The following is a 56948-nucleotide window of genomic DNA, read 5'->3' as shown; positions in this document are numbered from 1 at the left end:
GTCGTCTTCGCCTTGATCCGGCCGTCGGGCATGATCACCGCGCTGACGCCGCTGGTCACCGGGACCGTGACGGTGCGGCTGTGCTCGACGGCGCGGATCCGGGACATCGCGAGCTGCTGGTAGGTCATCTCGCTGCGGTCGAAGGTCGCGTTGTTGCTGGGCACCGAGATGATCTGGGCACCATGGGTGACGGTGTCGCGCACCGCCCAGTCGAAGGCGGCTTCGTAGCAGGTCGCGATGCCCACCTTCGTGCCGGCCATGTCGAACACACCGGGCGCGGTGCCGCGGCTGAAGTCCTGGCGCACCATGTCGACATCGCTGCTGAACGTGCTGATGAGGGAGCGCAGCGGGATGTACTCCCCGAAGGGCTGGATCTGGCGCTTGTCGTAGGTGTCCGTGGGGCCCTTCTCGGGATCCCAGAGGATCTGCTCGTTGTAGAGCTTGCCGTCCTTGTTCTCGACGACACCGCCGACGGAGACCGGCACCCCGATGGCCTTGACCGCGTCCTCGATCGCCAGGCGCGCGTCGGGGTTGGTGAACGGGTCGATGTCGGAGGAGTTCTCCGGCCACAGCACGAGGTCGGGTTGTCCGACCTTGCCGGCCCTCACCTCGGCGGCGAGGCGTTCGGTCTCGCGCACGTGGTGGTCGAGGACGGCGCGGCGCTGGGCGTTGAAGCCGAGCCCCGCGCGCGGGACGTTGCCCTGGATCGCGGCGACGGTCGCGGTGCCGTCCTGTGCCTCGTCGCTGACCAGCGGGCGCGCCGCGAAGGCGCCGGCGACGGGGACGAGCACGCTGAGCACCGCGGCGGCCACCGCGCCGCGGCGCACGGCGCCGGTGCCGCGCGCGGCCAGGACCTGGCGCACGATCTCGTGGAGCCCGAAGCCGCACAGAACGACAGCGAACCCGAGCACGGGGGTGCCGCCGAGCGCGGCGAGCGGCAGGAAGACGCCGTCCGCCTGGCCGAAGGCGATCTTCCCCCAGGGGAATCCGTTGAAGGGCACGCGCGCGCGTGCCGCCTCTCCCGCGATCCACAGGGCGGCCGCCCAGAGCGGCTGGCCGGGCAGCCGTGAGACCGCCGCGATGCCCGCGCCCACCAGCGCGACGAAGACCGCCTCGACGGCGGCGAGCGCCAGCCACGGTCCGGGCCCCACCTCGACGCCGGTCCACACGAGGAGCGGCAGCAGGAAGCCGAGGCCGAAGAGGTAGCCGAGGCCGAGGCCCGCCTTCCAGGTGCGGCCGTGCAGGCACCAGCCGAGCAGCCCGAAGGCCGGGAGCGCCAGCCACCACAGGGTGCGGGGCGGGAAGCTGACGTAGAGCAGCACTCCGGAGAGGGCCGCCACGGCGGCGGGCACGAGCCGGCGCAGCACGCGCACGGCACGGGAGGCCTGCGGGGACTGCGGATCGAGCTGGTCCGGCTCGTCTACGGGAGTGGTGGTGGCGGTCACCCGGGGAGTGTACGGCGCCTCACGTGGGGGTTGACAGCTCGGTGCCCGGGCGCAGGAGAGGTCGGTCTGCGGGCGTCCTCGGCGGGGTGGCGGCGCGGGCTCCGGGGGCGTGCGGCGGATCGTTCCTGCACAACTGACCCCACAACGGGGCAACAGCCGTTAACGTGTGGCCACGTCCCTCAGGCCCGGCCGCTCCACGCCACCGTGGACCGGTGCGCGCCGGTGGGGACCCGTCATACACCGGGGGGCGACGGGGTGGGGTCAACGGGGACGGCCGTGCCGGCCGGTCCGGCAGCGGCGCACGAACGGCGGAGCGCGTCCGACGCGACGGGTGCGGCGCTTCTCGGCGCGTGCGCGGCCTGGGCGCTGATCACCGCGGGGGTGCACGGCGGAAGCCCCGAGGGCGTGCTGCTCGCGGTCCTCGCCGTGGCCGCCGGTTACGCGGGCGGGCGGATCTGCGGGGCGTTGCTGCCGGTCGCCGCGCCCTGCGCGGGCGCGCTGGCCGGGCTCGCCCTCACCGTGGCCGCGCCGCGCCTCACGCTCAGCCCGTCCTCTCCCCTGGGCCATGCCGGTGCCACGGCCGCCCTGCTGATCCTGTCGGCCGGTGCGGCCTGCTGCGCGGCGTGGGCGGCCGGGAGCCCCGCGGCGCGCCTGGTGCTGCGGCTGCTCGCCGTGGGCATCGCCGGCGCCGCGGCGGCGCTCGGCTCCCCGGCCGGCTGCGCGGGATGCGTCGTGGTGCTGCTCTGCTCGCTCGCGGTGGCCCGGCTGCGCGCCAGGGCGCTCGGCATCGCCGGGCTCGCCTGCGCGACGGTGCTGGTCACGGGTGTCTCGCTGGCGCTGGCCGACGACTCGCTGCCGGAGGGCCTGACCGCTCCCCTGGAGGGCGGGCTGGGTCGTCAGCGCGTGCTGCTGTGGCAGGACGCGCTGGGCATCGCGGAGCGTGAGCCGGCCATGGGCGTGGGCCCCGGCCGGTTCGGCGAGGCGAGTCCGGTGGCCGCCGAGGACCTCCTGACGGACGGGAAGCCGCACTCGGCGCCGCTGCAGCAGGCCTCGGAGCAGGGCATCGTCGGGCTCGTCCTGCTGGCGGCGGTGTTCTGCTGGCTGCTGTACGCGCTGTGGCGCTCGCCCGGCTCCACACAGGTCGTGCTGTCGGCGGGCGCGGCCCTGACGGCGCTGACGGCCGTGGCGGCGGTGGGCAACGCCCTGAGCGTGACGACGGTGACGACGGGGGCGGGGCTGCTCGCGGGGATCGCGACGGCACGGCCGCTGCCCGACGAGCCGCCCGTAGGCGCCGCGCGGCGGTGACCGAGCGCCGGCAGGGCCCCGTGGGACCGTGCGGTCAGGCCCGGTTCCCCTCCAGGCCCAGGCGCTGCCTGATCGCCCGCACCGCGGATTCGGCGTTGTCGACCGTCACCGTGAACTTGTGGCCGTCGCCCAGGCTCAGCACCAGGCCCTCACCGCGCCGGACCACGACGGCGGTGCCCTTCTCGGGACGCCAGCGATAGCCCCAGCCGCCCCAGTGCCGGGGCGTGACGGCGGGCGCGAAGTCGGCGCCGACGACGTGGGAGAGCGGGATGTTGCGGCGCGGCAGCCCCAGATGGCCGCAGCGCACCTCCAGGCAGTCGTCGTCGACCTTCACGGCCACGTGGACGAAGGCGAGCGTGCCGAAGAGCATCAGGAGCCCGACGGCGATGCACCCGACCACGGACATGACCAGGGGCGCGATGCCCGAGGTCCACATGGAGTCGACAGCGAGCTCGATGCCGAGCGCCATGCAGGCGGCGCCGGCACACGCCAGCAGCCACTGCACGCGGTTGGTCGCACGTCCGGTCCAGACTTCGGGCGGTCCGTCGGATGCGGCCCGCTCGTCGTGGGCTTCCCTCATGCCTTCGAGACTACTCAGATTCCTCCACGAAGGCACCGCGTCGCGGAGAGTGACCACCCACTCGGGTAACGATCCGGCCGCCGGGGGCCGTGGCTCAGAGCGCCGGGCTGACCGCCGCGAGCATGCGCCCCTCCGCGTAGGTGAGCGCCGTCCGGGGCAGCTGCTCCTCGCGGCCGCTGAGCAGAACGGTCAGGCCGGGCGTGGCCGCGGAGGCGGCGCCGGGGTGCGCGCCCGACCTGCGGAGCGCCTGGGCGGCCACGGCACCGGCCGAACCGTGCAGGATCAGGGGCGGCAGACCGGGCTGCTGGATGGCGGCACGAATACGCTCGGCGACCAGCTCGTAATGGGTGCAGCCCAGGACGACGGCCCTTACATCGCGCGGAGTGAGGGCCGCGGCGGCGGCGATCGTCTCGTCGATGGCCTGCTCGTCCGCGTACTGCACGGCGTCGGCGAGGCCGGGGCAGGGCACCTCGGTGACGGCGACACCGCTCGCGAAGTCCTCGATGAGCCCGCGCTGGTACGGGCTGCCGGTGGTGGCGGGGGTGGCCCAGATGGCCACGGGACCGCCGCCCGCGGCGGCGGGCTTGATCGCCGGAACGGTCCCGATGACCGGGATGCCGGGCTCCAGGCGGGCCCGCAGGGCGGGCAGCGCGTGCACGGAGGCAGTGTTGCAGGCGACGATCAGCGCGTCGGGGCGGTGTGCGGCGGCGGCCTCCGCGACGGCGACGGCGCGCTCGGTGAGGTCCTGCGGCGTACGCGGCCCCCAGGGCATCCCGTCCGGGTCGGAGGACAGGACGAGATCGGCGTCGGGTCGCAGGCGACGTACCGCGGCCGCCGCGGCGAGCAGTCCGATACCGGAGTCCATGAGCGCGATCTTCACCCGGTCACCATAGTCGATGGGCCCCACAGGCACCCTCCGGTGGGGCAGACTTCGGCGGATGAGCGCCGTTGCGTGGACCGCCGCCGGATCGCTTGCCGCGTGGCTGTGGCTGCTGTTGGGGCAGGGCTTCTTCTGGCGTACGGACGTCCGTCTGCCACCGCGCCGGGACCCCTCGGCCTGGCCGTCGGTCGCTGTCGTCGTCCCCGCGCGCGACGAGGCGGCCGTGCTGCCCGAGAGCCTGCCCTCGCTCCTCGCGCAGGACTATCCGGGCCGGGCCGAGATCTTCCTTGTCGACGACGGCAGTTCGGACGGCACGGGCGACCTCGCACGCGCGCTGGCCGAGCGGCACGGCGGGCTCGCGCTGACCGTCGGCTCCCCCGGCGAGCCGCCCGCGGGGTGGACGGGCAAGCTCTGGGCGGTGCGTCACGGCATCGGCCTGGCACGCGTGCGTGAGCCCGACTATCTCCTGCTCACCGACGCGGACATCGCCCACGAGCCGGACAGCCTGCGCCGGTTGGTGGCGGCGGCGGACCACGGGGGCTTCGACCTGGTCTCGCTGATGGCCCGGCTGCGGGTGGAGAGCGTGTGGGAGCGCCTGGTGGTCCCGGCCTTCGTCTACTTCTTCGCGCAGTTGTATCCCTTCCGCCGGATCGCGAGGAAGGGCGCGCGGACGGCCGCCGCGGCGGGCGGCTGTGTGCTGCTGCGCACGGGGGCGGCCGAGCGTGCCCGCATCCCCGACGCCATCCGGCAGGCGGTGATCGACGACGTGGCGCTGGCGCGGGCGGTGAAGAACTCCGGGGGTCACATCTGGCTCGGTCTGGCCGAGCGCGTCGACAGCGTGCGCCCGTACCCGCGCCTGGGCGATCTGTGGCGGATGGTGTCGCGCAGCGCGTACGCGCAACTGCGCCACCAGCCCCTGCTGCTCGTCGGGACGGTCGCCGGCCTAGCCCTGGTGTATCTCGCCCCGCCGGTGGCGCTGTTCTCAGGCCTCGCCACGGGGGACGCGGTGGCGGCAGCGGCCGGTGGGCTCGCCTGGCTGGTGATGGCGGCGACCTACCTGCCGATGCTCCGCTACTACCGTCAGCCTCTGTGGCTCGCCCCGCTGCTGCCCGGCACCGCGTTCCTGTACCTCCTGATGACGGTGGACTCCGCGGTGCAGCACTACAGGGGACGTGGTGCGGCGTGGAAGGGGCGTACGTACGACCGTCCCGACAGCACCGCTCCGGAGCCCTCGCCCGAGCGGCCCTGAGCGGTCACTTCCGGCCGGGCGTCCAGTTCATGCCCCACCCGTAGGCGTGGTCGATGGTGCGCTGCGGGCTCACGCCGCGCTCCGGCACCAGGTAGCGGGCCTCCCGCTGGACGACGAGGTCGCCGCCGTTGTTGGTGAGCAGCGCCAGCGCGCACACCGTGGAGGGCACCGTGCACTCGTCGAGCGAGAAGTCGACCGGGGCGCCGTGCTGCGGCTGGAGGGTGACCGTGGCGTTGAGGTCGGCGAAGCTGCGCGCGCCTTCGTAGATCGTCACGAAGATGACGATGCGCCGGAAGTCCTTGATGTGGTCGAGGTTGATGGTGAGGTTCTCGCCGGTGGCGAGGGCGCCGGTGCGGTCGTCGCCGTCGAGCAGCATGTACGGGGGCTGGTGCATCGCTCCGAAGGCGTTGCCGAGCGCCTGGACGACCCCCTTGCGGCCGTCGGCCAGTTCGTAGAGGGCGCAGAGGTCGAGGTCGAGGTCGGCGTGCATGGCGACGGCCCTGCCGAGCTTGGCACCCCAGCCCTTGAACTGCTTGCGCACCTCCCAGTTGAGGTTCACGCGCATGCTGCCCGAGGTGCCGCCCTGCTTCGTGAGGGAGACGGAGGGGGCGTCCTTCGTCAGCGTCACCTTGGTCAGGCGTACGGGAGCGGGGGCCGGGGCGGCGGGCGGCGGGGGCGTCGGTGCCTGGGCGACCGGGGCGGGAGCGGCGGGGGCGGGCGGCGCGGCGACGGCGGCAGGCGGGGCGGGAGCGGGCGGAGGTGTCTGGGCTGGCGCCTGTTGCGGCTCGTCCACCGTGATGCCGTAGTCCGTGGCGAGCCCTTCGAGACCGCTGCCGTACCCCTGGCCGACCGCGCGGAACTTCCACGCGCCCTGGCGCCGGTAGAGCTCGCCGAGGACGAAGGCGGTCTCCACGGTCGCGTCCGTGCTGTCGTAGCGCGCGAGTTCGGCGCCGTTCGACGCGTCGAGGACGCGGATGTACAGGCCGGGGACCTGTCCGAACGTACCGCCGTCGGCCGAGGCCGCGAGCACCACGGTCTCGATCTCGGGCTCCACGCGCGCGAGGTCGACCGCCAGTACGTCCCTCACACCGGCGTCGGAACGCTGCTTGCCCTCGTACCGCACCGCCCCCGAAGCGTGTGCCGCCTGGTTGTAGAAGACGAAGTCCGCGTCCGAGCGGACCTTTCCGGAGGGGGACAACAACAGCGCGGACGCATCGGCGTCGGGCACTCCGGCTCCGGGGGCCCACCCCAATTCGATCCGTACCGCGGGTGCCGGCACAGGAACATTCGATCCTTTAGGCATGGTCATGTCCGCCCCCATCACAAGTCGCCGCGTCCGGCAGGGTCGCCGTTTCCGTACATGACCAACCTATTACCTGGACCGCGAAGAGGCCCACGACCGCGTCCCGCGGGCCCCGCGGCCAACCTCGGGTAACCCGCCAGGAGCTCGGCCTCTACACGATCCGTACGTCGCTCCGCGACCGATTTTCCCAAGTTCGCTCGCATTGGGGAACGACAGTCACTACCGACTCGTAAAACAACCTTCTTATCGGTCTCCCCAACCGGCACATCCAGGGCTTAACTTATGAAGCATGACCTCCCCCCGCTCCACCTATGGCGGCGGTTACTACTCCGCGCCGTCCTTCCCGGACACTCCGATCTACGACTCGCTCGTCGCCGAGCGGGGCACTCCTCAGATCGCCCCGATCCGGGTTCCCTCCGCGTACGACACGGGCAGTCACCTGCCCGCGCTCCCGGCCGCGCTGCCCGCCCTGCCGGCCGCCCCTTCTCATCCCAACCCGGCGTACGGCTACGCCCAGGCCCCGCAGCCCGCTCCGCTGCAACAGGCCCCGGCGCCGTACATCCCCCAGCAGACCTCGGTTCCGCGCGGCTATCCGGGCGCCCAGCCCCAGCGGCCGGCTCCCGGTACGGGGTACGAGGCGATGCGCCCGGCCGCGCCGCGCCCCGCGCCGGCAACGTACGAGGACCCGTACAACCGCCCCTATCGCGGGTACTGACCGGCCGCGGCCGTCCCTGCCTGCGACTGCCCGCGGGGACGGCCGCACGCCGCGTCCGGGACCAGGGTCAGCCTCGTCCACCCGCTCCTGACGGCCGGGGGGCACGCCACCGCGTGAGGCCGTCGTGGAGCACCGGGGACCGACGGAGGGCGGCGCCGGACCTTCGGCGCCCCGACACGCCCACCCCGGCCCGGCGTTGACCGCCGCCGAGGCACCGCCCGGCGGCGCCTTCGCATGTCCGCTCCCGGCCGCGTCACCGCGTACACTCACCCGCCGCTGCCGCGAGCAGCGCGCTCGAATGAAGAGTGTCCCGCCGGGGAACTCGACGGCACGGCACGGTCGTTGGCCATCGTGGACCTGAAGGGCACCGCGAGGGGGGCGGCCTCAGAGGGTGATTTCGCTCTCTCTTCTCGCCTCCCGTGCATAAGCCGTGCCGATTCTGGTAAAGACGGACGCGGAAGGGGGTGCGGGTCAGTGCGAGCAATCGTCGGCCTCTGGCGGTGGCGGCACAATCCGCTGCGCCGTGGCACCGACCTCGTGGAGGCCTGGCTGGCCCTGGTCACCGTGGTGTTGATCGTCGTCGCCGCACCGGTCGTCGGCACCCTCACCACGAGCCTGTCGCGGGACGCCCTCCTCGCCTCGGTGCGACAGCAGCACGACGACCGGCACGAGATCACGGGGACCGTCCTGCGGAAGATCGACTCCGCCCCGGTCGACCCCGATCCCGAGACGTCGTCGGCACGCGACGCGCACAGCCGCGTGCTCGCCCGCTGGACCGCGCCGGACCACAGCGACCACTACGGCGTGGTGCTGTCCAGCCTCACGTCACCGGACGCGGGTGACCGGTTCAGGCTGTGGACCGACCAACACGGCCAGGTCGTCGGCCGGCCCCTGGACGGCGCGACCGCGACCACGCACGCGGTCCTCGCGGGACTCGGCGCGGCCGCAGTGAGCATCGCGCTCGTCGAGGGCGCCCGCAGGCTGATCCTCTGGCGTGTCGTGCACGGGCGTTACGTCCGTCTCGACCGGGCCTGGGACAAGGTGGGGCCCGACTGGGGCCGTACCGGAACCGGTTCCTGACCACTGGCCCCACCCTCCGCGGGGCTCCCCACCACGTCCCTGCCGGCCGGGTCGAAGACACGTACGCCCGGCTCCGCAGGTGAGAGCCTGACCATCGGGTCAACTCCGCCTGCCCGCGCGCGCTACGGTGGACCGGCCGAACTCCTCGGCTCCTCGCGCGGTGCCATGACATGCCGTGTCACGGCACATCGCCGCGAGGTCCCGCGTACGACAAGGTGGGGGCAGAGCAACTCCATGGCACAGGGCACGGTCCAGGTGACGCACACCGGCACGTCGCGGTGGCGGCGCCGCACCGGCGAGTACGCATCGCTCGCCGCTGCCTTGGAGGCCGCGAGCGACGGGGACACACTGACCGTCGCCGCGGGCACCTACCGCGAGAACCTCGTCGTGCAGCGTGCGGTGACGCTGCGCGGCCCCGAGAGCTCCCCCGGCTCGGTGCGCATCGCGCCGTCCGACGGGGTTCCGCTGACCGTGCGCGCCTCCGCGGTCGTCCAGGACCTGCACATCGAGGGCCAGGACTCCTCCGCGCCCGCGCTGCTCGTCGAGGACGGCGCCCCCGAGCTGATCGGCATCCGCGTGGTGACACGGTCCGCGGCCGGCCTCGAGGTGCGCGGCGGCGCGCGTCCCACGGTGCGCCGCTGCACGGTCGACAACCCCGGCGGCATCGGCATCGCGGTGCTGGACGGCGGCGGTGGTGTCTTCGAGGAGTGCGAGATCGTCGCGGCGGGCCAGTCAGGGGTCGCCGTGCGCGGCGGCGCCCACCCCCGCCTGGAGCGCTGCCGGGTGCACCACGCGTCGGGCGCGGGCCTCTCGGTGACCGGGGAGCACTCGGGCCTCGAGGCCATCGGCTGCGAGGTGTACGAGGTCAAGGGTTCGGGTGTGCAGGTCACCGGGCGGGCCGCGGCGCACCTGACCGACTGCGACGTGCACCGCACCACCTCCGACGGGGTCACGCTCGACACGGACGCCGTGCTCACCCTCGCCGACTGCCGCATCCACGACATCCCGGAGAACGCGATCGACCTGCGCTCCCGCTCGGTCCTCACGCTCACCCGGTCCACGGTGAACCGGTTCGGGCGCAACGGCCTCTCGGTGTGGGACCCCGGCACGCGCGTGGACGCCAACCAGTGCGAGATCCACGACAGTACGGGCGACTACCCCGCGGTCTGGGTCAGTGACGGGGCGACCGCCGTCCTGGAGTCGTGCCGGGTGCGCGACGTGCCGGACGCGCTGTTCGTCCTGGACCGCGGCTCGCGCGCCGACGTCGTCGACAGCGACCTCTCGCAGGTGCGCAACACCGCCGTGTCGGTGAGCGACGGCGCGACCGCGCAGCTCGACGACTGCCGCATCCGCGAGGCCGCCACGGGCGCGTGGTTCCGTGACCACGGCAGCGGCGGCACCCTCGCCAACTGCACGGTCGACGCCGTCCAGACGGGCGTGATCGTCACCAAGGGCGCGGACCCCACCATCGAGCGGTGCACGGTCACCTCCCCCGCCGAGGCAGGTTTCTACGTCTCCGCGGGCGGCCGCGGCAGCTTCCACGGCTGCCGGGTGAGCGGCAGCGGCGGCTACGGCTTCCACGTCATAGACGGCTGCCGTACGACGTTGAAGAAGTGCCGCACGGAGCGGTGCGCCCGGGGCGGCTTCGAGTTCGCGGAGGAGGGGCCGCTCGTCGAGGACTGCGCGAGCGACGAGAGCGGCGGCCTGCGCGCCCCCGGGGCGGCGCCGGAGCCGCCCGCCCTACAGACGGCCACGCAGACCGTCGGCCTGCTCGGCGCCCTGCCCGCCCAGCAAGCCCCGCAGACCGCGGCGCCACCGGCCCCGGAGAAGACCTCCCGAGCCTCCAGCGAGGTCCTCGGCGAACTGGACGCGCTGGTCGGCCTGGACAGCGTCAAGCGCGAGGTGCGCGCCCTCACCGACATGATCGAGGTGGGCCGCCGCAGGCAGCAGGCCGGGCTCAAGGCCGCGTCCGTGCGCCGCCATCTGGTCTTCACCGGGTCGCCCGGTACCGGCAAGACGACCGTCGCCCGGCTCTACGGCGAGATCCTCGCCTCGCTCGGCGTCCTGGAGAGCGGCCACCTCGTCGAGGTCTCGCGCGTCGACCTGGTGGGCGAGCACATCGGCTCGACGGCGATCCGCACCCAGGAGGCCTTCGACCGGGCGCGCGGCGGCGTCCTGTTCATCGACGAGGCGTACGCGCTCTCCCCCGAGGACTCCGGGCGCGACTTCGGCCGTGAGGCCATCGACACGCTCGTGAAGCTGATGGAGGACCACCGCGAGGCCGTCGTGGTGATCGTCGCGGGGTACACGGCGGAGATGAAGCGGTTCCTCTCGGTCAACCCCGGCGTGGCGTCCCGCTTCTCACGCACCATCACCTTCAGCGACTACGCCCCCGAGGAGTTGCTGCACATCGTGGAGCAACAGTCCGAGGAGCACGAGTACCGCCTCGGCACGGGTACGTCCGAGGCGCTCCTGAAGTACTTCACGGTGCTCCCCAAGGGGCCCGCGTTCGGCAACGGCCGTACCGCGCGGCAGACCTTCGAGGCGATGGTGGAGCGGCACGCGGGCCGGGTCGCCCAGCTCGGCGAGCCGAGCACGGACGATCTCACCCTGCTGTATCCGGAGGATCTGCCGGAGCCGGTGTGACCCCTTCCTGTTCCTGGGCCTCCGGTTCCTGGGCCGAGGGGGCCTGGGCCGCGGGCCTGGGGGCGGGCACCTTCGGCTTGAGGCGGGCGAGCAGTCGCGCCCGCTCCTCGGCGAACGCGGGATCGGCCTGGTAGTCGCCGTGGCCGAGGATCGGCGCGGGCAGCGGATGCTCCTGCGTACGGCCGTAGGCCAGGGGGTCCTTGAGTGCGGCGCGGTCGACCTGGGGTCCGCATGCGCCGTGCAGCTGGATGGGGCCGCCGATCGGGTCGGTGGTGCGGTACAGGTTCCGCCAGCAGTCGACCTCGCGGTGCAGGGAGGTCAGGGCCGCCGGCCCGAAGTGGGCGGGGAACCAGCGGCCGTAGAGGCGCTCCAGGGGTGAGCCGTAGGTGAGCAGGGCGACGCGCTTGCGGACCGAGGGGCGCAGCTGCCAGGCGGCGGCCGCCGCGAGGACGCTGCCCTGGGAGTGGCCCGACAGGACGAGCCGGCCGCCCGTGGCGCTGGTGGCACGCGTCCAACTGGCCATCCGCCAGGTCAGGTCGGGCACCGCGCGCTCGGCGTAACAGGGCGGCGCGAAGGGGTGGGCCGCGCGCGGCCAGAAGGTGCCGACGTCCCAGAGGATGCCGATGGTGCGGCGCGCCGAGGGGTCCTTGTAGGCGCGGCGGCCCCACGTGACGAACAGTATGAAGCCGAAGCCGATCAGCCAGGAGCCGAGCGCCTGTGCGGTCTCGGCCGCGCCCTCCATGACGTCGGGCGTGCCCTGGGCGGCCTGCCCGGGAACCTCCTCCGTCATCCAGGCGCCCGTGAGCGCGCCCGCGCCCAGCAGCAGTGTCACGGCGGAGATGATGCCGACGAGCAGAGGGGCGCGGTCGGTGAGGGCGGCACGCGCGCGGGTGCCCGCGATGCGGCGGGTGCGGGTGGAGTCCTTGCGCTCGTCGGGATAGTCCAGCGGCATCCGGTCCATCTCCCGGCGCTTGCGCCGCACGGTCTGCACGCCGAACCAGCCGCACAGCACCGCCACGACCACCAGGAGCGGCGGGATCACGGACGCCTGCCAGGTGAGCACCAGGGCGGGTCCTTCGATGGAGCCGTGGGTGCCGTCCAGCCAGTCGGCGACGCGCTGCGCCCCACCGCCGGTCATGACCCCGCCGAGCGCGCAGGACAGCATGGCGACGGCGGGGCCGCCGAAGCCGCGGATGGCGGTGCGGGAGTCGGGCGAGGAGCGGTGGAGGAGGTGGGCGACGACCGCGAGGCACAGCACCAGGACGCCCTGGGCGAGAGTGATCCCGCCGAAGGTGGCGTCGCCGGGGAGCCGCCCCTCGGAGCGCCAGCCGGGGCGCGACCACCCCGCGTACAGCAGGGCGAGGACGAGCAGGACGAGCGCGCTCACCGGCAGCCAGCGCACCAGGGTCTTGTCCAGCTCCTTGTCGAGCCTGTTCTCGCTGCGCCCCCTGCGGCACACCACCCAGATCACGAATCCCCCGCCCAGGACGAGCGCCGAGTCGAGCGCCCAGCCCAGGGTGTCGAGCAGTGCGGAGCCGCCGGGGCGCCGGTCGTGGCGGGCGGCCGACGTGCCCACCGCCGCGGCGACGGTGAGCAGGCCCGCGGCCGTGTGGGCGGCGCGGAGCCGGGCCACCAGGCGGCGGCCGTACCAGAAGCCGGGCCTGCCGAGGGCGGTGCGGCTGGTCTCCTCCTCCGGATCGGGCCGGTCGGGCAGCGGCTGCTGGGACTCGTACGCGCTCCAGGTCCGGTGGGAGAGGTACCAGAGCAGACCGGTGAGAGCGGCGGGCAGGAGCGCGGCGAGGGCGAGGCGGCGGCCGGGCTGGGACCACCAGCCGCCGTGCCCGGCGGAGTCGGCGGACAGGAAGCCGAGCCAGGCGCGGTCGTCGGCGCACGCGGGGGTGCCCGCGCACTGCCAGGCGGTGAGGTCGAGCGCGACCTCGCAGGCGGCGGCCACGAGCAGCACGGTGAGCGTGAGGCCGACGAGACGCACGAGGAGGCCGTAGGTGCGCACGAGGCGTTTGCGGTGGCGGGAGGTGGGGCGCATCCAGTGGGCGATGTTGACGACCATGAAGGGCAGCAGCAGGAGCCAGAGGGCGCGGGAGCCGTTGCCGGAGGTCAGGTTGCACCAGACGTACGCCTCGGGCACCGGTTTGCCCCGGTAGTCGTCGGGGCGCCGCTCGGCGTCGGCGTCCTCGGTGCGGCGGAAGACGGCCGCCGTCTCGTCGCCGGAGATCCGCACGGTGCGCGGGTCGCCCAGCATCTCTTCCGGTGTGGTTCCCCCGACTCCGTGGACCAAGAGTTCCAGGGCGGTCTCGTCCTGTGCGGCAGGCTCCACTGTTCCCCCGAGATACGCGTGGTGAGAGGAGAAGGATCTCGGGTCACGGGCCCCGGCGCACCCCTCGTCACGTAATCTCCCCCATCCAGGTCGTTCCCGAACGTGTGCGACGGCGGGCGGGGCGCGGTCCCCCGGCCGGTGGCACAGCTGTCGGCGGCGCGTGCGAGGATGAGGCAGCGCGCCGGGCGGGCGCGCCGGGCAGGACGAGGCAGAAGGGCCGGACCGGGGCGTGAGCGACCATCAGAACCTCCTCGCCGAGCAGCGCCGCGCCCTGATCCTCGACGAGGTGCGCCGCCGCGGCGGCGTCCGCGTCAACGAACTCACCCGCAAGCTCGGCGTGTCCGACATGACGGTCCGCCGCGACCTCGACGCGCTGGCCCGTCAGGGTGTCCTGGAGAAGGTGCACGGCGGCGCCGTCCCGGTGGTCGAGGCGAGCACGCACGAGCCGGGGTTCGAGGCGAAGTCGGGCCTGGAGCTGAGCGCCAAGGAGGACATCGCGCGCACCGCGGCGTCCCTGGTGGCGCCGGGCACCGCGATCGCCCTGTCCGGCGGCACGACGACGTACGCGCTGGCACACCACCTCCTGGACGTGCCGGACCTGACGGTGGTGACGAACTCGGTGCGCGTGGCGGACGTCTTCCACTCCGCGCAGCGCACCTCCGGGCAGCGTCAGGGTGCGGCGACGGTGGTCCTGACCGGCGGGGTGCGCACCCCGTCGGACTCGCTGGTCGGACCGGTCGCGGACCAGGCGATCGGAGCGCTCCACTTCGACGTGCTCTTCCTCGGGGTGCACGGCATATCGGTGGAGGCCGGTCTGTCGACGCCGAACCTCGCCGAGGCGGAGACCAACCGGCGCCTGGTGCAGTCGGCGCGGCGCGTGGTGGTGGTCGCCGACCACACCAAGTGGGGGACGGTGGGCCTGAGTTCGTTCGCCACGCTCTCGCAGGTCGACACGTTGGTGACCGACGCCGGGCTGCCCGCGGAGGCGCGTTCGGAGATCTCCGAGCATCTGAACCGGCTCGTGGTCACGGGTGCGGATGCCACCGGGGCCTCGGCCGATGCCGCAGGCACCGCGGCCCATGTCACCGGCGGCGCGGACGGGGACGACTCCGAGGCCCCCACAGACATCTGACGAACCGCCAGCTATGGTGACCGCGTTCGGTCAACCGTCTCGTACCGCTGGGGGCAGAGTTCGATGGCACGCCGACTGAGCCCGGTGGGGACCGACTTCGTCGCGTCCGCTCCGGTGCGTCTGGTCTTCGCCCGCGAGGTGAGCGCACCTCCCGAGGCGGTCCACCGCGCGCTGGCCGACGAGGTGACGGAGTGGCCCCGGTGGTTCACCGCCGTCACCCTGTGCCGGCCGACGGGCGGCGGCACGGGCCGCGAGGTCCGCCTCAAGGGCGGCACACGCTTCCAGGAGTCGATCCTCGCGTCCGACGCGCCACGGCTGTACGTCTACCGCGTCGACGAGACGAACGCACCGGGCCTGCGCACCCTCGTCGAGGAGTGGCGGCTCACCCCCGCGGGCACCGGCACCCGGGTGCAGTGGACCTTCGCCGCGGACGGCCCAGCACCCCTGCGCCTCGCGCTGAAGCTCGGGCGTGCGGGCCTGGCCCGGGCGTTCCGGGACGCGGTGACGCGACTGGACCGGCGGCTCACCGCGGCCACGGCATAGCGCCGGGGTTTCCTACTCGGGCCACGTCCCCGTGGCCAGGAGCGTGTCGATGGTCCGCGTGTACGGCGCGATGTCCAGGCCCTGTTCGGCCAGCCACGCGTCCGAGTAGTACTTGTCCAGATAGCGGTCACCGGGGTCGCAGATCAGGGTGACGACGCTGCCCGTGCGGCCCGCGGCCACCATCTCGGCGACGATCTTCAGGGCGCTCCACAGGCCCGTACCGGTCGAACCGCCCGCCTTGCGTCCGAGGGCCTGCTCCAGGGCTCGTACGGCGGCGACGGACGCGGCGTCCGGCACCTTCATCATGCGGTCGATCGCGCCGGGCACGAAGCTCGGCTCCATGCGGGGCCTGCCGATGCCCTCGATGCGGGAGCCGCAGTCGCTCGTGGCGTCCGGGTCGTTCTTCGTCCAGCCGTCGAAGAAGCAGGAGTTCTCCGGGTCGGGGACGCAGATGCGGGTGTCGTGCTGCATGTAGTGGACGTAGCGCGCGATGGTCGCGGAGGTGCCGCCGGTGCCTGCCGTGGCGACGATCCACGCGGGCTCGGGGTAGCGCTCGAGGCGGAGCTGCTGGTAGATCGACTCGGCGATGTTGTTGTTGCCGCGCCAGTCGGTGGCCCGTTCCGCGTAGGTGAACTGGTCCATGTAGTGACCGCCGGTCTCGACGGCGAGGGCGGCGGACTCCGCGTACATCGTGCGCGAGTCGTCCACGAAGTGGCACCGGCCGCCGTGGAATTCGATCAGGCGGCACTTCTCGGCGCTGGTCGTGCGCGGCATCACCGCGATGAAGGGCACCCCGATCAGCTTGGCGAAGTACGCCTCGGAGACGGCCGTCGAGCCGCTGGACGCCTCGATGACGGGACGGCCCGGCCTGATCCAGCCGTTGCACAGGCCGTAGAGGAACAGCGAGCGGGCGAGCCGGTGCTTGAGGCTGCCGGTCGGGTGCGTCGACTCGTCCTTGAGGTACAGGTCGATGCCCCAGTGCTCGGGCAGCGGGAAGAGCAACAGGTGGGTGTCGGCCGAGCGGTTGGCGTCGGCCTGGACCTTGCGGACGGCTTCTTTGAGCCAGTCCCGGTACTCCTCGTCGCTGTGGTCGACGTCGAGCGTCGGCATCGGCCCGTCGGGCCGGTCCTGCTGTGGTGTGGTCACGGCGGGGCTCCTTCGCGTCGTGCCGGACGCGATTCGACGCGGCCGTACACCTCGATCTTAAACACCTGCCACACGCTTCTCACCTGCATAAACACACCTTTGAGCACCTCAAAGCACACGCGCCACAGCCTTGGGGGGAGCGTCACACCGCGCCCGCACACGCGCCCCCGGAACCCCGCCGCGACGTCACCATGCGCACTGGTGCTCGCCGCCGGGTACGTGCAGACTTCACCGCACGGGACACCCGTACCGGTGTCGCGCGGGATGCCCCTGCCGGCAGAACGCGGCACCGGACACCCGAGAACACGGACGCGAGAACGCGGCCACGAAGCGCACAAGGAGGCGGAGTGCCATGGCGGAGCCGGAATTCACGGCCACGGGCGTGCGGATCGGACGGCGCCTGCGCTCCCTGACGCGCGCCGGACAGGTCCGCATCAACGACGGCAGGCTGGAGTTGCTGACCAGCTACGGCACGGAGATCGACAGCGCGCCGCTCCAGGCGGTGCGGACGGGCAAGCCGTGGTTCACCGCGGAGGACCAGGCGCTCGCCGAGGTGAACGGCACCCGCTACCGGCTCACCCTCGCAGAGCACGAACCGAGGCCAGGCGAGGCCGGACCGCCCACCGTGCACCGGTTCATCGAAGCGGTCCGCAGCGCCACGGAACACCAGCGTCCACGCGCCTGAGCGGGTGGAGCGACACCCCGCGCGAGTTGCACGCCCGCACCCCCTGGGTCACTCTGGTCTCACATCACTCTGGGTTTACCGGCGGTGACGCTGCGAACCAGCCCCGTCGGCCACACAGCAGGCGGCAGACCACGCGGCCCCTGCTGGATCCGAACGTCGTCTTCTTCCGGACTCAATTCGGGGAGTCGCAGCCGTGATCAGCCAGCCGAGCAGGCATTGCACGGTAGAGCTCCAAGCCCTGCCGTCGCGGATCGGCCAGGTCCGCAGAATCGTATCTGCGCAGTTGCGCTACTGGCATCTCGATCCCTTGATAGACCAGGCAGCCCTCGGGGTGACGGAGCTGCTCACCAACGTCCACCGCCATGCCGAGCCGGACAAGGTGTGCACCGTGGAGATCGAGCTGCTGCTCGACCGTCTCACGGTCTCCGTCCATGACCATGACCCCCGGCTCCCCCAGGTCCGCGACGCGGAGCCCTTCGCCACCTGCGGCCGCGGCCTCGCGATGATCGCGGCGGTGAGCGAGAGCTGGGGCGTGAGCCCGCAGGGCGAGGCGGGGAAGGTCGTGTGGTTCACGCTTCCCGCCCCCTCCCCCGCGGTGGCCGTGCCCTCGTACCCCGTGTACCGGACGGTCGCGAAGACTCCCGCCCGGTCGGCCGTTGCCGGCTGACCGGGCGGTGATCGTGCGCCCGTCCCGCTCCTCTCCGTCCACGCGCCCCCTCGTGCACGGACGCGGACGGGACGTCACTCGGTGGCGATGGCCCGCAGCACGTCGAGGCGAGCCGCCCGCCGAGCGGGGCGCAGGCCCGCCAAGGCGCCCGCCGTCAGGCCCACCAGGGCGACCACCACGAGCTGCACCGGTGGCACCGCGAACGCGAAGGCACTGTCGGTCGTGCCGTCGGACGCCTTGACGAGGACCCAGCCGAGGAACCCGCCGAGCGCAAGCCCGCCCACCGTGCCGAAGGCGGCGACGAGCACCGACTCCCAGCGGACCATGGCCCGCAGCTGCGCCCTGGTCTGCCCGACCGCGCGCAACAGGCCCAGCTCACGGGTGCGTTCGTGGATCGCGAGGGTCAGCGTGTTCGCGATGCCGAGCAGCGCGATGAGCACCGCGAGGGCGAGCAGCGCGTAGACCAGGGTGAGCATCATGTCGATGCCGGCCGCGGATGCCTGCGCGTACTCGGAGCGGGTCTGCACGTCCGGGTTTCCGTACTCCTCGGCGGTCGCGGCGACCGCGGCCTTGCCCTCGGCCGTGCTCACGCCGTCCTTGAAGGTGACCGAGACGAGACGGTCGGCGTCCTGCGTGCGGTGCGGGGCCCAGGCCTCGCGGGTGATGACGTAGTCGCCCGCCAGCTCGGAGAGGCCGTAGACGGCGCGGACCGTGAAGGTCTCCTTCTGGCCGTCGGCGAAGGCCAGTTCGGCCCGGGACCCGACCTTCAGGTCCTGTTTCTCCGCCTCGCCGCGAGTGATCGCGATGCCTCGGTCGCCGAGCGCGGCCAGGGATCCGTCGACCGTGCCGAGATCGAAGGACTCGGCGAAGGGCCCGGGGTCGGTGACGGTCAGGGCGCGGCCCTCGCCGTTGACCTCCGCCGCGCCCTTGCCGAGACCGACGGCGGTCTCGACCCGCGGCTCGCGTGCGAGGGCGGGGGCGAGCTTCGGGCTGAGCCCACTGCCGCCCGCGCCGAAGCCGGGGGTGCTCACCGCGACGTCGCCCGCGAACGAGCGGTTCACGGTCTGGTCCATCGTGGCCTTGAGGGAGGCGCCGAAGACCGTGAACAGCGAGACGACGGCGACGCCGATCATCAGCGCGCTCGCGGTGGCGGCGGTGCGCTTCGGGCTGCGCAGCGCGTTGCGCCGGGCGAGTCCGCCGGTGACGCCGCGCAGCCGGTCCAGGGGCCCGCCGATGATGCGTACCGCGCGCGAGGAGGCGACCGGTCCGAGCACCACGAACGAGACGAGGGCAAGGACCGCTCCGGCGCCCGCGAGCCACACGGACGGGTCGGCCGGCACGCCGGTCAGGCCGAGGCCGACGGCGAGCAGGGCGAGGCCCGTCCCCACGACGGCCCGGCCGCGCGAGGCGCCGGAGTGGTCGACCGCGCTCTCGCGGAGCGCGGCGAGGGGTGCGGTGCGCCCGGCCCGCACGGCGGGCAGCAGCGCGGAGCCGAGGCAGACCACGACGCCGACGGTGAGCGGCAGCAGCAGGGAGAGCGCGCTGATCACCAGGCCGCCCTCGGGGAAGGGGAATCCGATGGCGGGGAAGAGCGCCTGCAGGCCGGCCGCGATGCCGATGCCGCCCGCGAGGCCCGCGGCCGAGGCCACGAGGGCGACGGCGCTCGCCTCGACGAGGGTCGAGGCGGTGACCTGGCGGCGCGAGGCGCCGAGCGCGCGCAGGAGCGCGTTCTCGCGGGTGCGCTGGGCGACGACGATGGCGAAGGTGTTGTGGATACTGAAGGTGGCGACGAGCAGGGCCACACCGGAGAAGACCAGCAGGAAGCTGGTGAAGAGGGTGAGGAACTGACCGGAGATGTTGTCGGTGTTCTCCGCCGCCGACGCCTCGCCCGTGATGGCCTCGACGCCCTTGGGCAGTACGGGTGTCAGCGCGTCGACGAGTTCCTGCTCGCTGACGCCGGGGCCCGCCCGTACCCGGATGGTCGAGGCCTCGCCGGGCTTTGGGGTGAGGTACTTCTCGGCGTCGGCCCGGGTCATGCCGGTGAAGGTGCTCTGTGCCATCCCGTCCTCGCCGCCGAACGTCGCGAGGCCCACGATCCGCACCTCGACGGGGTCCGGGGCGCGCAGCGTCGTCGTGTCGCCGACCTTCAGGTCGCCGCTCTTCGCCGCGCCCCGGTTGACGACGACCTCGCCGGCCTTCGACGGCGCCCGCCCCTCGGCGAGTCGGTACGCGTTCAGGTCCGTGTCGTCGATCCAGTTGCCCGCGAGGGTGGGCGGGCCCTGGCCGCCGATGGGTTCGCCGTCCTTGCCGAGGAGCTGGCCCGCACCCTCGATGGCGGGTACGGCCGCCGCGACCTTGCTGTTCTTCTCGATGGTCGCGACGAGGTCCGTCCTGACGGGCTTGCGGGTGCCCCGGCTGTCGTCGGGGGTGGTGATGGTCTCGGCGCCGCGGACCACGGCGTCGGTGCCGCTCGCGGCGTTGCCGAACATCGTGTCGAAGCTGGCCCGCAGGGTGTCACCCATGACGAGCGTGCCCGCCAGGAAGGCGACGCCGAGCATGACGGCGAGGAACGTGCCGCCGAAGCGGCGTTTGTGTCCGCGCAGCGAGGCCATGCTGATGCGCGCCGAAGCGCTCAGGGAACTCATGACGACGGCTCCTTGCGGCCGGGCCGGGGGGACGGTGCGGGTGACGGCGAGGCGGACGGCCTCGCGTCGAAGGCCTTCAGGCGGTCGAGGACCCGGTCCGCCGTGGGCGCCGCCATGCGGTCCACCAGGCGCCCGTCGGCGAGGAAGACGACCTCGTCGGCGTGGGCGGCGGCCACCGGGTCGTGGGTGACCATGACGACGGTGCGGCCCATCTCGCGCACCGCCCTGCCGAGGAGGTTCAGGACCTCCTCGCCCGAGCGCGAGTCGAGGTTGCCGGTCGGCTCGTCGGCGAAGACGACGTCGGGGCGGCCGGCGAACGCCCGGGCCACGGCGACGCGTTGCTGCTGGCCGCCGGAGAGTTCGGCGGGCCGGTGGTGCAGCCGGTCGCGCAGCCCGACGACGTCGACGAGCGCGTCCGTCCACTCCCGGTCGCCGCGGGTGCCCGCGAGGTCCATGGGCAGGGTGATGTTCTCGGCGACGGTCAGCGTCGGCACCAGATTGAAGGCCTGGAAGACGAAGCCGATCCGGTCCCTGCGCAGCAGCGTCAGGCGCCGGTCGTCCAGCGTGCCGAGCTCGGTGTCGCCGATGAAGGCGGCGCCCGAGGTGAGCGTGTCCAGACCCGCCGCGCAGTGCATCAGGGTGGACTTGCCCGAGCCGGACGGGCCCATGATCGCGGTGAAGCGTCCGGCGGGAAACCCGACGCTCACCCCGTTCAGGGCCCGTACGGCGGTGTCTCCGCTGCCGTAGACCTTCACGGCGTCGGCGACGCGGGCGGCGCCGGCGGCCGCGCGGTCCGTGGGCGGGGTGACAGGACCGGTCGTGGTGCTCATGCCGCGCCGCCCTTGGACGACGGGCGGCCGAACTCCTCGTTGAGGACCGTCAGCCTGCGCCAGTACTCGTCCTCGTCGATCTCCCCCGAGGCGAAGCGCCGGCCGAGCACGGCGATGGGCGACTTCTCGTCGATGCCGGGGCGGCCGGTGCTGTCGTGGGGACCGTGAGGGCCGCCCACAGCGCGGAACGGGCCGCGTCGCCCGCGCCACACCGTGCGGCGGAGCAGGGTGACGACGCCGATGACGACGGCCGCCCAGACCAGCGGGAAGAACAGGATCCACGGGCCGGGCCCGCCGTCCCAGTGCGCCAGGGTCTGCATCTGAACTCATCTCCTCCGGAGCGATTTCTGCGATGCCTCCAACCTCGCCCCGGGGGTGCCCCCACGTCGTCGTACGGCCAGCGGCACCGTGTGTACCACCACGGGAGTACGTACGGCGGACCCGGCTGCTCCCTCTTCACCCGTCCCCCTGTCGACTGCTGTACCTACTAGTATGTACAGTGGTCTCATGACCACTCCGGAGCGCCTGATCGAGTCCACCCGCGAACTGCTGTGGGAGCGGGGATATGTCGGCACGAGCCCCAAGGCCATCCAGCAGCACGCGGGCGCCGGACAGGGCAGCATGTACCACCACTTCGCCGGGAAACCCGACCTCGCGCTCGCCGCGATCCGGCGCACCGCCGAGGAGATGCGGGCCACCGCCGAGGCCGTCCTTGGCGGCACGGGATCGCCGTACGCGCGCATCGAGGCCTACCTGCTGCGCGAGCGCGACGTGTTGAAGGGCTGCCCGGTCGGGCGGCTCACGATGGACCCGGACGTCATCGCGAGCGACGAGCTGCGCGCACCCGTGACCGAGACCCTCGACTGGCTGCGCGACCGGCTCGCCGCCATCGTCGAAGAGGGCCGCTCCCGGGGCGAGTTCGTGCCCGCGCTCGATCCGCAGGAGATCGCGTCGGCGGTCGTCGCCACGGTGCAGGGCGGCTACGTCCTGGCCCGCTCGTCGGGTGCGCCCGCCGCGTTCGACACGGCGGTGCGCGGCCTGCTCGCCCTGTTGTCCGCCGCGCGCACGACGCCCCCTGCCGCCACCGGCGCCTGACCCTGCCCCCGTAGCCATGGTGAGCGCGGCGAGCGCGGAAAGCGCGCACCACCATCGACCGAACCTCGCACCGCCACCGAGTAAGGATCCGTACGTGCACATCACCCGGAACCGGCCCGACAGCCGTCAGGGCCCGGCCGAGCACTTCACCGGCACCGTCTGGCTCGACGAGATCGCCGCACCGGCATCTCCCTCCCGGCTGCGGATGTTCAGCGTGCACTTCGCGCCGGGCGCCCGCACCGCCTGGCACCGCCACCCGCACGGCCAGGTCCTGCACGTCACGGAGGGCGAAGGTCTCGTGCGGCGTGCGGGCGGCCCGGTCGAGACGATCAGGGCGGGCGACACCGTCTGGATCGAGCCGGGCGAGGCGCACTGGCACGGCGCGGGGCCGCGGACGTTCATGACGCACCTGGCCGTGGTCGAGGCCGCCGCCGACGGCACCACCGCCGACTGGGGCCCGCTCGTCGACGCCGACCTGGGCGCCGACCCCGAGTCCCGCCCCAACTGAGCCTGCCACCAAGGGAGTACGCGATGCACGCGAAGCAGTACGAGGTCACTCTGCCCGCCGACTACGACATGGGCGTCATCCGCCACCGCGTCGAGTCCAAGGGCCACCTCCTGGACGCCTTTCCCGGCCTCGGGTTCAAGGCCTACCTGATGCGGGAGCGCGGCAGGGACGGCTCGCCCGTGAACCAGTACGCGCCGTTCTACCTCTGGAACACCGACGAGGGAATGAACTCCTTCCTCTGGGGGCCCGGCTTCCAAGGCCTCGTCGACGACTTCGGGCGGCCGGTGGTGCAGCACTGGACGGTCCTCGCGTACGAGGAGGGCACTCCCGCCACCGCCGCACCGAGGACGGCCGTGCGCCGCCTGCAGCGGATACCCGAGTCCACGCGCCTGCCGGAGCTGGCGGCCGAACTGGCCGAGGAGGCAGACGCGTTGGTACGAAAGGAGGGTGCGGTGAGCGCGCTGACCGCTGTCGACCCGCGCACCTGGGAGGCGGTGCATTTCTCGCTCTGGGAGCACGGGGCGCCGCAGGGCGTCGGTGACATCTTTCACGTGCTGCACCTCTCGACGCCCGAGCGCGAGAAGCTGCCGCGCGGACGGCAGTGGTGAACGCGCCCGCCGGACACACGGTCCGCACGGTCCTCGGAGACATCGATCCGGCCGGCCTCGGCGTGTGCGACGCGCACGACCACCTCTTCCTGCGCAGCCCTCGACTGCCGGGCCAGGAGCTGGATTCCGCACGACACGCGGCCGACGAACTCGCGGCGTTCCGGGCCGCGGGCGGGCGGAGCGTCGTGCAGTGGACGCCCCACGGGATGGGGCGGCACGCCGCGCACCTGCCGGGCCTGTCCAGGGCGGCCGGCATGCCGCTCGTGGCAGCGACGGGACTGCACCAGGCGGTGCACTACACACCGGAGTTCCTCGACCGGCTCCGCGCGGACGGCCTCGCCGACCTCTTCGTGCGCGAACTCACCGAGGGCATCGGAGCGTCCGGCGCACGGGCCGGACTGATCAAGGTCGCGGGCGGGTTCCATGGACTGGACGCCCACGCGCGCTGGACGATGAGGGCCGCGGCCGAGGCGCACCGGGCGACGGGCGCGCCGATCGCCGTGCACCTGGAACTGGGCACGGGCGCGCCGGACGTACTCGACCTGCTCTGCGGCGAGTCGGGCGTGCCGCCGCACCGGGTGATCCTCGGCCACCTCAACCGGTCCCCCGACCTCACCGCCCACCTGGAGGCCGCCGGGGCGGGCGCGTTCCTGGCCCTCGACGGCCCTTCGCGCGCCCACCACGCCACGGACTGGCGCATGCCGGACGCGGTGCGCGCCCTGGCGGATGCGGGCTTCGGTGACCGGCTCCTCCTGGGCGGCGACACGACGACTGCGGCGGCGCGATCGGTGCACGGCGGCCCCGGGATGCCGCACCTCCTGCGCCGGGTGCGCCCACGTCTCGTGCACGCCGTGGGCGAGGACCTGGTGGAGCGGATCCTGACGGCGAATCCGGGGCGGGCCTTCGGGGTGGAGTGGGCCTGAGCGACTCGGCGGACTCCCCAGCCACGTATTGCACCGCGCGTTCCAAAACGTGTACGGTCTGCGCATGGCCCGACCGCGGAGTTTCGACGAGGAGCGGGCCCTGGACGCGGCGATGCACGCCTTCTGGGCGAACGGCTACGAGGCCACCTCGACCCAGGACCTGTGCGACGCCACCGGCCTGGGCCGCAGCAGCATCTACAACACGTTCACCAGCAAGCACGACCTGTTCCAGCGGGCCCTGACCCGGTACATGAACAGCATGAACGCCACCCAGATGGAGATCCTCGACGACGTGGAGCGGCCGGCCTCGGAGCGCCTGCGCGCACTACTCGCCCGGGTCATCGACGGGGAGTTCGAGCAGCGCGAGGGCGGCCGCAGCATCGGCTGCCTCACCGTGAACACGACGGTCGAGCTGGCCGGGCGCGACCCCGAGGCCGCCGGGATGCTGGAGCGCGACCTGGAGACGCGCCTCACCGCCCTGCGTACCACGATCCGGGCCGGCCAGCTGGACGGCGACATCACGTCCCAGCGGGACGCGGACACGCTCGCCCGGTACGTGAACGCGGTCATCGGCGGCATGCGGGTCTCCGCGCAGGGGGGTGCCGACCGAGCGGAGCTGCAGGGCGTCGCCGACACCGCCCTGGACGCACTGACGGTCCGGTAGCCCCCGGGACTACCGACGCCGGGACTACCGACGCCGGCACGCCCTCTCCCCCTGCGCCGCCTCGCCGCACTCCGCGACGCCTTATTTCTGTACTGATCTGTCCAAAACATGTGACCGACATCCGACCGACATCCGACCGACAGGAGTATCCCGCCATGCCTCGCGCCGTATACGTACTGGCCCTCGGCATCTTCGCCATGGTGACCAGTGAGTTCGTGGTCGCAGGACTGATGCCGCAGATGGCCGACGGCCTGGACGCCACGATCCCCGAGATCGGCTATCTCATCACCGCCTTCGCCGCGGCGATGGCCCTCGGCGGCCCCTTCCTCACGGTCGCCGTGCTGAAGATGCGTCAGAAGTCCGCCCTGATACTGCTGTTCGGCATCTTTCTGACAGGCAACGTCCTCGCCGCCGTCGCCCCCGACTACCGCACCATGCTGGTCGCCCGGGTACTCACCGGCATCGCGTCGCAGGCCTTCTTCGGCGTCTCCATCTCGCTGGCCTCACGCATCACCCGGCCCGAAGTACGCGGCCGTGCCGTCGCGGTGGCACTCAACGGGCTGATGCTGGGCACGCTGCTCGGGCTCCCGTTCGCGACGGTCGTCGGTGAACACCTGGGCTGGCGCGCCGCGTTCTGGGCCATCACCGTCCTGACCCTGCTCGCCGTCGCGGCCACGCTCGTCGGCGTGCCGAGCACCGACGGCGAGAGTGAGGAGAACGGCGGGCTCCGCCAGGAGCTCGGCGCCTTCCGCAACCCCCGTCTCTGGCTCACCCTCACCACCAGCACCTTCGTGATCGGCGCGACCTTCTCCGCCTTCAGCTACCTCAACCCGATCCTCACCGAGCTCACGGGCTTCTCCACCGGGACCGTCCCGCTGCTCCTCGTCGCGTACGGCGCCGCCACCGTCATCGGCAACACCGTCGTCGGAAGGTTCGCCGACCGTCGCACCCTGCCGGTGCTCGTGGTCGGCCTCGCACTGAACCTGGCCTTCCTCGCAGGCTTCGCCGCCTTCGCCCAACTGACCGTTCCCGCCGTGGTGTTCATGCTCGGCATCGGCCTGGTCGGCGTCACCATGAACCCGGCCCTGGTCACCCGCGTCCAGCGCGTCGGCAATGCGCGCCCACTCGTGAACACCGTCCACTCGTCGTTCATCACGCTGGGCATCATCATCGCCACGTCCGTCGGCGGCCCCGCCATCGACACCTTCGGGCTGCGGGCGCCTCTGTGGACAGGCGCGGGCCTGGCCGTGCTCGGCCTGCTCTCCCTGCTGCCGGACCTGCTGCGCCGACGGGCCTCGGCCACCGGCCTCACCACGCCGGCCCCGGCCACGAGCGAGGCCGCGGACGAGGTGCCGCAGCCCGCCTGACCCGCTGACTCACCCTCCAGCTGACCAGCTGCTGACCAGTTGACCCGCTGACCCGCGTTTACCCCAGCGCCCCGAGGGGGTCGTCGAGCACTGGCTGCCAGGCCAGCTCGGCGGCCCCCACCAGGCTGTTGTGGTCCAGCGTGCAGGCCAGGATCGGCACGCCGCCGCTACGGCCCCACAGGCTCCGGTCGGCGACGACGGCGCGCAGCCGCTCGGGGTCCGCCTCCAGAAGGGCGCGGTGCAGCCCGCCCAGGATGATGCGGTCGGGGTTGAGGATGTTGACCAGGCCCGCGAGCCCCAGACCGAGCCGGTCGATCAGGGCCTCGGCGGCGGAGCGCACCGCCGGATCGCCGTACTGGTCGCGCAGGAGTGCGCGGGCCTGCACGAGCAGCCCCTCAGGACCCGGCTCACGGCCCGCCTCCGTCAGAAAGGCCAGCGGGTCGGTCTCGACGTCCAGACAGCCGCGGCTGCCGCAGTAGCAGGGGCGCCCCTCGGAGTTGACGGTGAGGTGACCCACCTCCAGGGCGAGGCCCGAACTCCCGGTGTGCAGACGGCCATCGAGGACGAGGGCACCGCCGACGCCACGGTGGCCGGTCGCCACGCACAGCAGGTCACGGGCGCCCCGGCCCGCGCCGTGGCGGTGCTCGGCCAGCGCCGCGAGGTTCACGTCGTTGCCCGCGAAGGCCGGCCCCGCGATGCCCGCCTCCCGTACGCAGTCGGCGAAGATCTCGCGGACCTGCGCGCCCGCGGGCCAGGCCAGGTGCAGCGGGTTGAGGGCGGTGCCCTCGGGTTCGGCGACCGCGGACGGCACGGCGAGCCCCGCGCCGACGCAGCGGCGGCCCGTCTCGCGCAGGAGGCGGGCGCCCGCGTCGACGACCGCCCCGAGCACCTGCGCCGGGTCGGCGTCGACGACCTCGCAGCCGGGCGCGGTCGCCACGAGGGTGCCGCCGATCCCGACCAGCGCGGCACGGAAACCGTCGGCGTGCACCTGGGCGGCGAGTGCCACGGGCCCCTCCGCCGCGACGGAGAGCCGATGGGAGGGCCGGCCCTGCGACCCGGCGGCAGCGCTGGGCTTCGCGTCGATCCTGATCAGCCCGAGCGCCTCGAGCTCGGCGGCGACGGCGCCCGCCGTGGCGCGGGTGACGCCGAGCTCCGCGGTGAGCACGGCACGGGTGGGGGCGCGCCCGGTGTGGACCAGTTCGAGTGCGGGGCCCAGCGCGCCGCGCCCTCGCTCCAGGCGGGTACGCGTGGTCACTTCCCCCTCGGCACGGGGGTCAGCCTTGCCGTTCATGAAGGCGAGTCTCCCATGATCCGTACACGGCCTCGCCGTTCAGCCGTCATCCGCCCGTTCCTCCCCCACAACCGTCGCGCGCGTCGCTCCCACCCGTCAGGGACGGCCCCTGTCTCCGTCGTGCGTGTCGCGCCCGCCCGTCCCGGACGCGGCCCGCACCGGTGCCGTACGCCACTCACCACCGCCTTGAACGTCGCCCGTACCCACCCCTAGTCTGACTTTGTGCCGCTACTAAACAAAATCGGGACCGCAGCGCCGCGGCCCACCGGACCGGACCTCCGCCGCCTGCGGATCGCCCTCACCGTCTTCTTCGCCCTCGACGGCTTCGTCTTCGCCGGCTGGGTCGTCCGCATCCCCGCCATCAAGGAGCAGACGGGCGCGTCGGCGGGCCGGCTGGGGCTCGCGCTGCTCGCCGTCTCGGCGGGCGCGGTGATCACCATGACGCTGACCGGTCGCCTCTGCAGGCGCTACGGCAGCATTCCGATGACCGTGGCCTGCGCGGTGGCGCTGCCGCTGAGCGTCGCGCTGCCGCCGCTGACGAGCTCCGTCCTCGTGCTGGGGCTCGTGCTGCTCTTCTTCGGGGCCGCGTACGGCGGCATCAGCGTCGCGATGAACAGTGCCGCCGTGGATCTCGTCCACGCGCTGCGGCGGCCGGTGATGCCCAGCTTCCACGCGGCGTTCAGCCTGGGCGGCATGCTCGGCGCGGGCCTCGGCGGCCTGGTCGCGGGGCACCTCTCCCCCACCCGCCATCTGCTCGGCATCACCGTCGTCGGCCTGGCGGTCACCGCGGCGGCGGCGCCTGCCCTGCTGCGGTACGGGGCCGCAGCCGGGCTCCGCGGCTCGGCCGGCCCGGCCCCCGGCACCCCCTCCCCCGAGGACGGCCGCTCGGCGCGCATGGACCGCCGTACCCGTGGCCTCGTGATGGTCTTCGGGCTCATCGCGCTGTGCACCGCGTACGGCGAGGGCGCCATCGCGGACTGGGGACCCCTGCACCTGGAGGAGGACCTGCACGCGCACCCGGGCGTCGCCGCGGCGGGCTACTCGTGCTTCGCCTTCGCCATGACGATCGGCCGGCTCTCCGGCACCACGCTCCTCGAACGGCTCGGCAGGACCCGCACCGTGGTCGGCGGCGGCGCCACGGCGTGCGTCGGGATGCTGCTCGGCGCGCTCGCCCCGTCGACCGCACTCGCCCTGGCCGGGTTCGCCGTGACCGGTCTCGGGCTCGCCAACATCTTCCCCGTGGCGGTCGAGCGGGCGGGCGCGCTCGCCGGTCCCGGCGGGGTCGCCGCCGCGTCGACGCTCGGCTACGGCGGCATGCTGGTGGGGCCGCCGCTGATCGGCTTCATGGCGGACTGGTACTCGCTGCCCGCCGCACTCACGAGCGTCGCCCTGCTCGCCGCGGTCGCCTCGGTCATCGGCCTCGCGACCCGGCACACGGAACGCGGGGGACGTACGGAGCCTACGGAGCCGTAGAGCGTGTACGGAGGCGGCGGGGGCGCACGACGCCGTAAGGGCCGTAGGGGACACGGGAATCGCCCTCCCATCGCCCCGACAGCCCGGTTCGAACGCGCCGGGTCCGACACACTTGCCGCATGAATATTTCCGAGCACATCCAAGTGGTGGACCGCGAGGGCCGGTTGCTGGCCCGGGCCGCGGCGGAGGCCGGGACCGACACCAAGGTGCCCACCTGCCCCGACTGGCAGGTGCGGGACCTGCTGCGGCACACGGGGATGGTGCACCGCTGGGCCGCCGCGTTCGTGGCCGAGCGGCGCACCTCCTACCGGCTGGGCGGCGAACTCCCCGACCTGGACGGGGAGGCGCTCGTCGAGTGGTTCCGCGAGGGGCACGCCACGCTCGTCGCGACGCTGAGCACGACACCGCCCGACGCGAAGTGCTGGGCGTTCCTGCCCGCACCTTCCCCGCTGGCCTTCTGGGCCCGGCGGCAGGCGAACGAGACGGCCGTCCACCGGGTGGACGCGGAGTCCGCACGCGGGGGTGCGCTGTCACCGGTCGACGTGCCGTTCGCCGTGGACGGGATCGAGGAGCTGCTGCTCGGCTTCCACGCGCGCGAGAAGAGCCGGGTCCGCAGCGACGTACCGCGCGTGCTGCGGGTGCGGGCCACGGACACGCCGGACGAACGGAGTTGGACGATACGCCTCTCCGACGGGCCGCCGGTCACGGAGCGCGGCACGACGGCGCCCGCCGACTGCGAGGTGTCGGGGCCCGCGGGGCGGCTCTATCTGGCGCTGTGGAACCGGCTTCCCTTCCCCCAAGTGACGGGCGAGCGGTCACTGGCGGGACTCTGGCGGGAGAAGTCCACCATCGTCATGAGCTGACCGTTCAGCTCGCGGAGCCGCCGAGCATCCGCTGGAGGACCGCCCGCTGCAGGGGCCGTACGTCGCGGTGGAGGGTGCGACCCTTGTCGGTGAGGGAGACGCGCACGCCTCGCCGGTCCTCGCTGCACATCCCGCGCTCCACGAGCCCGTCCTTCTCCAGCCGCCCGATGAGGCGGGAGAGGGCGCTCTGGCTCAGGTGGACCTGTGCGGAGATCTCCTGCACGCGGAACGTGCAGCCGCCGTCGTCCGACGATCCCTCGGCCAGTACGTCGAGCACCTCGAAGTCGCTCGCCCCGAGCCCGTGCGGATGCAGCTCACGGTCGAGCTCGCACAGGGTGCGCGCGTGCACCGCGAGGATGTCACGCCATTGGTCCACGAGCCCTTGCTCGGCCGTCTTCGCCGCCATGACACCGCACCGTAGCAGAGTTTCCCCAATTACTTGCATCGTCATTAAATGCGCCTGCATTCAATTTGGGCGGGCCGCGGCAGCGGGGCACGACCGCCCACGGCTCCCCGCCCCCCTGCTCCCGGCGCCTGGTCGCCCTCCCCGTCCTCGTACGCCACCGGCACGCACCGCGCAGGTCGTGTCAGCCGAGCCAGCCCGGCCGGACGAGGCCCGACTCGTAGGCGAGGACGACCAGTTGGGCGCGGTCCCGGGCGGCCAGCTTCACCATGGTCCTGCTGACGTGCGTCTTGGCGGTGAGCGGGCTGACCACCAGACGGCGGGCGATCTCCTCGTTCGAGAGGCCGATGCCGACCAAGGCCATCACCTCCCGCTCACGCTCGGTCAGCCCGCCGAGGGCGTCGGCGGCCGCGGGCTCCTTGGAACGGGCCGCGAACTCGGCGATGAGGCGGCGCGTGACCCCGGGCGAGAGCAGCGCGTCACCCTCGACCACCGCCCGGACGGCACGCAGCAGTTCCTCGGGCTCGGTGTCCTTGACGAGGAACCCCGACGCACCGGACCGGATCGCCTCGAAGACGTACTCGTCGAGTTCGAAGGTGGTCAGCATGACCACCTTCACGCCGTCAAGACCGGGCTCGTCGGTGATCCGGCGGGTGGCGGCCAGCCCGTCGAGCAGCGGCATGCGGATGTCCATCAGGACGACGTCGGGGCGCAGTTCGCGCACCGTCCGCACGGCCTCTTCGCCGTCCGCGGCCTCCCCCGCGACCTCGATGTCGGGCTGCGCGTCGAGCAGCGCCTTGAAGCCGGCCCTGACCAGGGACTGGTCGTCGGCGAGCAGTACGCGGATCACTGGTCCTCCCGAAGTACGGTGCGGGCCTTGGGATCCCGGCCCGCCGGCAGCGGCAGTACGGCGGTCACGCGGAAGCCGCCGTCCGGACGCGGGCCCGCCTCGATCGTGCCATCAAGGGCGGCGGCGCGCTCCCGCATCCCGGCGAGTCCGTTGCCGCTGCCGCCCGCGTCGGCGCCGGTGGCGGGCCCGTCGTCGTCGACGCGCAGGGTGAGCGCGGCCTTCTCCTGGCGGATGAGCACGCGCGCGTGGCGCGAACCCGAGTGCCGCACGACGTTCGTCAGCGCTTCCTGGACGATGCGGAAGGCGGCGAGGTCCGTGCCGGGCGGCAGCCTCACGCGGGCGCCGCCCTCAGTGGTGACCTCGACCGTCAGACCGGCGCTCCTTGCCTGCTCGACGAGTTCGGGCAGGCGGTCAAGGCCCGGCGCGGGGGCTCTGGGCGCGGCGCCGGGGGCGCGCAGCGTGCCGAGGACCTGGCGCACCTCCCCCAGCGCCTCTTTGCTCGCGGCCTTGATGGTGGTCAGCGCGGTACGGGCCTGTTCGGGGTCGGAGTCGAGGAGGGCGAGACCGACGCCCGCCTGGACGTTGATGACGGAGATGCTGTGCGCGAGGACGTCGTGCAGTTCCCGCGCCATCCGCAGCCGCTCCTCGTCCGCGCGCCGCTCGGCGGCCCGCGCCCGCTCGGCGCGCTCCTTCGCCCACTGTTCACGGCGTACGCGGCCGAGTTCGGAGACCGCGACGATCGCGACGACCCACACGGCGACCACGATCTCCTCGCTCCAGGGGCGGGCTCCGTCGTCACCCGGCGGCAGCCAGCGGTAGAGCCAGTGCGCGATCAGCAGATGCCCGGCCCAGAGCCCGCCGACGGCTGCCCACGCAGCGTGCCGGTGCCCCGCGACGATGGCGGCGAAGCAGCCCACGGCGACCGCCAGGAAGACGGGTCCGTACGGGAATCCGGCACCGAGGTAGATCAGCGTGAGCCCGGCGGTCGCGCACACGACCGGCACGGGGTGACGGTGGCGCCACAGCAGGACCGCCGTGGCCAGGAACAGCAGCACCCGCGCGAGCGGGCTCAGCGTTTCGCGGCCGGGCTGAGCGTGCCCGGCGAAACCGGAACCGATCTGCACGAACGCGGTGAGCAGGAACGTCGTGGGCCAGGGCAGCCGACGGGCCGCCCGCTCCGGTGTCCCCGCGTTCCACCAGGGCGGCCCCTGCCGCCACATCGGCGGTCCGCCCCAGGGCAGGGGCGGACCGCCGGACCTGCGTTCACGCTGCTCGTCCATGGCGTTCACGCTAGACCGCGCCTCCTCCCGCGGGCGTCCGACAGACGTGGCGATCACGCGTACTCCCGCGGGAGTAGAGACCGTGCGCTCCCCTACGCCCCGCGGGCCTCGACCACCTCGGCCCCGCACCCCTGCACCCCTTCCGCCCGTCAGCCCGTCAGCCCGTCAGCCCGTCAGCCTGCGGTGCTTCAGCCATGCGGCAGCAGCCCCACCCCGTGGGCGAGCTGGGTGACCGCGTGCGAGAAGAACGCCTCACGGTCCTCGACCAGGCGGTTGAACTGCCCGAACACCTCGAAGCCCACGAGCCCGAACAGCTGCGCCCACGCCGCGACCATCGCCGTGATCGCCGCGGCCGGCAGATCGGGCGCCAAGTCCGCCGCGAGCCGCTCGCCCTCGGTGCGCAGCTCCCCCGGCAGGGGCTGGACGGCGACGCCCCGCCCCTGGTGGGCATCGCGCACGATCCCGATCAGCAACAGCCCCACGCGCGCGGCGGCCCGGACCGTCGAGTCGGGCGCACTGTAACCGGGTACGGGCGAGCCGTAGATGAGCGCGTACTCGTGCGGATGGGCCAGCGCCCAGGAACGCACCGCTGCACACACCACCACCCACCGCCGTACCGGCTCCTGCCCGGCGACCTCCGCGTGCGCGGCCTCCGCCACGCCACCGAGGGAGTCGTACGCGTCGATGATCAACGCGGTCAGCAGGTCGTCGCGGCTGGGGAAGTAGCGGTAGAGCGCGGACGAGACCATGCCGAGTTCACGGGCGACGGCGCGCAGCGAGAGCTTGGCCGCGCCGTCGACCGCGAGCTGCCTGCGCGCTTCGTCCTTGATCGCGGCGGTGACTTCCTCGCGGGCGCGGGCCCGGGCTCCTTTGGTAGCGCTGGTGGTGGCGCTGGGGCGGCTCATACGACCAGTGTGCCACGGGTTCGGAGCGGTGCACACAATCGAGAGCGGCGAACACTTTCGAGAGCGACAGACATTTTCGAGAGCAGTGCTCTTGCTATGGCGCACCGATCTCGTGCACACTGCTCTCAAGCGAGAGCAGTGCTCTCGGAATTGTGATCCACGCGGACTCTCATCCCGACTCCGCGCCGGCACCGCTCCCACCGCAGGAGGGCCCCATGTCCACGTCATCCGCCGCCCCGACCCCGACCCCGACCTCCACCCTGACCACCGCTTCCCCCTACTACCTTGAGGGCAGCCGACTGACCGTCCGCTTCAACAGCGTGGTCGGCTGGATGGCGCGGCACGGTGTCAGCCTGATGGGCAGCGCCGAGCTCTCCGTGCGGGGTCGCAAGAGCGGCAAGATGCAGCGCGTCCCCGTCAACCCGTACACGCACGGCAGTGACCACGGCCAGTACCTCGTGTCGGCGCGCGGGCACTCCCAGTGGGTGCGCAACATGCGCGTGGCCGGTGGCGGGGAGTTGCGGGTGGGGCGCAAGGTGCGGGAGTTCACCGCCGTGGAGGTGCCCGACGCGGAGAAGCTGCCGCTGCTGCGCGGCTATCTGCAGAAGTGGGGCTGGGAGGTCAACCAGTACTTCAAGGGCGTGACCGCCGACTCCTCCGACGAGGAGATCGTGGCGGCCGCGGCCGACCACCCCGTCTTCCGCATCACCGTGCAGAAGCAGCGGCAGAAGCGGAAGTAGGGGCGGCCGGTCCTCAGGACCGGCGGACGGCCGGTGTGCGAGGCAGACGCGGCTGCGGCACAGGCCCTAGCGGTCCAGTGCCTGCAGGGCGCGGCCGACCATCGGGTGCGTGCGCACCAGTTCGCCGAGGGTCGAGGAACCCCGCGTGATCTTCGCGAACGCGTTCCACGCGGGACGGAAGCCCGTGAGCGCCGCGTGCAGCGCGCCGGGGCGGCGTTCGAAGAGCTGGAGCATGCGGCGCCCCACACTCATCTCCACGCCGAGCCCCGCCTTGATGGCGAAGGCGTAGTTCAGGGCCTGGCGGCGGGCGTCCACCGCGTCGTGCGACTCGGCGACCCGTACCGCCCACTCCCCCGCGAGCCGGCCGGAGCGCAGCGCGAAGGAGATGCCCTCGCGGGTCCACGGCTCCAGGAGTCCCGCGGCGTCGCCACAGACCAGGACCCGGCCGCGGGAGAGCGGCGAGTCGTCGCTGCGGCAGCGCGTCAGGTGTCCGGAGGAGATGCTGGGCTCGAAGCCGGCGAGGCCGAGCCGGGCGATGAAGTCCTCCAAGTACCGCTTGGTGGCCGCGCCTTCGCCGCGCGCGGAGATCACACCGACGGTGAGGGTGTCGCCCTTGGGGAAGACCCATCCGTAACTGCCCGGCATGGGACCCCAGTCGATCAGGACCCGGCCCGCCCAGTCCTCGGCGACGGTCTCCGGCACCGGGATCTCGGCCTCCAGGCCCAGGTCGACCTGGTCGAGCTTGACCCCGACGTGTGCTCCTATGCGGCTGGCGCTGCCGTCGGCGCCCACCACCGCGCGGGCCAGGACGGTCTCGCCGCCCTGCAGCACGACGGCGACCGTGCGCCGGTCGGGCACCTCGGAGCCGTGCTGCTCCACGCGTGCGACCGTGACGCCGGTGCGCAGCTCGGCGCCCGCCTTCTGTGCGTGCTCGACGAGCTGCTGGTCGAACTCGGGACGGTTGATGAGCCCGAAGAGCATCTGCCGGGAGCGGCGGGTACGGCTGAACTTGCCGTCCAGGGAGAACGTCACCGCGTGCACCCGGTCCTGGAAAGGCAGCTCGAAGCCGGGCGGCAGAGAGTCGCGGGTGGGGCCGATGATGCCGCCGCCGCACGTCTTGTAGCGAGGAAGTTCGGCTTTCTCAAGGAGGAGCACACTGCGTCCCGCGACCGCTGCCGCGTAGGCCGCCGAGGCCCCCGCGGGGCCGGCTCCGACCACGACGACGTCCCACACGTACCGGGTGTCGTCCGCTGAGTTCTCGCTGCTCACGTTGGTGTACCGCTCCTGATCCCGCTGTTGGCCGCGCTGTCCTCAGGCATCCTACGGCGCAGGCCCGAGCGTCCCTCCTGTGGGAGGATCACTTGCACCTACACGTAACAACGTCGCACCCACGAGGAGCGTGCCCATGTCGCCGGATCCGATCGCCGAGACCGTCGCCTCGCTGATGCCGAAGGCGAAGGCGGAGCTCACCGAACTGGTGGCCTTCAAGTCGGTGGCGGACTTCGAGCAGTTCCCCAAGAGCGAGAGCGAGGCGGCCGCCGGCTGGGTGGCGGACGCGCTGCGGGCCGAGGGCTTCCAGGACGTCGCGCTGCTCGACACCCCGGACGGCACGCAGTCGGTGTACGGCTTCCTGCCGGGCCCCGAGGGAGCGCCGACGGTCCTGCTGTACGCGCACTACGACGTGCAGCCGCCGCTGGACGAGGCCGCGTGGACCACGCCGCCCTTCGAGCTGACCGAGCGCGACGGCCGCTGGTACGGCCGGGGCAGCGCCGACTGCAAGGGCGGCGTGATCATGCACCTGCTCGCGCTGCGCGCCCTCAAGGCGAACGGCGGCGTACCGGTGAGCGTGAAGGTGATCGCGGAGGGCTCGGAGGAGCAGGGCACGGGCGGTCTGGAGCGGTACGCGGAGGAACACCCCGAGCTGCTGACGGCCGACACGATCGTCATCGGTGACGCGGGTAACTTCCGGGTGGGGCTGCCGACGGTGACGTCGACGCTCCGGGGCATGACTCTCGTACGCGTCAGTGTCGACACGCTCGGCGGGAACCTGCACTCGGGGCAGTTCGGCGGCGCCGCGCCGGACGCGCTGGCCGCGTTGGTGCGCACCCTGGACTCGCTGCGCGCCGAGGACGGCTCGACCACGGTCGACGGCCTGACGGGCGACGCCGTCTGGGACGGTCTGCAGTACGAGGAGAGCGACTTCCGCAAGGACGCCAAGGTCCTTGACGGTGTCCGGCTGATCGGTGAGGGCACGGTCGCCGACCGCATCTGGGCGCGCCCCGCCGTCACGGTCCTCGGCATCGACTGCCCGCCGGTGGTCGGCGCGACGCCGTCGGTGCAGGCGGCCGCTCGGGCGCTGATCAGCCTGCGGGTGCCGCCGGGCGTGGACGCCGCCGAGGCGACCAAGCTGCTGCAGGCGCACCTGGAGGCGCACACGCCGTGGGGCGCGCAGGTGCGCACGGAGCAGATCGGGCAGGGCCAGCCGTTCCGTGCGGACACCACGAGCCCGGCGTACGCGGCGATGGCCGAGGCGATGGGCGAGGCCTACCCGGGCGAGGAGATGCAGTACGCGGGCCAGGGCGGCTCGATCCCGCTGTGCAACACCCTCTCCGAGCTCTACTCGCGCGCGGAGATCCTGCTGATCGGCCTGAGCGAGCCGGAGGCCCAGATCCACGCGGTCAACGAGAGCGTGTCGCCCGAGGAGTTGGAGCGTCTCTCGGTCGCCGAGGCACTGTTCCTGAAGAAGTACGCGACGAGCTGACCGACCCGGTGGACACCGCATCCGCGCGCGGGTGCGGTGTCCATCGGCACCACGTCGGCCTTGCCGCCGGCGGCCGGTCAGCCGCCGAGCGGCACACCGGCCTCCAGGTAGAGCACGACCCCGCGCTCCCGTGCGCGCAGCGCCCAGCGCAGCCGTTCGTAGCGCACGGAGGGCAGCAGGTCGGCGGCCTCCTGTTCGGTGACGAAGCGCCAGCCGCGCAGTTCCGGCCCCGGCAGCAGCATGCGGACCTCGCCGCTGTCGAGCCGCCCGCCGTCGAAGAGGAAGCGCATCCCTCCGTAGCCGGGCGGGTTCGGCGGCTCCCAGTCGGCGACCAGCAGACCGGGCGTCCCGGTGAGTCGGATGCCGGTCTCCTCGGCGACCTCGCGCACTCCCGCGCGCGCGGGGGCCTCGCCGGGTTCGACGACGCCGCCGGGGAACTCCCAGCCGGCCTTGTACGTGGGGTCCACGAGCAGCACCCGGTCCCGTTCGTCGAAGAGCAGCACGCCGGCGGCGAGGGTCTCGGCGGTGGGCTCGGGCGTCTGCACGATGTCGCAGACGGGCGCGGCCTCGGTGCGGACGGCGTCGGCCAGTAGTTCGGCGGTCTCGTACGGCGTGAGGGCGCTGGTGTCGATGCGGTGTGCGTCCGCGTCGAGCCAGTCGGCGCGGGCGGTGCGGTACGGCTCGATGCGGTCGAACGACCACTGTCTGGTGCGGGTGTTTCCTTCGGACAGGTCCTGCGGTGCGGGCCGGCCGGATATTCGCTCGCGCAGGATCGTTTCGTCCGGGGCGAGCAGGACGTGCCGCACGGGAATCCTGCGCGCGGCGAGACCGCCGAAGATCTCGTCGCGGTACGCCTGGCGCAGCAGCGTCATCGGGACCACGAGGGTACCGCCCACCTCGGCGTGCAGCGCGGCCGCGGTGTCGATGACGAGGCGGCGCCAGATCGGCAGGTCCTGGTGGTCGCTCACCTCGTCGAGGCGCTTGGGCGGCAGCAGACAGGGCAGTGTGCCGCCGATGACCTCGGGGTCGAAGAGTGTGCTGTTCGGGATCAGCTCGATCAGTTCCCGTGCGGCGCTGGTCTTTCCCGCACCGGACGCGCCGTTGATCCAGACGATCACGGTTCCCCCTCTTCTGTTGGCCCCCTGTGGCTTGCCCGCAACAGCCTGCCATGGAAACCAGGCCCTGATGGAGGGGGAACCAACCGCGGCGCGCCGGTGCCAGGACACCCCACCACGCCCGTCCCCCATCCCAATGGCACCCCCCTTCACGTCAAGTTGATTGCTGTAACTTCACCCCAACGTGTGGCGCGCGCCTTCCGTGAATCGTTCCCGCACTCCAGAGCGCTCCGGACCCCGCTAGCGTTTCCCGACAGGCGCCCCAGCCCCCGGTGGCCTCGGACGATTGGCACCCGCTGCGCCGCACTCCTCCCTGGATGCGTCGGCGCCGGCGCTGGGGGGATGTATGCGGCAGGACGAACTGAGTGAATATGCGCGTGAGGACGCCGAGCAGCCTCCGCGCGTGTACGGACTCGACCAGGCGGTAGTGATCGAACTGCACGGCGACGTCGACCTCGTGGCCTACCAGCGGACGGTGTCGCTGATGGACACCGTCACCGCGGGATCGGAGCCGGTGGTGGTCATCGACCTGAGCCAGGTCGACTTCGTCGACTGCTCCGGGCTCTCGCTGCTGATGCGGGCCCATCGGCGGGTGACGGCCAGAGGAGGCAGTCTGCGCATCGTCTGCGCCCACCCGATGACGTTACGCATGCTGCGCGTCACCAAGCTGACGTCGGTCCTGTCGCCGGCGCCGACGCTCGCCGCGGCACTGCTCGCACCGCACGACCGCGAAGGACCCTGACGGGCCGACGCGAGCCGGTCCAGGGCGGGGGACACCGCCCGGCCGGTGCGCGTCGGCCGTCGCCGTCGAGCACGCCGCGTCGTACACGCCATGTCGAACACACCGTGCCGAGCGCGCTGTTCGGCGTCAGCGGCTCCGCACCGGTCGCCTGCGCGGCTTCGCCGGCTCGTGGTGGCGCTGGTAGTGATCGCGCCAACGCGGCGTGGCGGCACCGCCCATGACCGTCATCACCACGTCGTGGGCGAGGGAGTCCGTGACGGGCAGGTGCCCGAAGAGGACCCGGTGGTAGGTGGTGGCGCCCAGCATGTCCAGGAGCAGGTCGATGTCGGCCTCGGGACGGATGTCGCCACGCTCGATGCCGCGCCGCAGGGCCGCCTCGGTGGTGACCCTCCTGGGGCGGAAGATCGTCTCGGTGAAGACGCGGTTCAGCTCGGGGTCGTCGGCCAGTTCGGCCATCAGGGCGGGCAGCGTACGTCGGCCGAGGCTGCCGCCGAAGGCGCGGCTGAGGGTGTCGATGCCTTCGATCAGATCGCAGTGCGTGCACCCCGTGTCGGGCGTGGGCGCCGTGCCCATCGTGTCGGCGAGGGCGGCGATGACGAGGTGCTGCCGGGACGGCCAACGGCGTCGGATGGCCGGCTTGGTCGTGCCGGCGAGCCGCGCCACCGCCTCCATCGTCAGGCCGGGATAGCCCACCGACTCGAGGAGTTCCTGCGTCGCCGTCAGGATCGCCTCGTCGAGCCGGGTGTCGCGCGGGCGTCCCGCGGGACGGGCGGCGCGGGGCTCGGGGTCGGGGGTTGCCATGGGAGCCAGTATAGGTAGCATGTCGTTTCGTTCCGATCCGGATCGAAATATAAGGAGGGGCTGCCTTGTCCCAGCAGGAGTCGTCGTCCGACGGCACGCTCACCGACCGTGCGGCACGCGGGGGAAGCACGTCGTCCCGGTCGCCCGGGCCGTCCGGCTCGCCCCGTGACAGCGGGCGCGAGAGTGTCTTCCGATCCCCCTACGCGGCCCTGACCTGGGGCATCGTGCTCTCCGTGGGGCTCGTCGCCTTCGAGTCCATGGGCGTGGCCACCGTCCTGCCAGAGATCGCGGGGAGGCTCGGCGGCCTCGGCGCCTACGGATGGGGGCTGTCCGCGCTGATGCTGGCCAACCTCATCGGCACCGTCGCCGCGAGCCGCGCCTCCGACCGGCGGGGCCCCGCACGGCCGTTGGCCCTCGGCCTCGCCGTCTTCGCCGTCGGCTGTGCGCTGGCCGGGTCGGCGCCCGACTGGCCGCTGTTCCTCGCCGGGCGCTTCCTGCAGGGGCTCGGTGTCGGCGCCGTCATGGCCCTCGCGTACACGGCGATCGCGCTCGCCTATCCGCAGCGGCTGCGCGCCCGGATGTTCGCGCTGGTGTCGGGCGGCTGGACGGTCCCGTCCCTGATCGGGCCGACGATCGCCGCACTGATCTCCGACCACATCTCCTGGCGCGGCGTGTTCGTCCTGCTGCTGCCACTGGTCGCCGTGGCCGCGGCGCTCGCGCTGCCTCCACTGCGCCGCCTGGGCAGGCCCGAGCGGGCTGCACATGCGGACGCCGACTCGCCTGCGGACACCGGGCCGTGGTGGACCACTCCGGTGGCACGGAGCGTCTTGCTCGCGGCCGGCACCGGCGTTCTCCTGGCCGGCCTCGAACTGCGCCGGCCGGCCTTGCTGATCCTGCTCGTGCTGGCCGGCGGCGCCACAGCCGTCGTGGCGCTGCGCTCGGTCACCCCCGCCGGCACGCTCAGCGCGCGGCGCGGGGTGCCGGCCGGTGTGGTGCTGCGCTTCCTGCTCTGCGGCGCGTACTTCGGGAGCGAGGCGTTCCTGCCGCTCGGCCTGGTCGAGCTGCGCGAGTTGAGCGCCACGGAGGCCGGCCTCGGCCTGTCGGCGGGCGCGATCACGTGGGTGCTCGGGGCCGCCTGGCAGGGCAGGGCCGACAGCCGCTGGAGCGGCCGGTCACGGGCGGTGCCGATCGCCGCGGGGTTCGTGGTCCTGCTCGTCGGCATCGTGGTGATGGCGCTCGGCGTCCTGGTCGACGCGACGCCCGCGCTGACGGCCGTGGCGGGCTGGGCGATCGGCGGTGCCGGCATGGGCGTGGCCTTCAACGCCGCGACCACCGACGCCATGGAACAGGCCCCGGCCGACCGGCAGGGCGAGGCCAGCGGCGCGATGCAGCTCGCGCAGACGCTGGCCGTGGCGGTCCTCAGCGGCCTCGGCGGCGCGGCGCTCGCGTTCTCCGACGCCCATGGCTCGTCGGTGTCGACCGCGCTGACGGCGACGTTCGCGCTGACCGCGGCGCTGGCGGCGGCCGGGGTCCTGTTGGCGCGGCGGATCAGGCCGGGGGTGGGGTGATGGTGAGGCGGCGGGCGAGGTGAGGAGACTCCCTGGGAAGGGGCTGACAGGTGGGCGGCGTCAAGAACCAAGGGCGGTGAGCCACGTCCTTGGCAGCCCTCTCCGCGAAGCCGGCCCTCCCCTCGACTCGCCGCCCGCCCCTCCTGAACTAGCCGCTCCCCCACAGCCGAGGTGCGACCTCCACCTTCTACCGAAGCGTGCTCTCCACCTTCAGGTACCCGCCCTCGGGCCCCGAAGATCCGGTCCACGGCCGGGTGCGCAGGGTCGGCAACCTGCCACGGCTCAGGGCGAATCGGGGCAGTGAGACCCCGAAGGTCTCCGCTGTCGCGTCCAGGGCGCGGCGCTCGTCCGACCGGTCGGCCGCGGGTCCGGCGGGATCCGGGAACAGGTGGTCCGGCGCGAGCGCCGCGGGGACGTCACCCCGGCCGCGCCTCTCCGTCCCGTGGACCGTGAACGCGTACCGCTCCTCGCCGTCCTCGGCGCAGGCGAAGTGGAAGAGGCCGGGCGCGCACCAGACGGTGAGGGCGCGGGTGCCGCGTGACAGTTCGGTGCCGGGGCTCGTCAGGCGGTCCGCGTCGAAGGCCGCACGGAATATCGACTCGAAGGCGAAGCTCCAGCCGTCCACGGCACCGATCCGCGCGAGGGGGCCGCGGGGCCCGTGGGAGCCACCGCCTCCCTGGACCCGCACGACCTGCAGGTCCCAGAGTTCGTTCTCGGCGCTCACCTGTCCCGGAGCGCCGGTGCCGAACCGCTCGGCCAGTTCCTCCGGCTGAACGCCCTCGACCAGGACGAACCGGTAGCCCTCCGTACGGACTTCACCCCGTCGGTCCCGGTCGGTCAGCCAACCCAGCCCGTCGCGCACCGGCTCCGCACCGGAGAGGGGCTCAGGCATCGTCCCCGCCTGGCCCGCCCGGGGCGTGCGCAACAACTGCCTGCCCCGCTCGGGCGTGACGACCGGCCCGAGCACAGGGTCCCCGAGCAGGCCGAACGGGGCCAAGTGGTCCTCCCTGTACGGCTCCCACCGCGGGACGGCCGCTTCGATCACCCGCCAGGCGGCGTCCGTCTCGCCTCTGCGTGCCAGCTTCCTGGCCTCGGTGACCGCGTGCCCGAACGCACCCGGCGCGGCGTACTCGTAGGTGCGCCGTCTCATCGCCGCGAGGACGACGGCGGCCCGCTCCCTGTCCGTCTCGTAGTCCTCGGTCACGGGGCCGAGGACGAAGCCGTCGTCCCATCCGTGTCGCCGCAGGTGGTCCGTGATTTTCAGCGGCAGTACCTCACCCGCGTACATCGGGTCGTCCATGCGCGGGTCGACCGGTACCCAGCCGCTCCCCTCAAGCACCGCCCGCACCTGCGCGGCCAGCAGGCCCGCTCGCGGTCTGCCGAGCTCCGCCGCCTCCACGAAGACGGCGAGCGCCTCGTCCACCTCGCCTCTCAGGCAGGCCAGTCGGGCGGCCTCCACCCTGGCGTCCAGGTCCCGTGTCACCTCGGTCTCGAAGCCCTCGTGGCCACCGCCCAGACGGTAGAACTCCTTGTACATGTCCTCCATGAACGCGCGGAACGAGTCGTAACGGTCGGGCGGCTCACCGCTCCAGCCGTGCCGTACGTACACCGCCCACTCGCCATCGGCGTCCACGTCTCCCGGGTCGAGCAGGACGTCCGTCATGTCCGAATCGACGGCGAGCTGCAGCGCGCGGCTCCACATGCCGGCCTCCCGCGCCTCGGCGTCGGTCGGGTCCGCGGAGAGCTGCTCCTCGTACAACTTGCGAAGCTCGTACGGATCTCCGTAGGACGTGATGTCGTCGGTCCCCGCCAGCAGGTAGACGAAGCCTCCCGCGTGTCGCCAACCGTCCGACGTCTCAAGGAAGGAGCGCAGCGACGGCGGCAGAGCCACCGTGATCCCGAGCCCGCGGAGCCGCTCCTCCAGAGCCGTCATCCGTGCCGGAGTCGCCGGGGCGAAGCCCAGCCAGCGCTCCCGCACCAGGTCCTCGTCCAGCTCGTCGAACTCCTCCGGCTCCTCCGCCTCCAGGCCGTCCAGCCATTCCTCGCTCCACCGCTTGAGCAGCGGCCCCCACTCGAAGATCTCCATGGGCCCCATCGTGGCACCCGGCACTGACAGCCGGTCCGAGCGCACGCGGCGGCCCGTTCCCGTGGTGCGCGGGCACCAGCGTGTGCGCGGGACTGGTCCGGGCGCACCAGGCGAAGACGGTGGCGGCGGACGATGCCGGGCGGGGCGCCGCGGAGACATGTTGGGGGCGCGTGCATCTCACGCGTTCCCCTGTCTCTGGTTGTGTCTGGTTGCGTCTGGAGTGATCGACAGATGGCGAAAGGGACGTCCACGTCCGAAGCCGTGGTTTCCCCGGTCCGCGTCGGGAGGCCGGCGATCGGTGCCCTCGGCATCCTCGCCCTGGCCCTCGGCGCCCTGCAGTCCGTGGTGGAGCCCGCGCTTCCGCTGCTGCAGGGCGAGTTGGGGGTGAGCCCTGCCGAAGGAGCCCTGATCGGCAACGCCTTGCTCATCACCGGCGCGGTCCTCACGCCCGTCGCGGGCAAACTCGGTGACCGCTACGGCGGGAAGCGGGTGCTGGTCCGGCTGATGGCCGTGGTCTCGGCCGGCGGGCTGCTGGCCGCTCTGGCGCCGAACCTGCCGGTGCTGCTGCTCGGCCAGGTGTTGCAGGGCGTCATGGTGGGCGCGCTGCCCCTCTCCTTCATCCTGGTGCGCAAACACCTCCCCGCGGGAGCGTCACAGGCGGCGATCGGGCTGGTCGTCGCGCTGTTCACGGGCGGCAGCATGGTGGGAATGCTGTTCGCCGGGCCGGTCGCGGAGGGACTGTCCTGGCACTGGATGTTCGCGATACCGACGGCCGTCGTCATCGCGGCGACGCGGGCCGTGGTCCGGCTCGTGCCGCACGATCCGCCGGTCGGGCCGGACAGCGGGATCGACTGGCCCGGGGTGCTCCTGCTGAGCGGCACGTTGCTCGCGTTCATGCTCGGGCTCGTCACGGTGACGCGGGACAAAGGCCTGCCGCCGCTCGCGGTCGGTGCCGTCGCGGTGACCGTGGCCGGCCTCGCGACCGGCTGGGTCGTCGTGGAGCGCCGGGCGCTCTCGCCGATGGTCGATCTGCGCATGCTGGCCAAGCCCGCGATGTGGCACGCGTGCGTGCTCACCCTCGTCGTCACCACCAGTTCGGGGATGGTGCTCTTCCTGCTCCCGCAGCTGTTCGCGGTGTCGGCCGACGGGTACGGCTTCGCGGCGGGCACCACCGACATCGGGCTGTTCCTGCTGCCCGGTGCCGTCGCCGGGGCGGTGAGCGATTCGGTCGGCGGCATCGCGGCGCGGCGATTCGGGCCGCGTTCCGTGGTCGTCGTGGGCACGGTCGTCACGGCGCTCACGCTGATCGCCCTTGCGATGCTGCACACCGCGGAATGGCAGCTCGTCCTCGCGAAGGTGCTGACCGCGTTCGCCGCGGGCGTCGGTACCACGGCGTTGCTCGCCGGCACCGCCACCGCCGTCGGGACGAGGGACATCGGCATCGCCACCAGCCTGCTCGTCGTGACACGAGTGATCGGCGTGGCCCTCGGCGCTCAGCTCGGCGGCGCGATCCTGGCCGCCGGAGCCGACCCGGTGACGGGCCTGCCCGCCGAATCGGACTTCGTCACAGGCTTCGCCGTCGCCGGCCTCGTCGCCGCACTGTCCCTGCTCGTTGTCCGCGTCACGAAGATCCGCGTCAAGTAGATCCACGTCAAGTAGATCCACAGCACGAAAAAGGGAGCCCAGGCATGACACGTACCCCTACCGGCACCGATCCGTCGACGACCACGAGGTCCGCCCGGACGCGCAGTGTGCTGATCTCCGGGGCCAGCGTCTCCGGACCCGCGCTCGCGTACTGGCTGCGCCGGTCCGGGTGGGCGGTCACCGTGGTGGAGAAGGCGGAGGCCCTGCGGGGCGGCGGCTATCCGATCGACATCCGCGGTACCGCGGTCGAGGTCGTCCGGCGCATGGGGATACTGCCGCAGCTGCGGGACGCGCACATCGAATCGCGGCGCTGCACCTTCCTGGACACCGACGGCAGGCACATCGCCTCGCTCTCCCCGAGCGCCGTCGCCGGCGGTGTCCAGGGGCAGGACCTGGAGGTACGCCGTGGCGATCTGGCGGCGATCCTCTACGCGACCGTCCGCGACGACGTGGAATTCCTCTTCGGCGACTCCATCGGCACCCTCGACCAGTCCGCACACGGGGTCGACGTCACGTTCCGCGGCGGGCAGCAGCGTACGTTCGACCTGGTGGTCGGCGCCGACGGCATGCACTCGCAGACCCGGGAGTCCCTGTTCGGCCCCGAGGAACAGTTCCACCGCCACCTCGGCCTCTGCTTCGCCATCTTCACCATGCCGAACGCCTTCGGACTCTCCCACGAGGTCGTGCTGTGGAACGCCCCGGGGAAGGCCGCGGCCCTCTACGCCGTCGGGGACACGGACGAGTTGCACGCCTTCCTCACCTTCCACAGCCCGGAACCGCCCCGCGAAGCCCTCAGGAACCCCGACGCCCGGCGGGACGTGATCGCCACGGCCTTCGCGGGGGCGGGCTGGGAGGTCCCCCGCATGCTCGACGCCCTGCGCGACGCGGACGACCTGTTCTTCGACACGGCCGGGCAGATCCGCATGCCCCACTGGTCCAGCGGCCGCGTCGCGCTCGTGGGCGACGCCGCGTACGCGCCCTCGTTCCTCACCGGGCAGGGCTCGAGCCTCGCGCTGGCCGGCGCCTGCGTGCTCGCCGGCTCCCTGGCCACGAACCGGGACCACACCGCTGCCTTCGCCGCCTACGAACGGGACACGCGCGCGTTCGTGGCCATGAACCAGGCACTGGTCGACCACGGCGCCGCCACGCTCTTCCCCACCACGGCGCGGGCCCTGGCGTTGCGCGATGCGAGGCTGCGTGGCCTCACCGCCATGCCCTTCGCACCGGCACGGCCGGCCCACTCGGCCCTGGCCCTGCCCGAGTTCGCGCCCCTGCCGTGAACCGGGGCCGGCGCGTCGGACCGTCACAGGTCCCCGTGCCGGTCTACGGCGGGCCGTCCGGGGCGGCGTGAGCCAGGCCCGTCCGGTAGGCGATGACGACGAGTTGCGCCCGGTCGCGGGCCTCCAGCTTCGTCATGGCGCGCTGCACGTGGGCCCGTACGGTGAAGGGACTGAGGAACATGCGCTCGGCGATCTCCTGGTTGGACAGCCCGGTCGCGACCAGGCCCACCATCTCGCGTTCGCGCGGGGTGAGCACGGCGAGTTGCTCGGGGTGGTGCGACGGGGTGATGTCCGGCGTGGCGAGGAAACGGGCGACCAAGGAGCGGGTCGCGGCCGGGGACAGCAGGGTGTCGCCGGCCGCGATCGTCCGTACGGCGTCCAGCAGGTCCTCGGCCCCGATGCCCTTGCCGATGAAGCCGCCGGCCCCCGCGCGCAGCGCCTGGGCGACGTACTCGTCGGTCTCGTACGTGGTGAGGATCAGGATGCGGCTGGCCCGCAGGTCCGGGTCCGCGCAGATCTCCGACGTGGCGGTGAGCCCGTCGACCTCGGGCATGCGGATGTCCATGATCACCACGTCCGGGCGCAGCGCGCGGGTGAGCCGTACCGCCTCACCGCCGTCGGCGGCCTCGCCGACGACGGTGATGTCGTCGGCGGAGTCCAGCAGTATCCGGAAGGCGCCGCGCAGCAGGGCCTGGTCATCGGCGAGGAGCACGCGCAGCGGCGTCACAGTTCTCCCCCGGTCTCTCCGTCACCCGTACGTCCCGCGCCGGTCCGTCCCTCTTCTGTCGCTCCGTCAGTCGTGCTTCCCTCTATGGTCGTTGGCCCGTCGGTCCGCCGCGCCGTGCCCTTATCGGGCGGGAGGGGAAGGTGGGCGCGGACGAGGAAGCCGCCCTCCTCGCGCCTGCCCGCGGTGAGTTGTCCGCCGACCGCGGTGGCGCGTTCCCGCATCCCGATCAGACCGTATCCGGGGGGACGGTCCGACGCCGTGGACGCACTCGGTCCCGTACGTGCCGTGGATCCCGCGGACGTTCCCGGGCCCGTGTATGCCGTCGATCGCGCGGGCGGCCTCGGCTCCGTACGCGTACTCCCACCGTCGTCCGCGACGGTGATGGTCACGCGGTCGCGGTCCCAGACGAGCCGCACCCGGGCGCTGCCGGTACCGGCGTGCTTGGTCACATTGGTCAGGGCTTCCTGGACGATGCGGTACGCGGTCAGGTCCACTCCCGGCGGCAGCTGCCTGGCCCTGCCCTCCTCGTCCACCGACACGTCCAGGCCCGCGCGGCGGAAGGACGCAAGGAGCGTGGGCAGCCGGGACAGCCCCGGCGCCGGTTCGGCGGACTCGGCCGCGTCACCGGTCTGACGCAGCAGGCCGACCGTGGCGCGCAGGTCGTCGAGCGCGTCGCCGGTGGTGACGACGAGCTCCCTCAGGCTCTTGCGGGTCTGCTCCGGGCGCGTGTCGAAGAGGTGGGCGGCGACCGTTGCCTGCGCGTTGGCGAGGGTGATCTGGTGGGCCACGAGGTCGTGCAACTCCCGGGCGATGCGCACGCGTTCCTCGGCGACCCTGCGGCGCGCCTCGCTGTCCCGGCTCGCCTCGGCCCGCTGGGCCCGCTCCTCCACGGCAGCCAGGTAGGCCCGCCGGTTGTGCGCCGAGCGTCCGAGTACGCCGGCCACCAGCGGGAAGGCCGCCACCGCCCCCATCCTGCTCGCGTCCTTCCACGACAGGGCGCCGAACACGGGGGTGAAGGCGACCAGGAGCGCCGCGGAGGTGAGCAACACCGCGCTCGCCGCGTGCCGTTCGGTGCGCAGGGTGAGCGAGTACGCGGTGATCACGGCGGGGGCCACGATGAGCGGGCTCAGCAGGAGGCCGAGGAACGGCACCAGCACGCCGGCCGCGGTCGTCACCGCCATGGCGGCCAGCGGCGCCCTGTGCCGTGCGGGCAGCACGGCACAGGACGCCACGGCGATGAAGTAGGCGGCGGCGGGCGGCGCGGCCAGCGTGCTGCCGTCGTCCTGCAGCACACCCCCGAGCAGACAGAGCACGAACGCCGTCGCCGTGATCGTGCCCTCGCGCCACCACGTACCTCGGCCACCGCCGCCTGTGTTCGCCATGGCCGCTTCAGTGCCGGTGCCGGCCGGCGGGGATCCGCGGCCCCGTCACGTCCGGCTCGGGCCCCCACTCGGCCGCGGAGGCCGGAACGTGCCTGCTCAGCCTGTCACCCTCGATGTCCACGTTCTCGATGTCCACGTTCGGCAGCACGCGGTTCAGGATACGGGGCAGCCACCAGGCCCGGTGGCCGAGCAGCGCGAGGACCGCGGGCGCGATCGCCATCCGGACCACGAAGGCGTCGAAGGCCACGGCGGAGGCCAGGCCGACGCCCATCGTCCGGATCGTCGGACTGCTCATCCCGATGAACCCGGCGAACACGCTGATCATGATGATCGCCGCCGCGGCCACCACACGTCCGCTGTGCCGGAACCCGCTGACGATGGCCTCGCCGGGGGACGCGCCGTGGACGTAGGCCTCCCGCATCCGGGTGAGGAGGAAGACCTCGTAGTCCATGGCGAGGCCGAACACGATGCCGATGATGAGGATCGGCATCAGCGACATCACCGGTCCGGTCTGCTCGATGCCGATCAGGTCCGCCGCCCAGCCCCACTGGAAGACGGCGACGAGGACACCGAAGGCGGCACCCACCGACAGCAGGAAGCCGAGCGCGGCCTTGACCGGGACCAGGAGGGAGCGGAAGACCACCGCCAGCAGGAGCACGGCAAGGCCGATGACCACCGTCAGGTACGGGATCAGGGCGTCGGACATGGCTTCGGAGATGTCGATGTTCATCGCGGTGGTGCCGGTCACGAAGACCGCGGCGCCCGTGTCGGTCTCGACGCCGGAGACCGCGCCCCGGATCGCGTGCACCAGTTCCTTGGTCTCGCCGCTGTTCGGCGCGGTCCGCGGGACGGCGGTGAGGACGGCCGTGTCCTTGGTCCCGCTGAACACCGGAGCACCGACCGACGCGACTCCGTCCACCGCCCGCAGGGTCTTGACGGCCAGGTCCGTGGTGGCCCGGGTGTCCCCCGTGCCCGAGGTGTCCACGACGACGGTCAACGGGCCGTTGAAGCCGGGGCCGAAGCCGTCCGACAGCAGGTCGTAGGCGCGGCGCTCGGTGGTCTGCACCGACTTGGACTCGTCCCCGGGCAGGCCGAGTTCGAGGCTCAGCGCGGGCAGGGCGACAGCGCCGAGACCCAGTACGGAGACCAGGAGTACGGCCTGCGGGCGGCGCAGCACGAACCGTGCCCACCGGGTGCCGAGCCCCGGCCGGCCGGCCTCGGCGGGCACCGGGCAGGGGCCACCGGTGCCCGCACGGGTGGTCTTGCGGACGGCGCGGGACAGGATCCGGCGGCCGAAGGAGCCGAACAGCGCGGGGACCAGGGTCAGTGCGACGAGGACGGCGAGGGCCACGGCGCCCGCACCGCCCATGCCCATCTTGGTGAGTTCGGGGATTCCGACGACGCCGAGTCCGATGAGGGCGATGAAGACGGTCGCGCCGGCGAAGACGACGGCGGATCCGGCCGTGCCCACCGCCCGGCCCGCGGCCTCGTCCGGCGCACAGCCCCGGGCGAGCTCGTCGCGGAACCGTGAGGTGATGAACAGGGCGTAGTCGATGCCGACCGCGAGGCCCAGCATCAGGGCCAGGATGGCGACGGTGGACGTCAGGCCCAGCGGTACGGCGAGCGCGGAGACCAGGCCGAAGGCGATGGCCACGCCGACGACGGCGGTCAGCAGCGACAGTCCGGCAGCGACCAGCGATCCGAGGGTGAGGATCAGCACGACCGCCGCCACCGCGACGCCGATGATCTCGGTCGTACCGCCCGGGGACTCCTCCGACTCCAGGGCCGAACCGCCGATCTCCACGGTCAGCCCCGCGTCCCGGGACTGGCCTGCGGCCTCCTCCAGGGCGCTCTTCGTGGACCCGGTGAGGTCGACGGCGTCCGCGGTGTAGGTGATCGTGGAGTAGGCGATGGTGCTGTCGTCGCTGACACCGCCGGTCACGAAGGGGTCGGTGGTCGACGCGACCTGATCGCCCCCGTCCAGCGACCCGAGCGACTCCTCGACGGCCGCCCTGTACTCCTTGGCCGTCACGCGCTGCCCGTCCGGGGCCCGGAACACCAGGCGGGCCTCGGCACCCTGGGAGTTGCTCCGGGGAAAGCGCTCGTCCAGCAGGTCGAACGCCCTCTGCGACTCGGTGCCCGGCATGGAGAGGTCCTCTTCCTCCCCGGAGGGCGCAACGGCGGCGGCGACCGCGGCCAGTACGAGGGCGCCCAGCCAGAGACCGCTCACGAGCCGGCGGCGCCTGAAGGCCCACCGTCCGATCCGGTAAAGAATTGTCGCCACCTGTCGATCACTCCAGACACCGCTAGGCAAGGGGGTTGCGCGGTTCTCGCGCGCCTCCCACACTCCCCTCGCGGCCCCCGCCCGGGCATCGTCCCCGGCTGCCGTCCTGCCGTGGTGCACGGGGACCAGCCGGTGGGGTGTTCTGGTGCGTACGCACCAGGCGCGATACGCGATGGCAGCACGCGAGCCGCCATCCTCGATGCCGTCCTCTACCCCGAACGCGTCAACGTCCGCCGAATCCTCGACGGTCTCGCCGAAGGCAACCTCGGCGCCCTCACCGCCCAGGAAAAGCTCGAGCGCATCAGTACCATCGTCAACGCCACTGACGACTAAACGCCACTGACGACTCGACGCAGCGTCGGCCACGACAGGTGGGGTGGGCGAGCCAGGGCGGAGGGTGGCCGGGCCGGGCCGAGTCGAGTTTCGATGCACGGATGGCAGGAGCAGGGGCTGGTAAGCACCCCCAGTTGAGCTCAGTGTCGAGGAGGACCACCTCACCGGGCAGGACTCGATCCCTCTCGTCTCCGCCCATGACCTCTGCGGGGTTGCCGACAGAACCCGCTCACGCGCGCACGTGCTTACTGATCGCTTCAGAGTGAGTTGAACTGCGGTTCTGCTCCTGCACCTTGCCGGATGCGGCCCCGTCGATCCGGGGTCTACGGGGCAGCCCTCGTCACAGACCCCGTCGCGGACCCCGTCGCAGACCCCGGCGGCTGTACGCCGACCGGGGCTGCGACTTCGACAAGTACCGCCGCCTGCTGTGGAAACGCGGCATCAAGCCCGGCATCAAGCCCGTGCTCGCCCGCCGCGGCGTCGCTCACGGCTCCGGACCAGGCAAGGTTTGCCAGGTGGTCGAGCGGCCCTTCGCTCACGCGTACTGGTTCGGCCGCCTAAGGATCCGCTGGGAGATCCACGACGACATCCAGACGACATCCACGAAGCTTTCCCCACCCGGGACGGTTCGGCCTGCGGGTCAGCGTTCGAGGAGGGCGATGCGGATGGCTCGTTCGACGTGGGCGGCGGTGTTGGCGTGGCCTTCGGCGTTGGGGTGGACCAGGGTGACACGCTTCTGGATGAGACCGCAGTTCAGCGCGGTGCCGGGGAGCTTGGCCGGCCAGTAGTCAGCGGCGTCGCCGCAGATTCCCTCCACCCACTTGGTGCCCGCGGGTTGGCAGGCATCGTGGCCCACGCTGGAGGAGTAGACGTCGACGTAGCGGTCACCGAAGAACGACGTCACGCGCTGGATCGTGCCGTTCAGTGACTTGAGGACGTCGTCACGGAGCCAGTCGACGTCGGCGTGCTTGATGCCGCCCAGTTCGGTGAGCGAAAGGCGGTTGCAGGCGCTGCCGTCGTCCGGCAGGACGGCCGGATAGCCGACGGTGATCACCTTGGCGTTGGGTGCGGCCTCGTGCGCCTTGGCCAGCATGTGGATGTACTCGTCCTGGACCCTGGCGAGCTTGTCCTGGATGCTCTCCTCCCCCTCGGGCGGGCTGGTGTAGTGCTCGCGGCAGGTCTTGCCGGGCGTCGCGCCCAGTTCGAGGCACTTGAGGAGCATGCCGCCGAAGGGCAGGCTGTTGCCGCCGACGCCGATGGTGACGACGTCGGTGGTGTCGTTGAGTTTCGCTCGCTGGATCTGCGGGTCCACCGCGGGCCAGCCTCCGGCGGGGGGCTGGACCGGGCTGATCGGCGTCTGCTTGGCGTCGGCGATGTCGGCGATGGCGGCGTTGCCGCAGCTGACGTTGGTCAGTTGGACGGGCTTGCCCGGCGGGAACTCGTCGAGCTCCCGCTCGACCACGTCGGGGTAGGCGTTGGTGGTGCGGTCACAGCCGTCCCGCGACGCACTGCCGAGCGGGGGCTGCGGGTCTCCGACGAACCCGCCGGCGGTGTACGAGTCACCCAGCGCGGCCCACTGATACTGATCAGCCGCACCGGCGGACCCCGAAGGCACGAGCGCGGACACCGCCAGCGCGAGTCCCACGGTCAGTGCTCCCGTTCGCAGGCGGGAGACGGGCCGCCGCACGGCTCTCCCAGGTCGGGCCCGCAGGGCCGTCAAGGCCAGGGCTGCCAGTCGCCCCGTACGCGTCGAACGCATCCACAGTCTCCATTCACTCATCGCAGTCACATGACTACAGAGCGAAGCTAGGTGTCGGTGTGTGATCGCCGGACGGATACGCCGGGTAAACCACCCGCGCGTATTGCGCCGAGGTTCTGGGCCACGGCGAGTGCGCCGGGTGGCCGCCCCCTGGCAGCGAAGAGACGTGCCACAGAGGGGTTCAACCGAACACAACCGAACGCGAGCGTCGGATCCCACTCCCCCGATGCACCCGCCGTTACGGGTCCGGCGCCAAGCCATCGAACGGGTACCGCACCTCTTCCAACACAGTCCAACAAGCCCTACCGTAAACGCGCGCGTGGCACGTACATGCAAAGCCCCCATCTTTCGCGAGTACGGAGGAACGTAACGATGCGTCATCTCCCCACCCGCACCATCCGCCGGAGAGTGGTCGGATCGCTGACCGCCGCCCTGCTGTGCGCCGCCGGGCTCGCCACGCCCGCCGCGGCGCGGGACATCGCCGACCGGGCGGCCGCCTCTCACCAGGCCGCCGCCGACCCCGGCGTGAAGCTGCCCGACGGGCTCGCGCTCACCCCGCCCATGGGGTTCAACAACTGGAACTCCACCCACTGCAGGGCCGAGTTCGACGAGGAGATGGTCAAGGGGATCGCGGACCTCTTCCTTGAGAAGGGCCTCAAGGACGCCGGGTACGAGTACGTCAATCTCGACGACTGCTGGGCCCTTCCGCAACGCGACGCGAACGGCAAGCTGGTACCCGACCCCGAGCGTTTTCCCGGCGGGATCAAGGCAGTTGCCGACTACGTCCACGCCAAGGGCCTCAAGCTCGGCATCTACACCAGCGCGGGAACCAAGACCTGCAATTCCGCGGGCTTTCCCGGCGCGCTCGGCCATGAGCGCAGCGACGCCCAGCAGTTCGCGGAGTGGGGTGTCGACTACCTCAAGTACGACAACTGCAACAACCAAGGCGTGGACGCCAGACAGCGGTACATCACGATGCGCGACGCGCTGAAGGCCGCCTCGGAGACCACCGGCAGGCCCATCGTCTACAGCATCTGCGAATGGGGCGAGAACAAGCCCTGGGAGTGGGCTGCCGACGTCGGCCATCTGTGGCGCACCACCGGCGACATCAGCGACAGCTGGGGATCCATGTTGTCGATCATGAAGCAGAACCTGCCCCTCGCGGCGCACGCGGGACCGGGCCGCTGGAACGACCCCGACATGCTCGAGGTCGGCAACGGCGGCATGACGGACACCGAGTACCGCACGCACTTCTCGATGTGGTCGATCATGGCCGCCCCCCTGCTCATCGGCTCCGACCTGCGCAAGGCCACCCCCGAGACCTTCGAGATCCTCGGCAACGAAGAGGTCATCGCCCTCGACCAGGACCCGCTGGGCAAGCAGGGCGAAGTCGTCTCGTCGCAGGACGGACGCTGGGTCGTCGCCAAGGAGATGAAGGACGGCAGCCGCGCCGTCGCACTGTTCAACGAGACCGGCAACGCGCAGTCCGTCGCCACGACGGCGAAGGCGGTCGGACTGCCCGGGGCCGACGCGTACACCCTGCGCGACCTGTGGCAGCACAAGAGCTACAACACGGCGGGCCGGATCGCCGCGACCGTCCCCGCACACGGCACCGTACTGCTGCGCGTGGCCGCCGACGGCACATGGGCACACCACCCGCCGGCCGCCGAACTGGGCGTGGACGACGGCCTGTTCGTGGAGAGCGGTAAGGCCGCGAAGGTGACCTCCAAGGTGACCAACTTGGGCCGCACGTCCGCTCAGCAGGTCTCCGTCACCCTCGGCGCCCCCTCGGGCTGGGCCGTGCGGGCCACGTCGCCGAGCACGGCACGCTCACTGCGGACCGGTGGGACACTCGCGACGTCCTGGACGGTCACCGCGCCCGCGGGCACGAAGCCGGGTCCCTACGACGTGTCCCTCAAGGCCACCTACCGCTCACCGAAGGGCGTGCGGGCCGAGAAGGTGCTGCCGGTGACGGCCCAGGTGGTCGTCGCACCGCCCGCCGGCACCTCGCTCCTGGGCGACCTGCCGTGGCTGTCGACCACGAACGGCTGGGGGCCCGTGGAACGCGACACCAGTAACGGCGAGAGCGGTTCGGGCGACGGCAGGCCGATCACCATCGGCGGGAAGGCGTACGCGAAGGGGCTCGGCGTGCACGCGGAGAGCACCGTCGAGTACTACACCGCCGGCGCCTGCGAGAAGGTCACCGCGCAGGTCGGCCTCGACGACGAGACGCTCGCGAAGGGCACGGTCGCCTTCGAGATCTGGGCGGACGGCGAGAAGGCCGCCGCGACCGGGGTGCTCACCAACGCCATGCCCGCGCGGGAACTGTCCGCCGACGTGAGCGGCGCCCGGACCGTCCGCCTCGTCGTCACGGACGGCGGCGACGGCATCGACTCGGACCACGGCGACTGGGCGGAGGCCACACTGAGCTGCTGAGCTGCCGAGACGCACGGAGGGGGCGGGAGCGGTCGCGTCGCCGGGCCGCGCCCGCCCGCTCCCGCCACGCATGGGGCTCCTGCCGCCCACGCCCGTAACGGAGCAGTACCCGCAGGGGATCGGGACGGCAGCCGCACGGAAGGAGCACGCGAGCGGGGGCACACAGAGGGTGGCTCGGGAGCCGCATCCCGACACGCGGACTCCCCGCGTCCCGACGCGCGGACTCCCGGCGGCCGAGGCCGGCCTCAGCCCCCCACCGCACTCCCCAGCCGCACCGCCGCGCTCGGCGCGACGTCGAGCGCGGCCGCCGCCGCACCCACCAGCCCCGCGTCCGTGCCCATCAGGGCGGGCGCCACGGTCAGCCGACTCACGAAGGAGAGCGTGGCGTAGTCCCGCAGACAGCGGCGCAGCGGCGTGAAGAGGACGTCTCCGGCCTTGGCCACTCCCCCGCCGATCACCGCGATGTCGATCTCGACGAGCGTGGCCGTGGCGGCGATCCCGGCGGCCAGCGCCTGGGCCGCCCGCTCGAACGAGGCGAGCGCGACCGGGTCGCCGGCGCGCGCGGCGGTCGCCACCGCGGCCGCCGACGTGTCGCCGTCGGGGCCCGGGGTCCAGCCACCGTCCATGGCGCGGCGCGCGATGTTCGGGCCGCTGGCTATCCGCTCGACGCAGCCGCGCGCTCCGCACGGGCAGGCGTCTCCGTCGAGGTCCACGCTGATGTGGCCGATGTGGCCCGCGTTGCCGGTGGGCCCGGGGTGCAGCTTGCCGCCGAGGACGAGGCCGCCGCCGACTCCCGTCGACACGACCATGCACAGCGCGTTGTCGTGGCCGCGGGCCGCGCCCTGCCAGTGTTCCGCCGCGGTCATCGCCACGCCGTCGCCGACCAGGGCGACGGGCAGGCCGCCGGTGGCCGCGCGGACCCGGTCGACCAGCGGGTAGCCGCGCCAGCCGGGGACGTTGACGGGGCTGACCGTGCCGGCCGACGCGTCCACGGGACCCGCGCTGCCGATGCCGACGGCCGTCGCCCGGCCCCACAGATCACTGGTGGTCAGTTCCGCGAGGACCTCTTCGACCGCCCGCATCACCGTGTCGCCGTCCTCGCGCGCCGGCGTGGGCCGCTGGGCGCGCAGGAGGATCCGGCCGTGCCCGTCCACCAGGGCGCCGGCGATCTTGGTGCCGCCGATGTCGAGTGCGGCGACGAGGTCCATGTGCATCTGTAACGGGTCTCCTGGTGTATCGGCAGGCCGGAGAGTGCGAAGGTCAGTCTCCCTTGCATCTGACAACGTTGTCCAGGCCCTATGCTCGACGCCACATGCTCATGGAGGGTCCGAGGCACGGACCGGCGAAACCGCGGCCGCCCCAGGAACGTCCCACCGGTGAGCACGTGGACGAGATCGTGGACGACAGGACAGGACAGCGCATCGTGGCCGAGACCGCCGCCCGACGACCCGAGAACCGTTACGGCAACCGGCCGACCATGAAGGACGTCGCCGCGCGCGCGGGAGTCGGCCTCAAGACGGTCTCGCGGGTCGTCAACGGCGAGCCGGGCGTCACACCCGACACCGAGCGCCGCGTCCAGGAGGCCATCGAGGCCCTGGGCTTCCGCCGCAACGACAGCGCGCGCGTGCTGCGCAAGGGCCGCACCGCCAGCATCGGCCTCGTCCTGGAGGACCTGGCCGACCCCTTCTACGGCCCGCTGAGCCGCGCCGTGGAGGAGGTCGCACGGGCGCACGGCGCGCTGCTCATCAACGGGTCGAGCGCCGAGGACCCGGACCGCGAGCAGGAGTTGGTGCTCGCGCTGTGCGCGCGGCGGGTGGACGGGCTCGTGGTGATCCCCGCCGGTGACGACCACCGCTATCTGGAGCCGGAGATCG

The 56948-nt window shown here is 72.6% G+C and carries 49 protein-coding genes and 1 pseudogene (2 of these 50 only partly in view); 27 read left to right on the top strand and 23 right to left on the bottom strand.

The window, feature by feature from the left end; genetic code table 11:
• Positions 1-1445, bottom strand: the 5' portion of a protein-coding gene (gene lnt, locus ACZ592_RS01510; protein WP_471579440.1) for an apolipoprotein N-acyltransferase. 169 nt of this gene lie to the left of the window's left edge; 1445 of the gene's 1614 nt are visible here — the first part of the coding sequence; it begins with the start codon at positions 1443-1445; the stop codon falls past the left edge of the window.
• Between the two features lie 276 nt (positions 1446-1721).
• On the opposite strand from lnt, the gene ACZ592_RS01505 reads away from it, so the two are divergent.
• The gene (locus tag ACZ592_RS01505) at positions 1722-2750 is read left to right on the top strand and encodes an O-antigen ligase family protein (RefSeq protein WP_471579439.1); all 1029 of its coding nucleotides are present in this window, start codon (positions 1722-1724) and stop codon (positions 2748-2750) included.
• 34 nt (positions 2751-2784) lie between these two features.
• Here ACZ592_RS01505 and ACZ592_RS01500 read toward each other — a convergent pair whose 3' ends face one another.
• A complete protein-coding gene (locus tag ACZ592_RS01500) occupies positions 2785-3330 on the bottom strand; it encodes a hypothetical protein (protein ID WP_471579438.1) in 546 nt (181 codons plus the stop codon).
• A gap of 94 nt (positions 3331-3424) precedes the next feature.
• Positions 3425-4210: a glutamate racemase gene (locus ACZ592_RS01495; protein WP_471579437.1), complete on the bottom strand. Its 786-nt coding sequence runs from the start codon at positions 4208-4210 to the stop codon at positions 3425-3427.
• 58 nt (positions 4211-4268) lie between these two features.
• On the opposite strand from ACZ592_RS01495, the gene ACZ592_RS01490 reads away from it, so the two are divergent.
• Positions 4269-5459: a glycosyltransferase gene (locus ACZ592_RS01490; protein ID WP_471579436.1), complete on the top strand. Its 1191-nt coding sequence runs from the start codon at positions 4269-4271 to the stop codon at positions 5457-5459.
• 4 nt (positions 5460-5463) lie between these two features.
• Here ACZ592_RS01490 and ACZ592_RS01485 read toward each other — a convergent pair whose 3' ends face one another.
• Complete coding sequence (locus ACZ592_RS01485; RefSeq protein ID WP_471579435.1) at positions 5464-6780, bottom strand: TerD family protein; 1317 nt, start codon at positions 6778-6780, stop codon at positions 5464-5466.
• Positions 6781-7051: 271 nt separating this feature from the next.
• Between ACZ592_RS01485 and ACZ592_RS01480 the strand changes: the two genes are divergently transcribed.
• The 3 genes from ACZ592_RS01480 (at position 7052) to ACZ592_RS01470 (ending at position 11203) form a co-directional block, all read left to right on the top strand.
• Complete coding sequence (locus ACZ592_RS01480) at positions 7052-7477, top strand: DUF6643 family protein (protein ID WP_471579434.1); 426 nt, start codon at positions 7052-7054, stop codon at positions 7475-7477.
• Between the two features lie 474 nt (positions 7478-7951).
• A complete protein-coding gene (locus ACZ592_RS01475) occupies positions 7952-8557 on the top strand; it encodes an Rv1733c family protein (protein WP_471579433.1) in 606 nt (201 codons plus the stop codon).
• Between the two features lie 234 nt (positions 8558-8791).
• A complete protein-coding gene (locus tag ACZ592_RS01470; RefSeq protein WP_471579432.1) occupies positions 8792-11203 on the top strand; it encodes a right-handed parallel beta-helix repeat-containing protein in 2412 nt (803 codons plus the stop codon).
• Here the strand turns inward: ACZ592_RS01470 and ACZ592_RS01465 are convergent.
• Positions 11163-13538 carry a hypothetical protein gene (locus tag ACZ592_RS01465; RefSeq protein ID WP_471579431.1) on the bottom strand — a complete coding sequence of 792 codons (2376 nt, stop codon included), beginning with the start codon at positions 13536-13538 and terminating at the stop codon, positions 11163-11165. The genes ACZ592_RS01470 and ACZ592_RS01465 overlap by 41 nt on opposite strands.
• Before the next feature lie 229 nt (positions 13539-13767).
• Here ACZ592_RS01465 and ACZ592_RS01460 point away from each other — a divergent pair, with 229 nt between their 5' ends.
• Together ACZ592_RS01460 and ACZ592_RS01455 are read left to right on the top strand one after the other, a co-directional pair.
• Positions 13768-14670, top strand: coding sequence for a DeoR/GlpR family DNA-binding transcription regulator (locus ACZ592_RS01460; RefSeq protein ID WP_471579430.1), 903 nt, complete (start codon positions 13768-13770; stop codon positions 14668-14670).
• A 63-nt stretch (positions 14671-14733) separates the two neighbouring features.
• Complete coding sequence (locus ACZ592_RS01455) at positions 14734-15213, top strand: SRPBCC family protein (RefSeq protein WP_471579429.1); 480 nt, start codon at positions 14734-14736, stop codon at positions 15211-15213.
• Positions 15214-15225: 12 nt separating this feature from the next.
• Here the strand turns inward: ACZ592_RS01455 and cds1 are convergent, their stop codons facing one another.
• Positions 15226-16323 carry an L-cysteine desulfhydrase Cds1 gene (gene cds1, locus ACZ592_RS01450; protein ID WP_471579989.1) on the bottom strand — a complete coding sequence of 366 codons (1098 nt, stop codon included), beginning with the start codon at positions 16321-16323 and terminating at the stop codon, positions 15226-15228.
• 388 nt (positions 16324-16711) lie between these two features.
• Between cds1 and ACZ592_RS01445 the strand changes: the two genes are divergently transcribed.
• Together ACZ592_RS01445 and ACZ592_RS01440 are read left to right on the top strand one after the other, a co-directional pair.
• Positions 16712-17044, top strand: a complete 333-nt coding sequence (locus ACZ592_RS01445) for a hypothetical protein (protein WP_471579428.1) — start codon at positions 16712-16714, stop codon at positions 17042-17044.
• Between the two features lie 193 nt (positions 17045-17237).
• Positions 17238-17711, top strand: coding sequence for an ATP-binding protein (locus ACZ592_RS01440; RefSeq protein WP_471579427.1), 474 nt, complete (start codon positions 17238-17240; stop codon positions 17709-17711).
• A gap of 74 nt (positions 17712-17785) precedes the next feature.
• Here the strand turns inward: ACZ592_RS01440 and ACZ592_RS01435 are convergent, their stop codons facing one another.
• The 3 genes from ACZ592_RS01435 to ACZ592_RS01425 are packed head-to-tail and all read right to left on the bottom strand — an operon-like array spanning position 17786 to position 21506.
• Positions 17786-20347, bottom strand: a complete 2562-nt coding sequence (locus ACZ592_RS01435; RefSeq protein WP_471579988.1) for an ABC transporter permease — start codon at positions 20345-20347, stop codon at positions 17786-17788.
• Between the two features lie 5 nt (positions 20348-20352).
• Positions 20353-21186, bottom strand: a complete 834-nt coding sequence (locus ACZ592_RS01430) for an ABC transporter ATP-binding protein (protein ID WP_471579426.1) — start codon at positions 21184-21186, stop codon at positions 20353-20355.
• Complete coding sequence (locus tag ACZ592_RS01425) at positions 21183-21506, bottom strand: SHOCT domain-containing protein (protein WP_471579425.1); 324 nt, start codon at positions 21504-21506, stop codon at positions 21183-21185. Before ACZ592_RS01425 ends, ACZ592_RS01430 begins: the two co-directional genes overlap by 4 nt.
• A 187-nt stretch (positions 21507-21693) precedes the next feature.
• On the opposite strand from ACZ592_RS01425, the gene ACZ592_RS01420 reads away from it, so the two are divergent.
• From ACZ592_RS01420 to ACZ592_RS01395, 6 genes are all read left to right on the top strand, one after another.
• Complete coding sequence (locus ACZ592_RS01420; protein ID WP_471579424.1) at positions 21694-22281, top strand: TetR/AcrR family transcriptional regulator; 588 nt, start codon at positions 21694-21696, stop codon at positions 22279-22281.
• Positions 22282-22375: 94 nt separating this feature from the next.
• Entirely contained in the window at positions 22376-22789 is a 414-nt protein-coding gene (locus ACZ592_RS01415; RefSeq protein ID WP_471579423.1) for a (R)-mandelonitrile lyase, read from the top strand.
• A gap of 23 nt (positions 22790-22812) precedes the next feature.
• On the top strand, positions 22813-23397 hold the full coding sequence (locus ACZ592_RS01410; protein ID WP_471579422.1) for a DUF4865 family protein: 585 nt from the start codon (positions 22813-22815) through the stop codon (positions 23395-23397).
• Positions 23394-24320, top strand: a complete 927-nt coding sequence (locus ACZ592_RS01405; RefSeq protein ID WP_471579421.1) for a phosphotriesterase family protein — start codon at positions 23394-23396, stop codon at positions 24318-24320. The genes ACZ592_RS01410 and ACZ592_RS01405 overlap by 4 nt, the downstream gene beginning before the upstream one ends.
• 64 nt (positions 24321-24384) lie before the next feature.
• A complete protein-coding gene (locus ACZ592_RS01400) occupies positions 24385-24984 on the top strand; it encodes a TetR/AcrR family transcriptional regulator (protein WP_471579420.1) in 600 nt (199 codons plus the stop codon).
• A 155-nt stretch (positions 24985-25139) separates the two neighbouring features.
• Positions 25140-26351 carry an MFS transporter gene (locus ACZ592_RS01395; protein ID WP_471579419.1) on the top strand — a complete coding sequence of 404 codons (1212 nt, stop codon included), beginning with the start codon at positions 25140-25142 and terminating at the stop codon, positions 26349-26351.
• 58 nt (positions 26352-26409) lie between these two features.
• On the opposite strand, the gene ACZ592_RS01390 is transcribed toward ACZ592_RS01395, so the two are convergent.
• Positions 26410-27642 carry an ROK family protein gene (locus tag ACZ592_RS01390; RefSeq protein ID WP_471579418.1) on the bottom strand — a complete coding sequence of 411 codons (1233 nt, stop codon included), beginning with the start codon at positions 27640-27642 and terminating at the stop codon, positions 26410-26412.
• 222 nt (positions 27643-27864) lie between these two features.
• On the opposite strand from ACZ592_RS01390, the gene ACZ592_RS01385 reads away from it, so the two are divergent.
• Together ACZ592_RS01385 and ACZ592_RS01380 are read left to right on the top strand one after the other, a co-directional pair.
• Entirely contained in the window at positions 27865-29115 is a 1251-nt protein-coding gene (locus ACZ592_RS01385) for an MFS transporter (RefSeq protein ID WP_471579417.1), read from the top strand.
• A 119-nt stretch (positions 29116-29234) separates the two neighbouring features.
• Positions 29235-29978: a maleylpyruvate isomerase family mycothiol-dependent enzyme gene (locus ACZ592_RS01380; protein ID WP_471579416.1), complete on the top strand. Its 744-nt coding sequence runs from the start codon at positions 29235-29237 to the stop codon at positions 29976-29978.
• A 4-nt stretch (positions 29979-29982) separates the two neighbouring features.
• Here ACZ592_RS01380 and ACZ592_RS01375 read toward each other — a convergent pair whose 3' ends face one another.
• The 4 genes from ACZ592_RS01375 to ACZ592_RS01360 form a co-directional block, all read right to left on the bottom strand.
• A complete protein-coding gene (locus ACZ592_RS01375) occupies positions 29983-30384 on the bottom strand; it encodes a MarR family winged helix-turn-helix transcriptional regulator (RefSeq protein WP_471579415.1) in 402 nt (133 codons plus the stop codon).
• 181 nt (positions 30385-30565) lie between these two features.
• Positions 30566-31231 carry a response regulator gene (locus ACZ592_RS01370; RefSeq protein ID WP_471579414.1) on the bottom strand — a complete coding sequence of 222 codons (666 nt, stop codon included), beginning with the start codon at positions 31229-31231 and terminating at the stop codon, positions 30566-30568.
• Positions 31228-32511, bottom strand: a complete 1284-nt coding sequence (locus ACZ592_RS01365) for a sensor histidine kinase (RefSeq protein ID WP_471579413.1) — start codon at positions 32509-32511, stop codon at positions 31228-31230. The genes ACZ592_RS01370 and ACZ592_RS01365 overlap by 4 nt, the downstream gene beginning before the upstream one ends.
• Before the next feature lie 188 nt (positions 32512-32699).
• Positions 32700-33416, bottom strand: a complete 717-nt coding sequence (locus ACZ592_RS01360) for a TetR/AcrR family transcriptional regulator (RefSeq protein WP_471579412.1) — start codon at positions 33414-33416, stop codon at positions 32700-32702.
• 215 nt (positions 33417-33631) lie between these two features.
• Between ACZ592_RS01360 and ACZ592_RS01355 the strand changes: the two genes are divergently transcribed.
• Positions 33632-34156: a nitroreductase family deazaflavin-dependent oxidoreductase gene (locus ACZ592_RS01355; RefSeq protein ID WP_471579411.1), complete on the top strand. Its 525-nt coding sequence runs from the start codon at positions 33632-33634 to the stop codon at positions 34154-34156.
• A gap of 66 nt (positions 34157-34222) precedes the next feature.
• Here ACZ592_RS01355 and ACZ592_RS01350 read toward each other — a convergent pair whose 3' ends face one another.
• A complete protein-coding gene (locus ACZ592_RS01350) occupies positions 34223-35425 on the bottom strand; it encodes a geranylgeranyl reductase family protein (RefSeq protein WP_471579410.1) in 1203 nt (400 codons plus the stop codon).
• A gap of 136 nt (positions 35426-35561) precedes the next feature.
• Between ACZ592_RS01350 and ACZ592_RS01345 the strand changes: the two genes are divergently transcribed.
• Complete coding sequence (locus ACZ592_RS01345) at positions 35562-36917, top strand: M20/M25/M40 family metallo-hydrolase (RefSeq protein WP_471579409.1); 1356 nt, start codon at positions 35562-35564, stop codon at positions 36915-36917.
• A gap of 77 nt (positions 36918-36994) precedes the next feature.
• Here the strand turns inward: ACZ592_RS01345 and ACZ592_RS01340 are convergent, their stop codons facing one another.
• Entirely contained in the window at positions 36995-38035 is a 1041-nt protein-coding gene (locus tag ACZ592_RS01340) for an NUDIX hydrolase (protein ID WP_471579408.1), read from the bottom strand.
• A 400-nt stretch (positions 38036-38435) separates the two neighbouring features.
• On the opposite strand from ACZ592_RS01340, the gene ACZ592_RS01335 reads away from it, so the two are divergent.
• Positions 38436-38774, top strand: a complete 339-nt coding sequence (locus ACZ592_RS01335) for an STAS domain-containing protein (RefSeq protein WP_471579407.1) — start codon at positions 38436-38438, stop codon at positions 38772-38774.
• Between the two features lie 126 nt (positions 38775-38900).
• On the opposite strand, the gene ACZ592_RS01330 is transcribed toward ACZ592_RS01335, so the two are convergent.
• Positions 38901-39575, bottom strand: a complete 675-nt coding sequence (locus ACZ592_RS01330; RefSeq protein ID WP_471579406.1) for a TetR/AcrR family transcriptional regulator — start codon at positions 39573-39575, stop codon at positions 38901-38903.
• 65 nt (positions 39576-39640) lie between these two features.
• Between ACZ592_RS01330 and ACZ592_RS01325 the strand changes: the two genes are divergently transcribed.
• Positions 39641-41143 (top strand): MFS transporter, encoded by a 1503-nt coding sequence (locus tag ACZ592_RS01325; RefSeq protein WP_471579405.1) that lies wholly within the window; start codon positions 39641-39643, stop codon positions 41141-41143.
• Positions 41144-41330: 187 nt separating this feature from the next.
• Here the strand turns inward: ACZ592_RS01325 and ACZ592_RS01320 are convergent, their stop codons facing one another.
• Positions 41331-43229, bottom strand: coding sequence for an SMI1/KNR4 family protein (locus tag ACZ592_RS01320; RefSeq protein ID WP_471579404.1), 1899 nt, complete (start codon positions 43227-43229; stop codon positions 41331-41333).
• 231 nt (positions 43230-43460) lie between these two features.
• On the opposite strand from ACZ592_RS01320, the gene ACZ592_RS01315 reads away from it, so the two are divergent.
• A complete protein-coding gene (locus ACZ592_RS01315) occupies positions 43461-44873 on the top strand; it encodes an MFS transporter (protein ID WP_471579403.1) in 1413 nt (470 codons plus the stop codon).
• Between the two features lie 44 nt (positions 44874-44917).
• On the top strand, positions 44918-46153 hold the full coding sequence (locus ACZ592_RS01310; protein WP_471579402.1) for an FAD-dependent monooxygenase: 1236 nt from the start codon (positions 44918-44920) through the stop codon (positions 46151-46153).
• A gap of 43 nt (positions 46154-46196) precedes the next feature.
• Here ACZ592_RS01310 and ACZ592_RS01305 read toward each other — a convergent pair whose 3' ends face one another.
• From ACZ592_RS01305 to ACZ592_RS01295, 3 genes are read right to left on the bottom strand one after another with little or no spacing between them, the layout of a single operon-like run.
• Positions 46197-46880: a response regulator transcription factor gene (locus tag ACZ592_RS01305; RefSeq protein ID WP_471579401.1), complete on the bottom strand. Its 684-nt coding sequence runs from the start codon at positions 46878-46880 to the stop codon at positions 46197-46199.
• A complete protein-coding gene (locus ACZ592_RS01300; RefSeq protein WP_471579400.1) occupies positions 46877-48262 on the bottom strand; it encodes a sensor histidine kinase in 1386 nt (461 codons plus the stop codon). The genes ACZ592_RS01305 and ACZ592_RS01300 overlap by 4 nt, the downstream gene beginning before the upstream one ends.
• A 7-nt stretch (positions 48263-48269) precedes the next feature.
• Positions 48270-50546 carry an MMPL family transporter gene (locus ACZ592_RS01295; RefSeq protein ID WP_471579399.1) on the bottom strand — a complete coding sequence of 759 codons (2277 nt, stop codon included), beginning with the start codon at positions 50544-50546 and terminating at the stop codon, positions 48270-48272.
• A 111-nt stretch (positions 50547-50657) separates the two neighbouring features.
• Between ACZ592_RS01295 and ACZ592_RS01290 the strand changes: the two genes are divergently transcribed.
• Together ACZ592_RS01290 and ACZ592_RS01285 are read left to right on the top strand one after the other, a co-directional pair.
• Positions 50658-50879 (top strand): hypothetical protein, encoded by a 222-nt coding sequence (locus tag ACZ592_RS01290; RefSeq protein ID WP_471579398.1) that lies wholly within the window; start codon positions 50658-50660, stop codon positions 50877-50879.
• 293 nt (positions 50880-51172) lie between these two features.
• Positions 51173-51469, top strand: a pseudogene (locus ACZ592_RS01285) (IS5/IS1182 family transposase); the annotation flags it as partial.
• A 50-nt stretch (positions 51470-51519) separates the two neighbouring features.
• On the opposite strand, the gene ACZ592_RS01280 reads toward ACZ592_RS01285, so the two are convergent.
• Positions 51520-52524, bottom strand: a complete 1005-nt coding sequence (locus ACZ592_RS01280) for an SGNH/GDSL hydrolase family protein (protein WP_471579397.1) — start codon at positions 52522-52524, stop codon at positions 51520-51522.
• Between the two features lie 486 nt (positions 52525-53010).
• Here ACZ592_RS01280 and ACZ592_RS01275 point away from each other — a divergent pair, with 486 nt between their 5' ends.
• The gene (locus tag ACZ592_RS01275; protein ID WP_471579396.1) at positions 53011-55074 is read left to right on the top strand and encodes an NPCBM/NEW2 domain-containing protein; all 2064 of its coding nucleotides are present in this window, start codon (positions 53011-53013) and stop codon (positions 55072-55074) included.
• A gap of 245 nt (positions 55075-55319) precedes the next feature.
• On the opposite strand, the gene ACZ592_RS01270 is transcribed toward ACZ592_RS01275, so the two are convergent.
• Positions 55320-56288: an ROK family protein gene (locus ACZ592_RS01270; protein WP_471579395.1), complete on the bottom strand. Its 969-nt coding sequence runs from the start codon at positions 56286-56288 to the stop codon at positions 55320-55322.
• Positions 56289-56470: 182 nt separating this feature from the next.
• On the opposite strand from ACZ592_RS01270, the gene ACZ592_RS01265 reads away from it, so the two are divergent.
• A protein-coding gene (locus ACZ592_RS01265) for a LacI family DNA-binding transcriptional regulator (protein ID WP_471579987.1) crosses the window boundary here: on the top strand, positions 56471-56948 show its 5' portion. The gene runs 590 nt beyond the window's last position; only the first 478 of its 1068 coding nucleotides appear in the window; the start codon lies at positions 56471-56473; its stop codon lies off the right edge, out of view.

Source organism: Streptomyces sp. NPDC040622, assembly GCF_055593965.1.
This window is presented reverse-complemented; position numbering and strand designations above follow the sequence as displayed.

Excerpts from the sequence above, each read along its gene's own strand:
- ACZ592_RS01480 (WP_471579434.1), top strand. The coding sequence starts at position 7,052 with ATGACCTCCCCCCGCTCCACCTATGGCGGCGGTTACTACTCCGCGCCG.
- ACZ592_RS01430 (WP_471579426.1), bottom strand. The coding sequence starts at position 21,186 with ATGAGCACCACGACCGGTCCTGTCACCCCGCCCACGGACCGCGCGGCC.
- ACZ592_RS01310 (WP_471579402.1), top strand. The coding sequence starts at position 44,918 with ATGACACGTACCCCTACCGGCACCGATCCGTCGACGACCACGAGGTCC.
- ACZ592_RS01365 (WP_471579413.1), bottom strand. The coding sequence starts at position 32,511 with ATGGACGAGCAGCGTGAACGCAGGTCCGGCGGTCCGCCCCTGCCCTGG.
- ACZ592_RS01330 (WP_471579406.1), bottom strand. The coding sequence starts at position 39,575 with ATGGCAACCCCCGACCCCGAGCCCCGCGCCGCCCGTCCCGCGGGACGC.
- ACZ592_RS01315 (WP_471579403.1), top strand. The coding sequence starts at position 43,461 with ATGGCGAAAGGGACGTCCACGTCCGAAGCCGTGGTTTCCCCGGTCCGC.
- ACZ592_RS01410 (WP_471579422.1), top strand. The coding sequence starts at position 22,813 with ATGCACGCGAAGCAGTACGAGGTCACTCTGCCCGCCGACTACGACATG.
- ACZ592_RS01380 (WP_471579416.1), top strand. The coding sequence starts at position 29,235 with ATGAATATTTCCGAGCACATCCAAGTGGTGGACCGCGAGGGCCGGTTG.
- ACZ592_RS01445 (WP_471579428.1), top strand. The coding sequence starts at position 16,712 with ATGGCGGAGCCGGAATTCACGGCCACGGGCGTGCGGATCGGACGGCGC.
- ACZ592_RS01360 (WP_471579412.1), bottom strand. The coding sequence starts at position 33,416 with ATGAGCCGCCCCAGCGCCACCACCAGCGCTACCAAAGGAGCCCGGGCC.
- ACZ592_RS01485 (WP_471579435.1), bottom strand. The coding sequence starts at position 6,780 with ATGGGGGCGGACATGACCATGCCTAAAGGATCGAATGTTCCTGTGCCG.
- cds1 (WP_471579989.1), bottom strand. The coding sequence starts at position 16,323 with ATGCCGACGCTCGACGTCGACCACAGCGACGAGGAGTACCGGGACTGG.
- ACZ592_RS01455 (WP_471579429.1), top strand. The coding sequence starts at position 14,734 with ATGGCACGCCGACTGAGCCCGGTGGGGACCGACTTCGTCGCGTCCGCT.
- ACZ592_RS01320 (WP_471579404.1), bottom strand. The coding sequence starts at position 43,229 with ATGGAGATCTTCGAGTGGGGGCCGCTGCTCAAGCGGTGGAGCGAGGAA.
- ACZ592_RS01420 (WP_471579424.1), top strand. The coding sequence starts at position 21,694 with ATGACCACTCCGGAGCGCCTGATCGAGTCCACCCGCGAACTGCTGTGG.
- ACZ592_RS01400 (WP_471579420.1), top strand. The coding sequence starts at position 24,385 with ATGGCCCGACCGCGGAGTTTCGACGAGGAGCGGGCCCTGGACGCGGCG.
- ACZ592_RS01470 (WP_471579432.1), top strand. The coding sequence starts at position 8,792 with ATGGCACAGGGCACGGTCCAGGTGACGCACACCGGCACGTCGCGGTGG.
- ACZ592_RS01345 (WP_471579409.1), top strand. The coding sequence starts at position 35,562 with ATGTCGCCGGATCCGATCGCCGAGACCGTCGCCTCGCTGATGCCGAAG.
- ACZ592_RS01390 (WP_471579418.1), bottom strand. The coding sequence starts at position 27,642 with ATGAACGGCAAGGCTGACCCCCGTGCCGAGGGGGAAGTGACCACGCGT.
- ACZ592_RS01270 (WP_471579395.1), bottom strand. The coding sequence starts at position 56,288 with ATGCACATGGACCTCGTCGCCGCACTCGACATCGGCGGCACCAAGATC.
- ACZ592_RS01395 (WP_471579419.1), top strand. The coding sequence starts at position 25,140 with ATGCCTCGCGCCGTATACGTACTGGCCCTCGGCATCTTCGCCATGGTG.
- ACZ592_RS01490 (WP_471579436.1), top strand. The coding sequence starts at position 4,269 with ATGAGCGCCGTTGCGTGGACCGCCGCCGGATCGCTTGCCGCGTGGCTG.
- ACZ592_RS01375 (WP_471579415.1), bottom strand. The coding sequence starts at position 30,384 with ATGGCGGCGAAGACGGCCGAGCAAGGGCTCGTGGACCAATGGCGTGAC.
- ACZ592_RS01500 (WP_471579438.1), bottom strand. The coding sequence starts at position 3,330 with ATGAGGGAAGCCCACGACGAGCGGGCCGCATCCGACGGACCGCCCGAA.
- ACZ592_RS01355 (WP_471579411.1), top strand. The coding sequence starts at position 33,632 with ATGTCCACGTCATCCGCCGCCCCGACCCCGACCCCGACCTCCACCCTG.
- ACZ592_RS01300 (WP_471579400.1), bottom strand. The coding sequence starts at position 48,262 with ATGGCGAACACAGGCGGCGGTGGCCGAGGTACGTGGTGGCGCGAGGGC.
- ACZ592_RS01275 (WP_471579396.1), top strand. The coding sequence starts at position 53,011 with ATGCGTCATCTCCCCACCCGCACCATCCGCCGGAGAGTGGTCGGATCG.
- ACZ592_RS01425 (WP_471579425.1), bottom strand. The coding sequence starts at position 21,506 with ATGCAGACCCTGGCGCACTGGGACGGCGGGCCCGGCCCGTGGATCCTG.